The 57,671-nt window shown below is 42.5% G+C and carries 39 protein-coding genes, 1 tRNA gene and 2 pseudogenes (1 of these 42 running past the window's edge); 29 read left to right on the forward strand and 13 right to left on the reverse strand.

What is annotated here, in order from left to right; translation table 11 throughout:
• The first annotated feature begins 274 nt into the window (after window positions 1-274).
• Window positions 275-466: a hypothetical protein gene (locus IM456_RS17545; RefSeq protein ID WP_253880989.1), complete on the forward strand. Its 192-nt coding sequence runs from the start codon at window positions 275-277 to the stop codon at window positions 464-466.
• A gap of 62 nt (window positions 467-528) precedes the next feature.
• Here the strand turns inward: IM456_RS17545 and IM456_RS17550 are convergent.
• Window positions 529-675 (reverse strand): annotated as a pseudogene (locus tag IM456_RS17550) (DUF29 family protein); the annotation flags it as partial.
• A 335-nt stretch (window positions 676-1,010) separates the two neighbouring features.
• Here IM456_RS17550 and IM456_RS17555 point away from each other — a divergent pair.
• The 3 genes from IM456_RS17555 (at window position 1,011) to recN (ending at window position 4,810) form a co-directional block, all read left to right on the forward strand.
• Window positions 1,011-2,069: a DUF2157 domain-containing protein gene (locus IM456_RS17555; RefSeq protein WP_149985439.1), complete on the forward strand. Its 1,059-nt coding sequence runs from the start codon at window positions 1,011-1,013 to the stop codon at window positions 2,067-2,069.
• A gap of 159 nt (window positions 2,070-2,228) precedes the next feature.
• Complete coding sequence (gene rppA / locus IM456_RS17560) at window positions 2,229-2,909, forward strand: two-component system response regulator RppA (RefSeq protein ID WP_287692523.1); 681 nt, start codon at window positions 2,229-2,231, stop codon at window positions 2,907-2,909.
• Window positions 2,910-3,055: 146 nt separating this feature from the next.
• On the forward strand, window positions 3,056-4,810 hold the full coding sequence (recN, locus tag IM456_RS17565; protein ID WP_149985441.1) for a DNA repair protein RecN: 1,755 nt from the start codon (window positions 3,056-3,058) through the stop codon (window positions 4,808-4,810).
• Here the strand turns inward: recN and IM456_RS17570 are convergent.
• Window positions 4,787-5,428: a Uma2 family endonuclease gene (locus IM456_RS17570; protein ID WP_287692522.1), complete on the reverse strand. Its 642-nt coding sequence runs from the start codon at window positions 5,426-5,428 to the stop codon at window positions 4,787-4,789. The two genes, recN and IM456_RS17570, sit on opposite strands and share 24 nt — an antisense overlap.
• A gap of 24 nt (window positions 5,429-5,452) precedes the next feature.
• Window positions 5,453-6,094 carry a Uma2 family endonuclease gene (locus IM456_RS17575; protein WP_287692519.1) on the reverse strand — a complete coding sequence of 214 codons (642 nt, stop codon included), beginning with the start codon at window positions 6,092-6,094 and terminating at the stop codon, window positions 5,453-5,455.
• Between the two features lie 121 nt (window positions 6,095-6,215).
• On the opposite strand from IM456_RS17575, the gene IM456_RS17580 reads away from it, so the two are divergent.
• On the forward strand, window positions 6,216-7,373 hold the full coding sequence (locus IM456_RS17580; RefSeq protein WP_287692517.1) for an NAD(P)/FAD-dependent oxidoreductase: 1,158 nt from the start codon (window positions 6,216-6,218) through the stop codon (window positions 7,371-7,373).
• Between the two features lie 264 nt (window positions 7,374-7,637).
• On the opposite strand, the gene IM456_RS17585 is transcribed toward IM456_RS17580, so the two are convergent.
• Window positions 7,638-7,913: a hypothetical protein gene (locus tag IM456_RS17585; protein WP_287692515.1), complete on the reverse strand. Its 276-nt coding sequence runs from the start codon at window positions 7,911-7,913 to the stop codon at window positions 7,638-7,640.
• A gap of 545 nt (window positions 7,914-8,458) precedes the next feature.
• Here IM456_RS17585 and cysS point away from each other — a divergent pair.
• A complete protein-coding gene (gene cysS, locus IM456_RS17590) occupies window positions 8,459-9,901 on the forward strand; it encodes a cysteine--tRNA ligase (RefSeq protein WP_287692513.1) in 1,443 nt (480 codons plus the stop codon).
• On the opposite strand, the gene IM456_RS17595 is transcribed toward cysS, so the two are convergent.
• Window positions 9,884-11,413: a glycine betaine ABC transporter substrate-binding protein gene (locus tag IM456_RS17595; protein WP_287692511.1), complete on the reverse strand. Its 1,530-nt coding sequence runs from the start codon at window positions 11,411-11,413 to the stop codon at window positions 9,884-9,886. The two genes, cysS and IM456_RS17595, sit on opposite strands and share 18 nt — an antisense overlap.
• A gap of 118 nt (window positions 11,414-11,531) precedes the next feature.
• Between IM456_RS17595 and IM456_RS17600 the strand changes: the two genes are divergently transcribed.
• Both IM456_RS17600 and IM456_RS17605 read left to right on the forward strand, forming a co-directional pair.
• Window positions 11,532-12,536 carry a CHAD domain-containing protein gene (locus tag IM456_RS17600; RefSeq protein WP_287692509.1) on the forward strand — a complete coding sequence of 335 codons (1,005 nt, stop codon included), beginning with the start codon at window positions 11,532-11,534 and terminating at the stop codon, window positions 12,534-12,536.
• A gap of 12 nt (window positions 12,537-12,548) precedes the next feature.
• Window positions 12,549-13,982, forward strand: coding sequence for a bifunctional orotidine-5'-phosphate decarboxylase/orotate phosphoribosyltransferase (locus IM456_RS17605; RefSeq protein WP_149985447.1), 1,434 nt, complete (start codon window positions 12,549-12,551; stop codon window positions 13,980-13,982).
• A gap of 332 nt (window positions 13,983-14,314) precedes the next feature.
• On the opposite strand, the gene IM456_RS17610 is transcribed toward IM456_RS17605, so the two are convergent.
• The 5 genes from IM456_RS17610 to carA all read right to left on the reverse strand — a co-directional run bounded on the left by IM456_RS17610 (window position 14,315) and on the right by carA (window position 17,629).
• Window positions 14,315-14,599, reverse strand: a complete 285-nt coding sequence (locus IM456_RS17610) for a DUF1816 domain-containing protein (protein WP_002798951.1) — start codon at window positions 14,597-14,599, stop codon at window positions 14,315-14,317.
• A 124-nt stretch (window positions 14,600-14,723) separates the two neighbouring features.
• Complete coding sequence (gene rlmB / locus IM456_RS17615; RefSeq protein WP_149985448.1) at window positions 14,724-15,590, reverse strand: 23S rRNA (guanosine(2251)-2'-O)-methyltransferase RlmB; 867 nt, start codon at window positions 15,588-15,590, stop codon at window positions 14,724-14,726.
• A gap of 45 nt (window positions 15,591-15,635) precedes the next feature.
• Window positions 15,636-16,052: a Mini-ribonuclease 3 gene (locus IM456_RS17620; RefSeq protein WP_287692506.1), complete on the reverse strand. Its 417-nt coding sequence runs from the start codon at window positions 16,050-16,052 to the stop codon at window positions 15,636-15,638.
• Window positions 16,053-16,055: 3 nt separating this feature from the next.
• Window positions 16,056-16,406, reverse strand: coding sequence for an STAS domain-containing protein (locus IM456_RS17625; RefSeq protein WP_045360375.1), 351 nt, complete (start codon window positions 16,404-16,406; stop codon window positions 16,056-16,058).
• A gap of 74 nt (window positions 16,407-16,480) precedes the next feature.
• Entirely contained in the window at window positions 16,481-17,629 is a 1,149-nt protein-coding gene (carA, locus tag IM456_RS17630) for a glutamine-hydrolyzing carbamoyl-phosphate synthase small subunit (protein ID WP_149985450.1), read from the reverse strand.
• 197 nt (window positions 17,630-17,826) lie between these two features.
• On the opposite strand from carA, the gene IM456_RS17635 reads away from it, so the two are divergent.
• Window positions 17,827-18,738: a helix-turn-helix domain-containing protein gene (locus IM456_RS17635; RefSeq protein ID WP_287692503.1), complete on the forward strand. Its 912-nt coding sequence runs from the start codon at window positions 17,827-17,829 to the stop codon at window positions 18,736-18,738.
• A gap of 384 nt (window positions 18,739-19,122) precedes the next feature.
• Window positions 19,123-21,840, forward strand: coding sequence for an AAA-like domain-containing protein (locus tag IM456_RS17640; RefSeq protein WP_287692502.1), 2,718 nt, complete (start codon window positions 19,123-19,125; stop codon window positions 21,838-21,840).
• On the opposite strand, the gene IM456_RS17645 is transcribed toward IM456_RS17640, so the two are convergent.
• Window positions 21,837-23,279 (reverse strand): AAA-like domain-containing protein, encoded by a 1,443-nt coding sequence (locus IM456_RS17645; RefSeq protein WP_287692500.1) that lies wholly within the window; start codon window positions 23,277-23,279, stop codon window positions 21,837-21,839. The two genes, IM456_RS17640 and IM456_RS17645, sit on opposite strands and share 4 nt — an antisense overlap.
• 623 nt (window positions 23,280-23,902) lie before the next feature.
• Here IM456_RS17645 and IM456_RS17650 point away from each other — a divergent pair.
• The 13 genes from IM456_RS17650 (at window position 23,903) to IM456_RS17710 (ending at window position 51,443) form a co-directional block, all read left to right on the forward strand.
• Complete coding sequence (locus IM456_RS17650) at window positions 23,903-24,832, forward strand: VOC family protein (RefSeq protein WP_002776853.1); 930 nt, start codon at window positions 23,903-23,905, stop codon at window positions 24,830-24,832.
• A 31-nt stretch (window positions 24,833-24,863) separates the two neighbouring features.
• Window positions 24,864-25,526, forward strand: coding sequence for a nitroreductase family protein (locus IM456_RS17655; RefSeq protein WP_287692498.1), 663 nt, complete (start codon window positions 24,864-24,866; stop codon window positions 25,524-25,526).
• Between the two features lie 93 nt (window positions 25,527-25,619).
• Window positions 25,620-29,414, forward strand: a complete 3,795-nt coding sequence (locus tag IM456_RS17660; RefSeq protein ID WP_287692496.1) for an AMP-binding protein — start codon at window positions 25,620-25,622, stop codon at window positions 29,412-29,414.
• A gap of 195 nt (window positions 29,415-29,609) precedes the next feature.
• Window positions 29,610-35,054 (forward strand): type I polyketide synthase, encoded by a 5,445-nt coding sequence (locus tag IM456_RS17665; RefSeq protein WP_287692494.1) that lies wholly within the window; start codon window positions 29,610-29,612, stop codon window positions 35,052-35,054.
• 40 nt (window positions 35,055-35,094) lie between these two features.
• On the forward strand, window positions 35,095-39,057 hold the full coding sequence (locus IM456_RS17670) for a beta-ketoacyl synthase N-terminal-like domain-containing protein (RefSeq protein ID WP_287692491.1): 3,963 nt from the start codon (window positions 35,095-35,097) through the stop codon (window positions 39,055-39,057).
• Between the two features lie 28 nt (window positions 39,058-39,085).
• Window positions 39,086-40,405, forward strand: a complete 1,320-nt coding sequence (locus IM456_RS17675; RefSeq protein ID WP_287692489.1) for a flavin-containing monooxygenase — start codon at window positions 39,086-39,088, stop codon at window positions 40,403-40,405.
• A 47-nt stretch (window positions 40,406-40,452) separates the two neighbouring features.
• Window positions 40,453-41,628, forward strand: a complete 1,176-nt coding sequence (locus IM456_RS17680; protein WP_287692487.1) for a type III polyketide synthase — start codon at window positions 40,453-40,455, stop codon at window positions 41,626-41,628.
• Between the two features lie 12 nt (window positions 41,629-41,640).
• Complete coding sequence (locus IM456_RS17685; protein ID WP_002731647.1) at window positions 41,641-42,246, forward strand: isoprenylcysteine carboxyl methyltransferase family protein; 606 nt, start codon at window positions 41,641-41,643, stop codon at window positions 42,244-42,246.
• An 80-nt stretch (window positions 42,247-42,326) separates the two neighbouring features.
• Window positions 42,327-43,958, forward strand: a complete 1,632-nt coding sequence (locus tag IM456_RS17690) for an FAD-binding oxidoreductase (protein WP_287692485.1) — start codon at window positions 42,327-42,329, stop codon at window positions 43,956-43,958.
• 48 nt (window positions 43,959-44,006) lie between these two features.
• Window positions 44,007-45,308: an MFS transporter gene (locus IM456_RS17695; protein ID WP_287692484.1), complete on the forward strand. Its 1,302-nt coding sequence runs from the start codon at window positions 44,007-44,009 to the stop codon at window positions 45,306-45,308.
• Window positions 45,309-45,368: 60 nt separating this feature from the next.
• Window positions 45,369-46,724, forward strand: a complete 1,356-nt coding sequence (locus tag IM456_RS17700; RefSeq protein WP_287692482.1) for an efflux RND transporter periplasmic adaptor subunit — start codon at window positions 45,369-45,371, stop codon at window positions 46,722-46,724.
• Window positions 46,725-46,766: 42 nt separating this feature from the next.
• Entirely contained in the window at window positions 46,767-49,865 is a 3,099-nt protein-coding gene (locus IM456_RS17705; RefSeq protein ID WP_287692481.1) for an efflux RND transporter permease subunit, read from the forward strand.
• Window positions 49,866-50,663: 798 nt separating this feature from the next.
• The gene (locus IM456_RS17710) at window positions 50,664-51,443 is read left to right on the forward strand and encodes a pentapeptide repeat-containing protein (protein WP_149985461.1); all 780 of its coding nucleotides are present in this window, start codon (window positions 50,664-50,666) and stop codon (window positions 51,441-51,443) included.
• Between the two features lie 41 nt (window positions 51,444-51,484).
• Here IM456_RS17710 and IM456_RS17715 read toward each other — a convergent pair.
• Window positions 51,485-52,005: pseudogene (locus IM456_RS17715) on the reverse strand (hypothetical protein).
• A 406-nt stretch (window positions 52,006-52,411) separates the two neighbouring features.
• On the opposite strand from IM456_RS17715, the gene IM456_RS17720 reads away from it, so the two are divergent.
• The 3 genes from IM456_RS17720 to IM456_RS17730 are packed head-to-tail and all read left to right on the forward strand — an operon-like array spanning window position 52,412 to window position 55,005.
• Window positions 52,412-52,933, forward strand: a complete 522-nt coding sequence (locus IM456_RS17720) for a DNA recombination RmuC family protein (RefSeq protein WP_041804724.1) — start codon at window positions 52,412-52,414, stop codon at window positions 52,931-52,933.
• A 44-nt stretch (window positions 52,934-52,977) separates the two neighbouring features.
• The gene (locus IM456_RS17725; RefSeq protein WP_045361681.1) at window positions 52,978-53,400 is read left to right on the forward strand and encodes a shikimate 5-dehydrogenase; all 423 of its coding nucleotides are present in this window, start codon (window positions 52,978-52,980) and stop codon (window positions 53,398-53,400) included.
• Between the two features lie 57 nt (window positions 53,401-53,457).
• Complete coding sequence (locus IM456_RS17730) at window positions 53,458-55,005, forward strand: protein kinase domain-containing protein (protein WP_287692480.1); 1,548 nt, start codon at window positions 53,458-53,460, stop codon at window positions 55,003-55,005.
• 48 nt (window positions 55,006-55,053) lie between these two features.
• Here the strand turns inward: IM456_RS17730 and trhO are convergent, their stop codons facing one another.
• Window positions 55,054-55,866: an oxygen-dependent tRNA uridine(34) hydroxylase TrhO gene (gene trhO, locus IM456_RS17735; protein WP_012265880.1), complete on the reverse strand. Its 813-nt coding sequence runs from the start codon at window positions 55,864-55,866 to the stop codon at window positions 55,054-55,056.
• Window positions 55,867-55,943: 77 nt separating this feature from the next.
• Between trhO and IM456_RS17740 the strand changes: the two genes are divergently transcribed.
• The 3 genes from IM456_RS17740 to IM456_RS17750 form a co-directional block, all read left to right on the forward strand.
• Window positions 55,944-56,016, forward strand: a tRNA-Ala gene (locus tag IM456_RS17740).
• A 198-nt stretch (window positions 56,017-56,214) separates the two neighbouring features.
• Window positions 56,215-56,997 (forward strand): DNA repair protein RecO, encoded by a 783-nt coding sequence (recO, locus tag IM456_RS17745; protein WP_287692478.1) that lies wholly within the window; start codon window positions 56,215-56,217, stop codon window positions 56,995-56,997.
• Window positions 56,998-57,019: 22 nt separating this feature from the next.
• Window positions 57,020-57,671: the beginning of an MFS transporter gene (locus IM456_RS17750; protein ID WP_149985465.1), read on the forward strand. The gene runs 839 nt beyond the window's last position; the window shows 652 of its 1,491 coding nt (coding positions 1-652); it begins with the start codon at window positions 57,020-57,022; its stop codon lies off the right edge, out of view.

A 57,671-nucleotide genomic window follows, 5' to 3' on the forward strand; every position in this document is an offset into this window, starting at 1 on the left:
GTCAACCCAACCTACTTTAGTTTCCTTGGGTTTATGGTTGGGTTTCGTGCCTCAACCCAACCTACAGTTTCGTAGGTTGGGTTGAGCGAATAAATATGTTAAGGAAAACCTCTCAATTCTCAGGAAAAGCGAAACCCAACAGCCAACACCTAAATCTGTCTGAATCTTTTTGTTGGGTTGCCTTGGGTCTATAGTTGGGTTTCCTTACGTCAACCCAACGGACGATAATTGCTATGATTACTATAGGATTTAAAAAAGTAAGTTGAGGTAAACTATGAAAACTCTATCATTTAAAGACATCCAATTTATTATCGAAGCTCTCGAAGCCCTTCTCAAAAATTATAGTGACCGTATTCAACAACTAGAAGCTCTCGAAAACTATGAAGATGAAATTTCAGACTTAAGTAATGATTCTCTATTTTTACAAGAATTAATTACTGACTTACAAAATCAACAAACAAAATAATTGGCTCTACTTGTGCCTGAATTTGATTTGAAAAAGATGCCTTGACAAACATTAATTGGCCTATTGTTATCTGATTTACCCAATTCTTTCAACTCCTCAACTAAATGAGATACATCTAATGCCTGAAAATCTCCTTGTTCCAACTGACCTATTGTTGTTATCAGCCATAATTGAAAATATTCTTCATAGAGTTCTGATTTAGTTATCATAATTGCTTCGATAATAGTTAATCTAGACTTAATTATACTCTATTTTGCAGATTTCGGATGTTTCTAGCGGTAAATGTTAAGTTTTATTACAGGATTTAACATTTGCGCCTATGCCCTATTCCCTTATCATTAGGATAAGCTGTTAATTATAGCGCTTTTCACGTTACTGAGGTATCGACAAGTTTTGCTAACAAAGGGTTTCAGCCCCTTGCTCATGCCTCATTCTGATGAAAACTGCTATAAGCATTTAAATTGCTTGTTGAGATCAGGCACTCTTGCAACAGTAAAGGGATGGGCGGTTAAAATACGTCTTAGCTTAAGGACTATAGAATATTATGAGACTAGAAAGAGAAGATTTTGATTGGGCGGTACAACAAAACCTAATTACTGCCAGCCAAGCTGAAAATTTATGGACGGCTTTTTTATCCCGTTATCCCCAAGAAGATGAAGTTAATCGCCCTCGCTTTAATTTCGCTAATGTGGCCTATTATTTTGGGGCATTAATTGTTATCTCCGCCCTGGGATGGTTTATGAACAAAGCTTGGGAGAGTTTCGGCGGTGCAGGCCTATTTTTTATCGCCCTGTTTTATGCAATTTGTTTTATTTTTGCGGGGAAAAATCTCTATTTTCAGCAAAATCTCAAAATCCCCGGCGGCCTTTTATTTACCATGGCAGTGGCAATGACTCCCTTAGCAATCTACGGTTTACAACGCTGGACAGGATACTGGCAAGGGGTCGATCCGGGCATTTATCGAGATTTCCATACATGGACTAAAGGCAGTTGGTTTTTAATGGAATTAGGCACGATTATCGCAGGATTAATAACTTTGAGATTTGTTAAATTTCCTTTCTTAACTGCACCCATTGCCTTTAGTCTGTGGTATATGTCAATGGACTTAACCCCTTTACTATTTGGAGAGAACGAATATACATGGAGAATGCGACTCTGGGTATCCTTTTGGTTTGGAATTGCCTGTTTAATAACTGCCTATTTAATTGATGTACGTCAGCGTCGCAGTCGGGGAGATTTTTCTTTTTGGCTATACCTATTCGGATTAATTATGTTTTGGTTTAGTCTATCTCTCCTAATCGATGATAATGAAGCACAACGATTTTTATACTGTTTAATTAACTTGGGATTGATGTTATTATCCGTCCTGCTAAAAAGAAGATTATTTGTGATTTTCGGAGGTATCGGAGTATTTGCCTATCTTTCCTATCTCTCCTATCGTCTCTTTGCCGATTCAATTTTCTTTCCCTTTGCCCTAACCGTCCTAGGACTTGGTATTATCTATATGGGAGTTTTATATCAGCGTCATTACCCAACCCTCGCTAGATTTATTGAAAGTTATATTCCTCTCGAATGGCGCAATTTATTCCCCAAAGATAGATAATTAGGAGAAATGGGGATATGGGGACATGGGGATATGGGGATATGGCGGAAATGGGGAGATAGGGGATGGGGGATAGGGGCAATGGGGAGATTCAACTAAAAAACCCCAAAACCCTAAAACCCCAAAACCCCAAAACCCAACACCATCTTTTTTACTTTTATGAAAATACTTATCGTTGATGATGAAAAAGAATTAACCGAACCCTTAGAACAAATTCTTGCTCAAGAAGGCTATGAAGTTGATATTGCTGATAATGGTCGGACGGGGTTAGAATTGGCACAAGAGAATAATTATGACCTCTTAATTCTCGATTGGATGTTACCCCAGCAATCCGGATTACAAATCTGTCAACATTTACGCAATCAAGGGGACACCACTCCCGTTTTATTTCTAACCGCTAAGGATACCATAGACGATCGAGTGGCGGGATTAGATGCCGGCGCTGATGATTATTTAGTCAAACCCTTTCAACTGCGAGAATTATTAGCGAGAGTCCGCGCTTTATTGCGTCGTTCTCCCAATTTTGAAGCTAGTAATAGCAGTAAACTAAAATGTGCTGATTTAGAACTCGATAGCGAAAATCAAGTGGCTTATCGTCACGGTCGCACGATCAGTTTATCAGCAAAAGAAGTGCAATTATTGACTTTATTTATGACTCATCCAGGGCAACTTCTCACCCATGAACAAATTTATCAGCATCTCTGGTCAGAAGGAGAGCAACCTAATAGTAACGTAGTTCCTGCCCTGATGCGCTTACTGCGTCGTAAAATCGAAGCGCCTGGAGAAACGCCTCTAATTAATACTGTCTATGGGAAGGGCTACCGTTTCGGGGAAAATTAGGGAATGCTGAAGGATAATGAGAATAAGCTAAACGGCGCTTAACCTGCATGATCCAATAGCTATAACCCTTTTGGAGTCTATATCGGTGATCCGAAGTAAAAGCCGTTTAGCTTACCAACTGATTACTGATTACTGATTACTGATATATGTTATCCTGCCTACAAATTCAAAATTTTACCCTCATCGATCGCTTAGAATTAACTTTCGGGAACGGATTAAATGTACTGACCGGTGAGACGGGGGCAGGAAAATCGATTATATTAGATGCGATCGATATTGTTCTCGGTGGTAAAGTCAATCATCGCGTCATCCGTCAGGGAAGCCAACAATCAACCCTAGAAGCGACTTTTTCTCTCACCCCAGAATTAATTGCTTGGCTAGAAAGTCAGGAAATTGACCTATTAGAAGATAATAGTCTAACAATCAGCCGGGAATTAGTGATTACTAATAATTCCTTGCGTTCTCGTTCTCGGATTAACGGAGTCGTCGCTAATCGCCAACAAATGGCGCAAATAAGAGATTTTTTGGTAGAAATCACCGCTCAAGGTCAAACAGTTCAGTTAATGGACGCTAATCGACAGAGGGAATTATTAGATCTCTACGGGGGTGAATCGCTGCTGCGGCAGCGGGAAAAGGTAGCCACAGCCTACCTTAACTGGCAAGAAAGCAAGAATATTTTAAATAATAGGTTGCAATCGGAACAAAATCGCCTACAAAGATTAGATTTACTAGAATATCAACTAAAAGAACTAGAATCAGCTAATTTAACCGCCGCTGACGAGTTGGAACAGCTGGAACAGGAAAGAAACCGACTCTCCCACGGTGTCGATTTGCAAAATTCCAGCTATCAAGTCTATCAACTACTCTACCAAAACGATCGCGATCAACCGGCCGTCGCCGATTTGTTAGGAAAAGCTGAAAATATCTTGACAAATATGATGGTTTATGATAGCAGTTTAGAGCCAATTTTAGAGATGGTGCGATCGGCATTAAATCAGGTGGTGGAAGCGGGACAGGAAATCAACGTTTATGGGGATAGTCTAGAGGCAGATCCCGAGAGATTGAACGAGATAGAAGAAAGAATTGTCCAACTTAAGCGCATTGGTCGCAAGTATGGCCCAAGTTTAGCCGAAGCGATCGATTATTATCAGAAATTACAGCAGGAATTAGCGGAGTTGACGGGAGAAGGACAATCTATTGAGGAATTAGAAAAAATTTGTCAGCAACAGGAAAACATCTATCGAGAAACTAGCACCCAGTTGACCTTTTTGCGACAAGAAACCGCTAGTCAACTAGAAAAACAATTGGTACAGGAATTAAAACCTTTAGCCATGGAAAAGGTGATTTTTGTCTGTCGGATTGCCCCGGGTAATCCTAGCAGTCTGGGAGTCGATCAAGTGGTCTTTTATTTTAGTCCGAATCCGGGGGAAAAAATCCAACCTTTATCCAGTACCGCTTCCGGAGGAGAAATGAGTCGTTTTCTCCTAGCGTTAAAGTCCTGTTTTTCCCAATCCCAATCGGCAGCGGCAACCCTAATTTTTGATGAAATTGATGCGGGAGTATCGGGAAAAGTTGCCCAGGCAATTGCCGATAAATTAGATCAATTAGGTCAACAATATCAAGTTTTGTGCGTTACTCATCAACCGTTAGTGGCTGCTTTAGCTGATCACCATTTTCGAGTTTATAAACAAATGATTGCCGAAGATAATCCCACTAATCTCTCGGAAATTCGCACGGTTGTCCGGGTTACTTCTCTCGATAATCGTCAGACGAGAAGGGAAGAATTGGCACAATTAACGGGAGGAAATTCGGCAGCAGATGCCATCGCTTTTGCCGAGTCTTTATTGGAGAAAGCTGCTGCTAAAAAACCGCAGGATTTAACCTTGAAATTGACTGATTAACCAACGTCCCACCTGACTTTGATCCTTGCTGCGTGCCTGTTGTAAAGCTGACTCTAAAACTGCGAGTTTTAAATTAGGTAAAACCTTTGATATATCAATTCTTTTGCTACCTTGATCGATTATTTCAAAAGCGAATATTTGAGGATCATCTACCTTAACACTCCAGTATTCACTAACCCCTAATTCTTCATAGAGTAAGCGTTTATTACCTAAGTCATCATTAAGGGTAGATTTTGAGATTTCAATGACTAAATCTGGTGGAGGATACTGATTTAAATCAATAATCGAAGTACCGTAGGAAATTAGATTAGCTTTCTCCGCAAAATAATAAGATATATCCGGTTGAACTTCTCGATAACCCGACTTGCGAAAACTGCAATTATCTTTGGCATTAAAGGCCAAATTTTTTAGGGTAGCATAGAGACTAACAGCGAAGATCAAAATAGCATGATCGCTGGCATGATCGTTACCAATAGGAGTCATTTCTAATCGATAATAGCCATTGTAATAATAACTTTTTCCTTTATTTTCTGGTAAGTTTTTAATTGCTTCTAAGTATTCTTCCCAACTAGCTTTAATCCATAAATCTGTCGAGATAGTAGTTTCTAGCTGTTGCATAATCTTAGCCTCGATTTTATTGGGTTAACCTTGAAATTGAGTGATTAACCAACGTCCCACCTGACTTTGATCCTTGCTGCGTGCCTGTTGTAAAGCTGACTCTAAAACCGCAAGTTTTAAATTAGGTAAAACCTTTGATATATCAATTCTTTTGCTACCTCGATCGATTATTTCAAAAGCGAATATTTGAGGATCATCTACCTTAACACTCCAGTATTCACTAACCCCTAATTCTTCGTAGAGTAAGCGTTTATTACCTAAGTCATCATTGAGGGTAGATTTTGAGATTTCAATGACTAAATCTGGTGGGGGATACTGATTTAAATCAATAATCGAAGTCCCATTTGGTATCAGATTCGCTTTCTCTCCTAGATAGTAAGATATATCTGGCTGCACTTCTCTAATTCCTCTTTTGCGATAAGAACAAGTAGGGAGTCCTTGAAAAGGAATTTCTTTGAGGATAGCGTAGAGACTCACCCCCAAAAAGACAACGTGATGATCTCTAGCGTGTTCAAATCCAATAGGAGTCATTTCTAATCGATAATAGCCATTGTAATAATAACTTTTTCCTTGATTTTCTGGGAAGTTTTTAATTGCTGCTAAGTATTCTTCCCAACTAGCTTTAATCCATCGGTCAGTTATCCCCCTAGTTTCTAACTGTTGCATAGTTATCCAGTCCCGCTTTCAACTTTTCCTCTAATTATAGCAACTATTGCTTAAATCAGAACCAGGGAACTGAGCAAGTATAATGATAGAATAGATTAATCGAGGAAAAATTAGCCCAATTATGACCACAACTTATGATTACATAATTATCGGTGGTGGTATCACCGGTTCCGCCTTAAGTTATGAACTAGCTAACCTAGGCAGTCGAGTCCTCTTATTAGAAAAAGAAACCCATCCCCTCAACGCCACTTTCTACAGTTACGGGGGTTTAGCCTATTGGTCGTCCACCACAGAAATCCAGAGAAAATTATATCAAGAAGGTCGAGAAATTCAGCGCAATTTATCGCAGGAATTGGGCATAGATAACGAATACCGGGACCTAGAGCTAATTCTCACCGTGAACCCCGAAGATGACCCAGCCACTGTGGCCGAAAAATTTGCTATCTTTGCTATTACCCCCGAAATTCTCGATCCGCAAGCAGCGATCGCTTTAGAACCTCTATTAAATCCCGCTGCTATCTCCGGAGTTTTACGACTGCCCCACGGTCACATCAACGCCGAAAAAACTAATCTTGCCTATCAACAAGCTTTTCTACGTCTGGGAGGCAAGATTATTCGGGAAGCTGTCATCGAATTAATTGAAACTGCATCGAGAATTACCGGCGTAAAAACTCCTAAAAATAATTATCATGCTGGGGAAACTATCGTCTGTGCGGGGGGATTAACTCGGTCTTTACTGCAAAAATCCGGTATTACTGCTCCCGTCTATTTTACCCATGCCCAGGTGATCAAAATTCCCCCCAGCGAGATCAAATTAAACACCCTAGTTATGCCCGCAATTCCTGCCAGATTGGTATTAGAGCAAAAAATTACCCAACTAGAAAATCAGGGCATTTGGCAGAGAGAAACCCCAGAAATAATTGCCAGTGTTTTAGAAACGGGGGCGGTACAATTCCGGGATCAAAGCCTTTATCTAGGGCAAATTAGCGCCATTATCACCGATCCAGATGCGATTTTAAACCCTCTGGCGGGGGAAAAAGCAATACGCGCCGCCGTGGGGACATTGCTGCCCTCTTTAGCCTCTCTCCCCGGCAGCTGTCATCATTGCCTAGTGGCCTTTGCTCCCTCGGGACGGCCCCTAGTGGGAGCGATCGCCGATAAAGTGGGATTGCAGGTATTTTCTGGCTTTACCAGTACACTCGTATCGGCTCCGCCCCTAGCTCGACGTTTTGCGCGTCATCTGCTGGGGGAAAATGACGAGATAATTAGGGTTTGCTGAAAAAGTTTTTCGTGGGGACAGGGTGTGGGGTGTGGGGTGTGGGGTGTGGGGTGTAGGTTTTTACCCATTTTCATCTGGTAAATTACCTAATTTTCAGGGAAAAAGTCCCGGAATTTTCCCCCCGATCCCTCCCAGATCTGGGACTTTTTGATTGACCAAAAGTCTAAAAGTCTTACCCAACAAGGTTTTTAGATTTATTTAGCAAACCCTAATTGCTAATTGACAAAAGTTAAGAGAGAAATTAACTGATGGTTGCAATTAATCCTAATCGACTTTTTCCAACTGCCAAAGAATTTGGTTTCCCTCCCGTCTGACCCGGGAGATTACCCAATTTCGCCACGGCCAATGGTCGCCGCGACTGGTAACGGCCCCTGGATTAATATCCATTAAATCGGCCACTTCGGCGCTGGTAATCAAATAACCTCGATTGGCCACTTCATCGGCAATGCGTAGGGTTTCGATGAGACTTCTTAGCTGGTCAACTCTTTCTCCCCGGGGTAATTGGATTTCATCGCCAGCGCTATTAGGTGGTTCATTCATAGTTAGGGTCTGGTCAAAGTTTATTAACAATTAAAAATTGTCGGTTGAGGCAAACAATCAAGCTTTCCTCTCGTTATTCTATCGATTCTATCAATAATAGTTGTCATCAAAACAGTCCTATCTTCTCGAATCTTACCGTCATATCTTTACTAAAACCCTAAAAACCTCTTGACAAAAAACACAAAGTATAGTAAAGAAATCAGGGTAAGCTCATCTTAGACAATCCTTGACAAAATGAACTTTATCTGAGTTGCCTACCCACGATTCAGGCATATTTGAGGAGAATTCGCCATCTCAATTGTTGAGCAACAATCGACCAAATAGGTCGAGTTCCTAACTATTCTGATTGACTGGTATCACTTGAAATGCCCATGCGGATCACAAAATTGGCCAATTGTCAATAGGGTTTGAGATGCGCTCACCCTGGGGAAAGTGATCAGTGATCACTGATAACTGATTACTGATAACTGATTACTGATAACTGATCACTGATAACTGCTATAAAATTGGACTAGCCTTTTTCCCCAGAAAAAAATTCCCCCTCCATGACCTTAATCCTCTACAACACCCTCAGTCGTCGCGAAGAACCCTTTACCCCCCTCATCCCCGGCATTGTCTCCATGTATTGCTGCGGCATTACCGTCTATGATTATTGCCATTTGGGTCATGCGCGCACCTGTGTAGTTTGGGATGTGGTGCGGCGTTATTTGGAGTATCTCGGTTATAAAGTGCGCTATATTCAGAATTTCACTGATATTGACGATAAAATTCTCAATCGGGCTAAAAATGAACATACCACCATGGCAGCCGTGGCCGAGAGATTTATCGAGGCCTACTTTGAGGATATGGCAAAATTAGGGGTCAGACCGGCGGACGCTTATCCCCGGGCCACTCATACCCTCGACGGTATCAAGCGCCTAGTCTACGAATTAGAACAAAAAGGCTATGCTTACCCCAGCGATGGCGATGTTTACTACTCCGTCCGTCGTTTTTCCGATTATGGCAAACTATCAGGGCGAAAACTGGATGATCTGCAAGCTGGGGCCAGCGGCCGGGTAGAAACCGACGACCCGGAAGCAATTAAAAAACAAGACCCCTTTGATTTTGCCCTCTGGAAGGGGGCAAAACCGGGGGAACCTAGTTGGGATTCTCCCTGGGGCCAAGGTCGTCCGGGGTGGCATATTGAATGTTCGGCCATGGTCAAAGAACAATTGGGAGAAACTATCGATATTCATGTGGGGGGAAGTGATCTGATTTTTCCCCACCACGAAAACGAAATTGCCCAAAGTGAAGCGGCTACGGGTAAACCTCTGGCCCACTATTGGTTACATAATGGCATGGTCAAGGTGGCAGGGGAAAAAATGTCGAAATCCCTCGGTAATTTCATCACTATTCGGGAGTTATTGGCAAAATATGACCCCTTAGCCGTGAGATTATTAATTTTAGGCGCCCAATACCGCAAACCGATCGATTTTTCCGATGAGGGATTGCAGGCGGCCACTAATGGCTGGCATACTTTGCAAGAGGGTTTATCCTTTGGTTATAAGCATCTTCCGCCCGATAATCCCGCAATTACTGACCAAGAGCTAGAAAATCGCTTTCAAGAGGCGGTAAATCACGATTTTAACTTTGCCGGTGGTTTAGCGGTGTTATTTGAAATCGCTAAGGAATTACGCAAGGAGGGTAATAATTTAACCCATGCGGGTAAGACAGACAGCAATCTGGCCCAATTAGCGGTAAAATGGCATACTTTGGTGAAATTGTCTAGGGTTTTGGGCCTAGAAATTGCCGCCGACCAGGGAGAAACCCCTGTTTCTGAGGGAATTAGTGCAGCGGATATCGAAAATCTGATCCAACAACGGACAGAGGCGAAAAAAGCGAAAAATTACGCCGAAAGCGATCGCATTCGAGCAGAATTAAAAGCCCAAGGCATTACTTTAATCGATCAACCCGGGGGAGTGACTAAATGGTTAAGAGAGGGAGACTAGAAATTCTTTAACCACTTCCTCCACCCTGCGATCGCGTCCATCCACCTGATAGTTTAATTTCTGCATAGTGCTGGAGGTAATTTTGCCGGTGAGTTTGGCTAAAACCTGTCGCAATTGCGGATATTTTTGCAAACTATCCCGGTTAAAAATCGGTACCGCTTCGTAGGGAGGAAAATAGCGTCGATCATCTTCTAGGATGACTAAATCTAGCACGGGAATTAAGCCATCGGTGGAATTTCCCGCCACTAAATCCACTTGTTTTTCGGCTAAAGCGCGGTACATTAACCCTAAATCCATCACTTTCGGGGGTTGGGCAAAAGTTAGGCCATAGGTCTTCGCTAATCCCTTATAACCGTCTTCCCTTTCCAAAAATTCATAACCAAAACCCGCTTGCCAATTGGGGGTATATTTAGCAACTTGCGAGAGAGTTTTAAGATTGTATTGACTGGCGGTTTCTCCCCGGATAACAATGGCGAAAGTATTCTCGAATCCTAAACTGGGAAACACTTCTAGATTAAATTTTTCTGGATAAATCTCTTGCAGCTTTTCAGAGACTAATCGGGCATCGTTAAGGGGTTTTTCTTGCAAAATTCCCGTGAAAGCCGTGCCGGAATACTCCACATAACCGTCGATTTTACCCGCTTTCACCGCTTCATGACAGATCAGAGTACCACCGAGATTAAATTGACGCTCAACCCGTAAATTCGTCTCTTTTTCGATTTCCTGTGCCAAAATTTCCCCTAAAATCACCTGTTCAGTAAAATTTTTGGAACCGATCACCACTGTGCCGGGGGATGAATGGAAAATTTGAGTCAAGAGGAAAGATAGCAGGGCCAACCCAATTAAACCTAAGCCCCATTGCCATTTAGAAGGCTTTTTCGGGCGTTGCGAAGGGGAAAAGGTCTTTTCTAGCCAACCGAGACTCCAATCGGCAACAAGGGCTAAAAAAGCGGCAGGAATTGCCCCCGCCAAAATTAACTGATTGTTGACCGTGGCAATACCGCGAAAAATAAACACTCCCAAACCACCGCCACCGATGGCAGCTGCGATCGTAGCCACACCGATAGCAATCACCGTCGCAATTCTCACTCCTGCCAAAATTGTCGCCTTGGCCAGGGGTAATTCGATATAACGCAGGATTTGACCGTCGGTCATGCCTAGGGATAACCCGGCTAATTTTAATTCGGGATCAACTTTTTTGATGCCCAGATAGGTATTTAAAACAATTGGCAGTAAAGTATAGAGAGTTAGGGCAACAATAGCGGGAATTTTGCCGATTCCTCCCAAAAAAGGCACGGAAATTAAAAAACCAAATAGGGCTAAACTGGGGATAGTCTGTAGGGTGTTAACGATCGCTATAATTGGTGGGGCGAGAATAGCTTGACGACTAATTAAAATACCTAGAGGAATCCCGATTAAGCTACCCATAGCCATGGCTATTCCCGTCAAGAAAAGATGCTCTCCAGTGCGAAAAGCGATTTCCCCCCCATAATCTAGCCAAAAACTATCCATAAACTTCTCTTAAAGCGGCTGCTTCATCCTATTGTGTAGAATAAATGGGATCTATTAGTTCCAGTCTTTATTTAAAGATTCTATCACCATCTTGACATTATTCCCTCGCTAAAGACAAATGACTAACAAATTTAATCCTCGGGCTAAAACTGTTGCCGATTGGGCCTATATCGGCATTGATAAACATTTTCATAAAGTTCTTAAACACGAAGCTGGGGTTTTACTCGATCAGGATACGGAAGAATTACATCAAATTCGTGTGGGAATGCGCCGTCTTCGCAGTACTTTAACTGGTTTTGCCCCCGCTTTAACCATGCCGAAATATGCCGATCAAAAACGGGTGGGTAATCTGGGCAGAATTTTAGGAGAATTGCGGGATTTAGATGTGTTAAAATCGGCTTTTGTCGGTCATTATCAGCCAATTTTACCACCGAAAGAACAGGATTTACTGAAAAAAGTTTTACAAGTTCTCGAACACCGAAGGGAGAAGGCTTTTGCTAAGGTAGAAAAACTCTTAAAGTCCGATAAATTTCTCAATTTTAAGGCAGATTTTGCCAGTTGGTTGGATAATCCCACCTATCAACCGATTGGAAAATTAGATATTGCCACAGTTTTACCAGACTTATTATTACCGCAAGCGAGTCGCTTTTTACTCCATGAAGGCTGGTTAATTGGGGTAAATTTAGAGGAAAATCAAAAAGTAAGAGAGTTTTCTAGTCAAGAAATTGATGATTTATTGGAAAAAGAAGGATTATTACTCCACGATCTCCGTAAAGAAGCCAAGCGTTCCCGCTATAATATGGAGTTATTCACTCAGTTTTATGGCGACAAATATCAAGAGTACCTAGAATATCTTAAAAACCTTCAAAGTATTCTCGGAGAAATGCAGGATTGTTGTGTTCTCTCGGATTTTCTTAGCCAAATTTTCCCTAATTGTCTTGCCAAGGAAATGCCCACCTTACTAGAAATTTTCCGAAATATCCGTCACCAAAAATGGCAAGAATGGCAACCACTACAAAAGAAATTCCTTGACGCTGACACAAGAAAAAGTCTGCACGAGACAATTTTACAGCCTATTTTTTGGCAAAACAGTGTAGAATTAGAAACTAATCCAGAATTCTGAGATTAGAAACCGATGAATTTTTTTCAAAAGTTAAACCACGCCATTAGTCAAAACCAGACTCTACTTGTCCTCGGTTTAGATGCTAACCCCGAAATGATGCCCTCCACCCCGGGAGAATTAATCGTTAATTTAGAACAGTGGCTCAAGTTTATTATCGATGAAACTGCCCCTTTTGTCTGTGCCTACAAACCAACTTTAGGCTTTTATCAAGCTTTGGGAGCAGCCGGGTTAGAATTATTACAGCGAATTTTAACGGCAATTCCCGATCATATCCCGGTAATTTTGGATGCTAAACACGGCGATATTAATACTAGCAGTATTTTAGCCGAGACTATCTTTAAAACTTGGCAGGTGGACGCGGTTACTCTCAATCCCTACTCCGGACAGGATCACGTTGCTCCTTTTTTAGTTTACCCCGAGCATGGCGCTTTTATCCTTTGTCATACTTCCAATCAAGGCGCGATTAATCTGCAAGAATTCCCCAGTCGCGACAATCCTTTTTATCTGCAAGTCGTCAAAGAAGCTTGTACTTGGGGAACTCCCGAACAGGTGTTTTTAGAAGTGGGAACCACTCAACCGGAGATTTTGAAAAAGATTCGCAATTTTGCCCCCGAAAGATTGATTTTATTACGCAGTATTTGGGAAGACAAAAGTAAATTCTCCGAGTTAATTACTGTGGGTTTAAATAGTCATGGCGAGGGTTTATTAATTCCTGTACCCCAAGACTTTTTATCTCAACCCGATTTGGGGGCAAAAGTCAAGGATTTACGCGAGGAAGTCAACAAAATTAAACAAAATCACCAGCAAGAATCAAGCCAAGATGAGACTTGGACTGCTAACGTTTGTCTTTTAAAACAACATCCTCATCAGGATTTAATTCTACAATTATTTGATATTGGCTGCTTGATGTTTGGCGATTATGTGCAAGCATCGGGAGAAACTTTTTCCTATTATATTGATCTGAGAAAAATTATCTCTAATCCTAATATTTTTCAGCAGGTAATTGAAGCCTATGGAGAAATATTAAAAACCTTGACATTTGACCGCATTGCCGGTATCCCCTACGGTTCTTTACCCACAGCCACGGGTTTATCTTTATTATTAAATCATCCGATGATTTTCCCCCGCAAAGAAGTAAAAGCCCACGGCACAAGAAGAGTAATTGAAGGTAATTTTCAAGTGGGGGAAACCGTGGTAGTAGTGGACGATATTTTAATTTCTGGCAAAAGTGCGATCGAGGGGGCAGCAAAGATTAAATCGGCGGGATTATTAGTTAATGATATCGTGGTTTTTATCGACCATGGTGGCCCTGTTAAAGAGAAACTTCGTAGTCATGGTTATCAAGCTTATTCGGTTTTAACCCTAGCAGAAATTACCGATACTCTCTACGAAGCGGGAAGGCTGACAGAAGCAGAATATAGCTGTTTTTTAAATCGCTCCCATTGATATTTAGGGTTTGCGGCAAAAAGTAGGGGCGAAGCATTCGGATAGAATATCTAGGGTTTCACCGATAGGTTATTGCCCGAATGCTTCGCCCCTACAGGACGCGGGCCGATGAAGAGGCCAGGTTTTGAACCACGATTCTCTCAAAATCTTGCACCTGTGGGAGCGAAACAGAACCCTAAAACCCTTACCTCGTCTATATTTCACATTTATTCAGCAAGCTCTACTTAGTTTCTAGCCTTCTTTTTCGGTAGGAGAATCGCCGAATCCTTTCTTGGAGCCTTTTGCCTGTTGCCTTCAGAAGCTGATTACTGATTACTGATCACTGAAAATTGTTAAGAAGCTTGACTGCGTAATACCTTTAGGGTATTCAGGAGCTTGCTTTCTTCTTTTTCCTCAAAAATAGTTAAATCTTCGGGTTTACAACGTTTTATATGTAATTTAATTCCCTGCGCTCCTTCTGTTTTCAAATCTTCTTCGTAACCAGCTTGAGCGACTTCAGCCTCGTCTTTAGCGAGAAAAGGACCGAAATAATAAGTACATCTGGGATAGTCGGTTTTAATCTCGACCCAGTAGGCTAATCCGAACATTTCCAGTAAGCTAATCAAAAATTCTTTCATTTCGTTCCCCGTCTCAATCTACTTTGGTGGTTTTGTTACGTTCGTTTACATTTCGCAAACTTCCTTCCTATTTTATTTATACTTTCTCCTTTTGGCTATTGGGAGTGTCGAAAAATACAGATTTTCAGTCGGGGGAATTTTGCCAGCGTTGACGGTAAACTTCATAAAGAGCCATAGCCGCCGCCACCGAAGCATTGAGACTGGGGGTTTTGCCTGCCAAGGGGATAGATACCAACTCATCGCAGGACTTTTGGGTTAGCAGACTCAAACCCTCTCCCTCCGAACCTAGCACCAATCCTATCGCACCCGTTAAATTAATTGTGTGTAAGGATTTACCAGTTTTTGCCGCCGTGCCGTAGAGCCAAAAACCCGCCGCTTTTAATTCCTCTAAAGCACGATTGAGATTAACCACCCTGGCCACAGGTAAATATTCCAAGGCCCCCGCCGCCACTTTCATCACCGTCGATGTCACCCCGGCGGCGCGACGTTGGGGAATAACTACCCCCTGACAACCCATGGCTTCGGCGGTGCGAATAATTGCCCCAAGGTTATGGGGATCCGTAATACCTTCAGCGATGACGATGACGGGGTGGCGACTTCTGCCCTTAGCTTTCTCGATCAGATCGGCTAATTCTATATACTCATAGGGAGACATCTGGGCGGCAATCCCCTGATGATTGGCCTTATTGGTAATCTGATCGAGACGCAGATCGTCCACCTCATCAATTACCGTGCCGTTGGCCTTGGCTTTTTCTAAGAGGGTATGATAACGGGGATCGTAACGGAGTCGATTGACTACCCAAATCCGATTAAGTTGGCGCTCCTCCTCCATGGCCGTTAAAACCACCCGGCGACCGTACAGCAGATCATCAGCTTCTTGGTTTTCTGGAGTTACTGCCGGGGATTTAGCCAGAATTGGCCCGGTTTTCGGCCGCGAGGGCCGGCGAAAATTACTATTATCGGACTTGCCACGAAATGGTCGATCGCTCATGATTGCATGGATTAATAAAAGGGGGTCGGAAATAATACCTGAGGGCTATAATTCTAGTTTTTCTAATAGTTGATGTAATCTTGAGGGGTCTTGCAGATAAAGATAGCCGAACAGGGTTTCTAAACTGCTGGCCTGCTGATAGACTTGGGCTGTCAGACGACGGCGTTTTCCCGTGACCGCATTGCGTCCCCGGCGCAGAATTTCTTTTTCTTGGTCCGTCAGATAGGGCTGCAGTTGTGCTAAATCTAAAGCCTGTTGTTCGGCCCTGACTTTGCCCACCACCTGAGCGTGATAGTCTCCCAGACGCTGGGGCGGCAGTAAATAATAGGTGCGGATGTATAATTCATAAACAGCATCCCCTAGATAGGCCAGAGAAGCGGGCGATAATCGGTCAAGACCCTCTAGGAGTGGTGAACCCTCGCCACTTAGCTGTAAGCGAATTTTTTCGAGAGGAGATTCCACGATTTACGCTTTTTCCAGATATTCGATCGCCGCTTCTAGGGTGGGTTGCAGGGAAAAAAACTTCTCCAATCGCACCAGTTTTACAGTTTGAGTTACCCGGGGATTGGTAACAATTTGTAAACTGCCCCCTTCGGTTTTGGCCTTTTTTACCAATTTTACTAAAGCCCCTAAACCGGAGCTATCGATAAAATCAATCTGAGCGAGGCTAATAATCACATCCTTGGGACCTTCCTCCACATAGCCTTCGATCACCTTACAAAAAGTCGGTTCGGAAAAGGCATCTAAAAGACCCGTCAAACGGAAAATTTGGTACTTATCTCTGACCTCACGCGTGCCTCGCAAGCTGACGGTCAAGTTAATTGCTTCCGGAATAATCCCCTCCTAGCTCTAGAGCCGTAAAAATCAAAACCCTAGTATATCCTAAAAATTTACGACCGATCCTTTTTTGCTTGCCGCATTAAATCGACAAATTTGGCAAACAGATAATCGGCATCGTGGGGGCCGGGACTGGCTTCGGGGTGGTATTGTACCGAGAAAAAGGGCAAAGACCTGTGTTTTAAACCCGCTACGGTGCGATCATTGAGGTTGAGATGGGTAATCTCCACTTGCGGATTTAAAGATGCCTCCTGCACGGCAAAACCGTGATTCTGACTGGTAATTTCCACCTGTTGCCGCAGTCCACAGGGTTGATTTAACCCGCGATGACCAAATTTCAGTTTAAAGGTTTCTGCTCCTAGGGATAGCCCCAAAATTTGATGACCCATACAGATGCCAAAAGTGGGTTTTTCCCCTTGTAAAAGTTGCTTGGCTAGGGCAATACCTTCGGTGACAGCCGCCGGATCTCCCGGTCCGTTAGAAAAGAAAATACCATCGGGATTATAGGCGGCGATTTTTTCTGGGGGAGTGTCGGCGGGAACCACGATCACCCGACAACCGTAGCTGGCTAAACGCCGGAGAATATTGCGTTTGATGCCAAAATCGATCGCCACCACCGTTAACGGTTCTTGATCACTATCAATTGGTGCAAATTCCCAGGCGGACGGGGTGGGAGTCGTCCATTCGTACACTTCCTTGGTGGTAACTTCTTTAACGAGATTTAACCCCGCCATACTGGGGGCCGCCTGCACCAGCCGCAGTAAATCGTGATAATCGAGTATTTCCGTAGAAATTGCCCCATTCATCGCCCCAACCGAGCGAATTTTGCGGGTCAGAGACCGGGTATCGATGCCATAGATGCCAATAACATCATGATCGGCCAGATAATCCGGTAGGGATTGGCTAGAACGCCAATTACTGGGCCGATGGCAGATATTTTTGGCGATCGCTCCTTTCACCTGGGGACGAATTGACTCCTCATCCTCGGGGTTAACCCCCGTATTTCCCAATTCCGGATAGGTAAAAGTGACGATTTGACCGGCATAACTGGGATCGGTGAGGACTTCCTGATAACCAGTCATCCCCGTGTTAAAGACAACTTCGCCGACGGTGGTTCCCTTGGCCCCGAAGGAATAACCCTCGTAGACTGTACCATCGGCCAGAACTAATAAGGCTTTTTGACTAGCAGCACTTGATATCATCGTCAATTTTTTAATCTTGAGTAGTGGTGAGAAACAGAAGTCAAGGATAGACTAGAACAGGGACTAGAAAACGAATTGCTTAGTTTTAATTGGCTAGAGCGTTTTATGATTAAGAGTACATCCGCTCAAGGACAACAGCTTCCCCTGACTAGCCATCGGCAAGATCCTATCGCTTAAAAAATAACTATATAAGTAATATGAGTCCAAGAAAACTGACTGATGCCACGAAAAAAGAAATTCTTAAGCTTTATCGGGAAACGGAGGCCACCACTTCCACCTTAGCCGAGCGTTATGGCGTGAGTAGTTCTACGGTCAGTCGTTTTCTCAAAAATTCTTTTTCTAGCGAGGAATACGAGCAATTAATCCAGAAAAAACGCTTGGCCCGCAATCCTCGTGGCCTTGAGGAGGAGGGAGCAGCAGCGGATTTACCGGAAAAAGCGATCGAGGTGATTGGTTTTCCGGCAGCCCACATCGCAGCTAAGGATGAGCGGGATTTTGAGCAACCGATCGCTTCTGTGGAACAATTAACTCTGTTAATGGATACCTCTTACTCGCCAGAAGCAGATCATTCGGAAGATATAGAAATTAATGGCGATAAACCACTAGAAGACGCTAATTTAACCGAGTTTTTCGTCGAAGCTATCGAGGAAGAGGAGGAGGAAGATGAGCTTGACGAGGATTGGGATGAGGATGAAGATGAGGAGGATGAAGATGAGGAGGATGAAGATGAAGATGAAGACGAGGAGGAGGAGGAACTAGCGGGGAGCTATTTAGGCCCGACTATCGTTAAAACAGCCCAATTACAGATATTACCCCTATCGGCGGCGGCTTTTCCCAAAACCTGTTACTTGGTCATTGATCGCGCTGCCGAATTAATCACCCGTCCCCTCAAGGATTTTGCCGAATTGGGTAAGGTTCCCCCTCAGGAAATCCAGCAGCGCACCCTCCCCATCTTTGAAAGTCATCGCATCGCTCGTCGTTTCTCCAAGCGCAAGGAAAAAGTGATTAAAGTTCCCGACGGTCGCCTGATCGAAAAAGCTCACGCTCAACTGGAAGCTAAAGGGATCACCCGTCTGCTCATGGATGGTCGTATCTACGCTTTAGAGTAGGGAATTAGGGGATAGGAGACTTTTCAGTCTCCTCCGAACCCGTTGCTGAGGGTGGGGACTCGCACAGGTTCACAGCTGGCTGTTGACTCCAGCAGGTTCACTGCAAGGGGAAGCCAAAAAAGGAAACAAGCAGCCATGAACAATAACGAGATTGTGACTGTTCTCAAGGCTTTCTGTCAAGCCTGATTGAGATGCTCTTACCCTGTCATTTTAGATGAGTTTACCCTAAGAAAATATGCCAATCTCATTCAGAGTAGAACTAGCTTACCAATAATCGGCTATTAGTGAGCGAGGTTTTTTCTGGATTTATCACCAGGGTTAGTGTAGTTCAAACTGGTATTACTTACCCAAGTTTTGGTTATCTGGTCAATAAAATATCGAAATATGCAAGAAAACGGAACCGCCGAGAATGTTTATAAGTTTTCTAGTACCCTATCTCCTTCCGATCCAAGCTATGTGGATAGAAGGGCTGATCTGGAATTGTACCAAGCTCTGATGAACAGTCAGTATTGTTATATTTTCAATTCTCGCAAAATGGGCAAGTCGAGTTTGACAGTACGCATCCAAACTCAAATTGAAGCCCAAGGAGTTGCCTGTTCCCGTATAGACTTAAATGAATTAGGGACATCAGTAGATCAATCTAGCTGGTATCATTCCTTAATTATTGAAATTGCCGAACAATTAAACCTAAACATGACGGATTTAGAATCTTGGATCGCCAGTCAATCTGTTTCTAATGTTGGGTTACTTAGACAATTTATTAAAGAAATTTTATTGAGAAAAATTTCAACCGGCATTGTTATTTTTATTGATGAAATTGATGTGGTTAGAAAACTACCTTTTGCTACTGATGACTTTTTTGCTTACCTTAGGTCTTGTCATGAAAAGCGAGTTATTAATGCAGATTTTAATCGTATTTCATTTGTTTTAATTGGCACGGCTACCCCCAATCAATTAATTCAGGATAGTCAAAGAACTCCTTTCAATATTGGTAAAGCAATTGAATTAAATGGACTGTCGTTAGAAGATAACTGTCAACCCTTGATGCAAGGACTAGAAGGGTTGGGTGTGTCCCCTCAAGAAATTCTACAAGAAATTTTTAGCTGGACTAATGGTCAACCTTTTCTAACTCAAAAATTGTGTTATTTAATGGCCAAGTTTAAAGTTCAAATACCTCGGTCTCTCTTATCAGCTTGGATGCGAGATTTTGTTTATAAACACATTATTGATAACTGGGAAAAAAAAGATGAACCTGCTTTTTTATCAAGTATAAGAGAGCGACTTATTTATCATCCTGACCAAGGGTATTTACTAAGGGTTTATGCTAATGTTTTAAAAGGTAAATTGGTGAAAGCGAGTAACACACCAGAACATGATGAATTATTACTATCTGGATTAGTTATCGTCGATAATCAGGGCTATCTTAGAGTGGCTAATGCTATTTATCAGGCAATTTTTAATCAAAAATGGTTATATAATGTATTAGCAGCTAGTCGTCCTTATCAATCGGAAATTGCTAAGTGGGAAGACTCAAATTTTACCGATACAAATTGTTTACTGACAGGTAAAAAGTTAGAGGAATCTAAAAAATGGCAAGAAGATAAAGAATTAGATAGTATCGATTATCGTTTTTTAGCAGCCTCTGAAAGCATTACTCGTCAAAAACAATCTCGTTTATTTATGTTAGCAGCGGGAATATTTACTAGCATTGTTACAGGGTTACTTGGGTTGGGATTCTACCAGTCATGGCTGTTACCTTACTTTTATAAAATTCCCTATACTAAGGAGCCTGAACTATTTAGCCAAGGCGAAAAAAAGCTACTTATTAAACAGGAAAATTTTTATAAAGATCGGGGTATTTTGGCTTTTAAAAATGCTAATTATTTGGAAGCTAAACAGTTATTCAAAAAAGCCTATCTCGCTCATCCTGAAGATGCAGAAACCTTGATTTATTATAATAATGCTATCGCTTATTTAAGTAATAATTATGTTACTTTGGCGGTGGTTATTCCCAGTGGCAAAAAAAATGAAATTTCCCAAGAAATCCTGAAAGGGATTGCTCAAGCACAATATTTATTTAATAGCCAATTACCGACAAGTGCGAATAATTTATTTTTAAATATCGTTATTGCCAATGATAATAATGACGAAAAAGTTGCTAAGATAGTCGCCAAGGAAATCGTTAAAGACCCCAAAGTTATTGGAGTAATTGGACATTATTCTAGTGAAGCCACCTTAGCAGCTTTACCTATCTATGAAAGAGCCAAAATTACTTTAATTTCTTCGACAAGTTCCTCGGATGTAATTGAGAGTGAATACTTTTTTAGAACCGTTATCACCAATGAAAAAATTGGTGAAACTTTAGCTAATTATGCCAGCCAACATGATCTAGATAAGGTAATTGTTTTTAATAATTCTAACCAGATTGATAGCCAAGAACTTACTCAAGAGTTTCATCAAGCTTTCCAAAAAAAAGGCGGTAAAATCACTAAAGTAATTGATTTATCATCTTCCCTAGATATTGACGCAGAAGTTTTCAAAGCATTTTCCCAAGATCAAGTTAGAGGAATTGTCTTATTTCCCAGTTTGGAATCAGCTTCTGTGGTAGTAGAATTATCCCATACTCTTGAACAGTTGAATACCAGCACCACTCCAGAACTGAAAAATAAGCTAGTTCTTTTAGGGAGCCATTCCATGTATGAACATGAAATGTTGGTTGATAGCGGTAAATTTATTGATAATTTAGTTTTGGCTGTGCCTTGGTTTTCCCATCTAATTAAGTCCCAAAATTTTGTCAGAGATGCTCAAGCTTTATGGAAAGAAGATATTAGTTGGCGAACCGCTACCAGTTATGATGCGGCCCAATCATTTATAGCTGCTATTAGAGCCTTGCAATCCCAGAATAAAATTTCTTCAGAGTTGATACAAGAATATTTAGAAAACCTCAATCTTTCGGCCAGTTTGACCTCAGGCAATTCTCTCAGGTTTGTAGATAATGAATCCGAATCTAATCGAGAACCAATTACTGTCAGGGTTAAGAGTAAGTTAGAAGCAAAACTTGAAAACTCAATTCAGTTTCAATTGGAATCTCAACGAGACTAATCAAGCAAGTCGTCAAAATATACTTGATACAAATTGCAACGCACCTCTAGGGTATCATAACTTTTGTGGATCAGTCCCAATCGTTCCAAAAATTGGACAGATTCTCCTTTCATTTGAGCCGGAGTCAGAGCTTTTTTCTGAAGAATTTGCCTAAAAATATTCCGTAGGTTAGCATTACTTTTCAGATATCTCATCAGTAGGAAAAAATGACTTTGAAATGGCTCTCGTCCCTGCAAGGCATCATCTAGAACCTTTTCTAGAGAATTCCCTTCTTGCAATTTTACCAAGATTAACTTAATTAAATAAGGATTACCTCCCACTAAGTTCATGACCTTGTGAACATCTGATAACGTCCAATTCATGCCATTAACTTGAGCGAAAGAGAGAACTTGTTCCGCATTAAAATCCGATAAACTAGCCACATAACCTACACCAATTAAGGGAGAGGCATAAAAATCGTAGTTGCTATAAAATTCCGTTGAATGAATAATAATTAAGCGTAGTTTCCGCCAAGGTTGAGAACGTCTTTCATGCCAACTTCTGAGAATACCACAAATTTCATTACCGATTGTTTCAGTTTCCAAAATTGTATCAAATTTTTCAAAGACAAAAACCAGAGGATTAGCACTGGGTTGGAGAACATATTCCTCTAAATATCGTCGAGTTTTGTGGGCAGGAGTTCCGGGACGAGACCAAAATTTATCGAGAAGAGATTCGTTAATCTTTAATTCTTGGGTAATGGTACGACAAATCGACAGCAGCAAGTCTTCACAACTAAGGGCAATAGTGGCTTTTTCCTCCTCACAATCAATGATAACTGGTTGATAATTATCTTGTTTGAGATGATGGACTAACCAATTAACTAAACGGGTTTTGCCACTATTATGAGGTGCGCGAATTCTTAGCAACGATTGTTCTTGCTGAAGAACTTTGAGACAATTTTCCTCCAGAGGTGGACGTTTCACATAATCCTTAATATAGGTCTGATAATCCTGTTGTTTTTCCTCATCTAAAGAGGAGAGAATAGCAGCAATTGCGGGAGATTGATGTTTACTTTTGTTTGCCCACTCTTGATCAAAGCTCCTTAGGTTAGTTAAAATATCATGACCCCGTTGCCAAAAAGTAATTTGAAAAGTACGAATTTTTCCTTGATTATTGAGACGATGATCTTCCAAAATACCTAAAAACTTTTCGTTAAGATATTCTGTCAAAGCATCCCGAATTTGCCATAACTCCAGCTTTTGACCACATTTTTCGGTCAGCATTTCTAAAGCATTAAGTTCGGCTTGAATTTTCAATTTTTTCTCATTAATCCAGCTAAATTTAATAGCCAGATTTTCACAATTATCCACCTCGTAGTTAGCAAACTTTAACAGAGCATTAAGCAGATATTTGGTTCTTTGCCTGGGAATATCCCCATAGGTAACTTTTCTAGACATTATCTCAAGTTTAGTAATTAAGGACTTTGCTGGTAATTGAAAAATTTAAGTAATGATTTGGTTACGGAATAAACTTAAAACAGTGACTTTGCTATCCTCCTTTTTGAGTGCAAGCTTCGCTCCCCTGTTTAACGGCGTGCGCTAAATCCAAGCGAATCGATTTTTAGGGGTACTGGCAAGGTTTGATTCATCCTCCACAAAGGTTTCTCTGCTATTTTATGAGTTTTTTCACCTACCCACTTAGCCCTATTTGGCGGGCCTGGTGGTTGTGGCTGTTGACCATCCAAGTATTTCCAAGTAGTAACATGAATTTCCCGTTATGGCAACGATAGCGGATTTTTCTAGACGACCTTGACCACATCTCTCAAAAAAATTTTCCGCAAAACCCCGAAGTTCCCCAAGGTTTTTCTCCACCCCCAAGTTACTCAAACTCCAGTCTGGGATAGCAATTGAGGGCAAGAAAAATTAGCCTTTGACTGTGGGTGTACTCACAATGCCATAATCAACCACAACAAGGTTCAGATTTTCTTAATAGTCTTTTTACCCTTGCTATGGCAGCACTTTGACCGATATCTGTCTGGCTATTTTGTGCCGAATTAGACAACTCTACTGGATGACCGACTATGACTAAAATTGCTGATATTGCCTACGTTACCTATCAACATCCGGATTTAGACCTGTGCGAACGTTTTTTGAGGGATTTTGGCCTGATTACCGCAGTTAAAACCGATACAGCCTTGTATATGCGAGCTAGAGGCAAAAAACAGTTTGTCTATGTCGTAGAATGGGGAAAAGAAGCTAAATTTGTCAGTTTTGCCCTAGAAGCGACATCAGAATCCGTCTTACATGAACTAGCCACTTTAGCCTCCGCTTCGACCGTGGAAACCCTGTTCACCCCCGGCGGTGGTCAGCGCATCAAAATTATTGACCCCAACGGTTTTAACCTAGAATTGGTCTACGGTATCGAGGAAGTGGAACCTTTGCCGATTCCTGAACCCCTAGAATGGAATCACGCTAGTCGGAAAACCCGTTTAGGTCGCACCCAAAGGCCGAAAAAAGAACCCGCACCTATTTTACGTCTAGGTCATCTAGCTATTGATGTCAAAGACTTTGAGGAAAGCTATCACTGGTATCAGCAGACTTTTGGCTTAAAAGCAACAGATTTAATTTATTACGGCCATCCCAGTTTACGAGTCGGGGGTTTTCTTCGTTGTCAACGGGGAGACGAATGGGTTGATCATCACACCATCGCCATGTTGCAAGGTTCTCACCCCAAAGTCCATCATACTGCCTTCGAGGTGCAAGATTTTGACTCTATTAAAATCGGCCACGATTGGTTACGAGAAAAAGGATGGACTCCTGTGTGGGGTATTGGTCGCCATTTGTTGGGAAGTCAAGTGTTTGACTATTGGCAAGATCCTTTCGGTAGCCTCATTGAACATTTTACCGATGGGGACCTTTTTGAGCAAACCACCGAGCCAGAACTTCACGCGGGTGGGTTAGATATTCTCTATCAATGGGGACCGGCGATTCCCGAAAGTTTTTTAGGTTAAACCGTTGAAAACGTCTCATAAAAGGGTTTAGATGATGAATATTGCTGAAATATTTCAAAAAAGACGCTCTACTCGTAAATTTCGCACCGATGCCATTCCCGAAGAAATTTTAGCCGAAATTTTTCGTTTAGGATTCCAAGCTCCCTCTAGTTATAATTTGCAACCATGGCGATTTATAGTGGTTAGAGAACCAGAAAATAAGGCAAAATTGCGAGAATTCGGCTTTCAACAAGATAAATTGGTCGATGCACCCGTGGTTTTAATCTGTTGTGGCGATCGCCAAGTTAACCATCGTGGTTACATTAATCAAGTGATTGAGTTAGGAAAGCAAGAGGGGACGATTTCCGAAAAACGGGCCAAGTTCATGCACATGGCCATTCCGCCTTTTTTCCAATTTAAACCCTGTTATCAGTCTCCAGAAGCTTGGAGCAACCGACAAGTTATGATTGCGGTTACTTATCTCATGATAGCGGCGCAAAGCTTGGGGGTGGATAGTTGTCCCCTAGAAGGATTTGTGGCTAAACCCTTGCGCGAGTATTTCCAAATTCCCGATACGGTCGATGTCTGTTGTCTCTTAGCCTTGGGATACGCCGATGAACCCTTGAGCGAGTATGGGGGACGTTTTGGGACTCAGAAGCTCTGCTATGGCGAAATTTACGGAGAAACCTTTAATTTAAGCCCAAATCACCCCTAGAATTCTAGTCGCCCCCCGTCACCAGGAACTTTTCCCGGTGCGAGAGGATTAAATCTTTGTCTTCGATTCCATTTAATAATAGGGAGTAAAAAAATGACTCTTTGTTTAGATACTAAGCTTAATTTGTCAGAAATAAGCAGTTTAGTCGATATTATTCGTTATCGCGCCCAATATCAACCCCAAAAAACGGCTTATACCTTTTTAGTCGATGGCGAAACCGAAGAAAAACGCCTTACCTACGGGGAATTATTTCTGGAAGCGCAAGCGATTGCCAATAGTCTCCAATCCATCCTATTACCGGGGGAACGAGTTTTATTAGCATACCCTTCGGGATTAGAGTTTATTAGTGGGTTTTTCGGCTGTTTATTAGCAGGAGTAGTGGCAATTCCAGTTAATTTGCCCAAGAAAAACCAAAAGATGGCTCGCTTAACTTCTATTATTAATAATTCGCAAGCAAGCTTACTTTTAAGCACACAATCGGAATTAGACCAATTAAAAAGGCAACTAGACAGGGACATTCCCTTTCTAGCTACGGATAGCTTAATCGGCAAAAGTTTAGCCGAAGACCACCCCACTCAGATAAAAGCAGATACCTTAGCCTTTTTACAATACACCTCTGGTTCCACGGGGACTCCCAAAGGAGTGATGGTCAATCACGAGAATCTTTTGACCAACCTCCGAGATTTAGATTTAGGCTGGGAACACGATGAAAAGAGCGTTATGGTGACATGGTTGCCAACTTTTCATGATATGGGGCTAATTTATGGCATTTTACTGCCTTTTTATCGAGGATTTCCCTGTTATCTAATGTCTCCGGTTTCCTTTTTACAACGTCCTTTCGGTTGGTTAAATGCCATCAGCAAATACAGGGCCACCCACACTGCCGCCCCTAATTTTGCCTATAAACGTTGTCTTGACAAGATTAAAGAGGAGCAGCTGACGGATTTAGACTTAAGCAGTTGGAAAGTGGCTTTAAATGGCGCAGAAACCGTCAGAATGGAAATTTTGAGCGCATTTGCTCGTAAATTTGCCCCCTGTGGTTTTGAGTTTGCCGCCTTTTGTCCGGGTTATGGTTTAGCCGAGGCCACCTTAAAAGTTGCTGCTGTCAGGAAAAATCAAGTTCCTCAAATCTGCTGGGTTGAAAAAGCCGCTTTAAACCGTCATCAAATCGTTTTTACGGAAAAAAGCCCAAATTCTCAATCCTTAGTCAGTTGTGGACAAACAGAAATCGACACAGAAATTGCCATTGTTAATCCTGAAACCTGTCAACGCTGTCCCTCCCAGCAGGTGGGAGAAATTTGGGTGAAAGGCAAAACCGTTGCCCAAGGCTATTGGCAACATCCCGAAGCTACAGAAAAAACTTTTCAAGCAGTTATCGCCGATACCGGACAGGGTTTTTATTTGCGTACAGGGGATTTAGGTTTTATTCATCAGGGTCAACTATACATCACCGGACGCTTGAAAGACCTGATGATTATTCGCGGCGGTAACTACTATCCCCAGGATATCGAACAGACCGTAGAACAATGCTATCCCGACTTTTGCCCCAGTGGAACTGCCGCCTTTACCGTAGAAATCGAGGCAGAAGAAAAGTTAGTCCTGGTTCAAGAGGTGGAAAGAACGGCAATTCGCCGTTTTAACCAGCAAAAAGCCCTAGAAGCAGTTCGTCGAGCGGTTTTTCAAGAACACGAATTGCAAGTTTATGATATCGCTTTTATCAAACCCGCATCTCTGTCCAAAACTTCTAGCGGCAAAATTCAACGCCACGCTTGCCGTCAACAGTATTTAAACCAGCAACTTCCACTAATTTCATCTCCTATGCCGACGCTAACCCCCCCCCTCAGCAGTCACCAAGCTGGCCCCACAACCGCTAGTCAAGAAAAAACCGAGCAAATCTTGACTTGGTTGCGAGATTACGCCAAAACTCGCATTAATTCCCATCTGATTGATGACCGTCGTTGTGTGCCGCCCTATATTGTCATGGATTTTGGCAATCAAGGACTGATGGGAATGCAGATTCCTGAAGAATACGGGGGAATAGCCCTTAATAATCGCAATTTTTTGCAGGTGATGGAACAATTAGCCGCCATTGATTTAACTCTGGCGACGATGGTCAGTCTCAATAACAGCTTAGGTATCCGTCCGCTGCTCAACTACGGGACTATTTCCCTCAAGCAAGAATTATTACCTCTTTTAGCGACAGGAAGACAATTATCCTCCTTTGGCATGACGGAACCGGAAGCAGGAGCGAATATCGGGGCAATTAGTACCGTTGCAGTGCCGGATGGCCGAGATAAATGGCGAATTCGCGGCCTTAAGCGTTGGAATGGTTCTGCTTGGGCCGGAATGATTAATGTTTTTGTCCGTTTGCTTGATTCCGAAGAACCGGGGAATAACGGTTTGACAGGTTTTCTTGTCCGTCAAGGTACCCCCGGGCTGCGTTTGGGACCTGAATCCCTAACTATGGGATTACGGGGAATTATGCAAAATGCCATCTATTTTGAGGATGTTTTAGTCACTAAAGAGCAATTGCTGGGAGAATTGGGCAATGGCACTGAACCCGCCGACGATGCTTTACTTTATGCCCGTTTAGGTATTGGCATGATGGGAGTTGGCGGCATGAAACGCTGTCTACAATTAATGTTACGTTATGCCAGTCGTCGTTCGATCGCTACCGGTAAATTGCTAGAAAGTCCGATTACTTTAGCCCGTTTTGACCATTTAACTGGGGCTACTGTGGCCTTGTCCAGTCTCTTAAAGTGTATCACCACCGCATTAGACCAAAAAGTGGCCGTTCCCAGGGAAATGGCCGTTATTGCCAAGATTACGGGGGCTGATTACCTCTGGGAAGCGGCCGATAGTCTCGTTCAGATGCTGGGGGGTAGAGGTTACATGGAAACTAATCTTGCCCCGCAAATTCTCCGGGATGCCAGAGTTTTACGAATTGGCGAAGGTCCTAACGAAAGTTTGAAAATCTTTTTGGGCAAAAGTATCACCCATACGGACAAATTAGGCGAATTTCTGACAAAAGTTCTGGAAGCGCCCGAGATTGCCCTGCAACTCCACAGCACCGCCCAATCTATTAATCAGCGTTGTCTCCAGTCTAATCTCTGGGGTGATCGTTCTGCCGCCTTAGCTTGGGCCTATTCTTTAATCGGAGAATTGGGTTGTTACGCCGCTTTAGTAGCAACAACGGCGAAAATGGCCCAAATTCACCCCGGGGAAAAGTACAGTCATGCCCTAGCTTGGAGTCAATTGCAGTTTGATTTATCTGTGCAGAAAGCTCTCCGGGGAACACCCGAAGAAAACTTTGCTTCTTCGGTGGCAACTATCCGCGATCGTATCCTCGATTATACTCAATCTATTGATGATATCGAACAACGTCTAGAGGGTTCCGATTATCAACTCGACGAGTTATTGACGTTGGAACCAGAAGCTAAACAGACTCATCCTCAAGCTGAAACTTCTCTGGTCGAAATTGCTAGTCAACCGCGGCAAGACCGAGTAAATAGCCCCTCTAGTCCGAAAAAGTCCCTTCTTAGCCAACAAACTCCCGAAAAGGTGGAAATGTGGTTAGGTAATTGGTTACACCAGAAATTAAAGGTCAATCCAGCCACTATCCAAACCAGCCAGTCTTTTGCTGATTTTGGCTTAGATTCAATTTTTGCCGTGGAATTAGCCCAAGATCTTGCCGATTGGTCGGGAATCCCCGTCGAAGCCACCATTGTTTGGAATTATCCCACTATTGATAGTTTGGCAGAATATTTAGCTAACCAGATTAATCAAAGCAATACGGCGGCTGAATCGACAAATAATCGAGAAAAAAGCGAAATTTTAGCAGTTTTACCCCAAATATCCGAAGAAGAAATCTCTGCTTTCTTTAGTTAATCGCTGGTGGGGATAGGATAGCTAATTTCCCTTGTCCTATCCCCCACCTCGGAGTCACGGGGACAATTGTGACTATGCAACTAAATTTTCCCATCCCGACAGTATCAAGGTTTTTCCCGCTTATCCGTGACTTTTTCCCGAGCATAACCTGAGATGAAAGTGACGTGACATAACAAGACAAGAGTTGTTAGGAATATGAATCAACAAAAACAAGCTTTTTTAGAACAATACAAACACCTCGATGCAATGGTCAAAGCGCAAACCGAACCCATCGCTATTGTGGGGATGGGCTGTCGTTTTCCCGCAGGAGTCAATGATTCCGCAAGTTATTGGCAGTTATTGGTTAATGGCATCGATGCAGTAACAGAAATTCCCCTAGAACGTTGGAATATTGACGACTATTATCACCAAGATGCCGATGTTCCGGGGAAAATGTATAGTCGGGAAGGGGCATTTTTAGACAAAGTTGACGAATTTGACCCAGCTTTCTTCGGCATCTCACCCCGGGAAGCCGCCGCCATGGATCCGCAACAACGGTTACTGTTAGAAGTCTGTTGGGAATCCCTAGAAAATGCGGCTATTGCGCCCGAAAGTTTGATTAATAGTCAAACTGGCGTATTTATGGGCATTTTTCGCGATGATTATGCCCAATTGTGTTTTCATCAAGGCGTAGTCAATCACATTGATGCTTACAACAGTTTAGGAACCAGTCGCGCTATTGCCGTCGGCAGAATCTCTTATCTATTTGGGTTTCACGGTCCGACTCTGCAAATTGATACGGCCTGTTCCTCCTCCCTCTTGGCAGTACATTTGGCCTGTCAAAGTCTGCGCGGCCAAGAATGTAATCTCGCTTTAGCGGGGGGTGTGAATCTGATGTTAACCCCGGCCACTGCGATTAGTAATTGTAAATTAAAAGCCGTTTCTCCCCAGGGTCGCAGTAAAACCTTTGATGCTTCGGCCGATGGTTATGGTCGGGGCGAAGGTTGCGGTGTCGTGGTCTTAAAACGTCTCAGTGATGCTCTCCGAGATGGCAATCTTATTTTCGCCCAAATTCGCGGTTCGGCTGTCAATCACGATGGAAAAAGTAATGGCTTAACCGCCCCCAATGGTCAGGCACAGGAAGCTTTACTCAGACAAGCCCTCGAAAGAGCGAAAATTCAACCTAAAGATCTGCAATACGTCGAAGTTCACGGTACAGGTACATCTTTAGGAGACCCCATCGAGGTTTTATCCTTAGGCAAAATTTATGGCCAGGGTCATAGCCAAGATAATCCCCTGATTTTGGGAACCGTGAAAACTAATATGGGGCATCTGGAAGGAGCTGCGGGGATTGCGGCGTTAATTAAGACAGTTTTACAGCTACAAAATCAGCAAATCGCCCCTAATCTTCATTTTAAGAACCCTAATCCCTATATTCCCTGGGAAAAACTGCCGGTCAAAATCCCCACCACTCTTACCCCTTGGTTGGTCAGAGAAGGAGTCCGACGGGCTGGAGTGAGCGCTTTTGGGATGAGTGGCACTAACGTCCATTTAATCGTTGAGGAAAGCAATTTTGAGCGGCTTGGTGACGAAAAACCTCATTTAGAACGTCCTTGTCATTTAATTACCCTTTCGGCGAAAAGTGAGCCAGCCTTACGGGAATTAGCTCAACGCTACTACGATTTTTTAAGTCAAAATTCCCAGACGGTCATGGCAAATCTGGCCTATACCGCTAATACTGGGCGATCGCATTTTGAGCATCGTTTAGCTATTCCCTTTGTGGCTCAAAAACAGCTTGAGCAAGCTTTAAAAGACTTTATTAGGGGTGAAAATCGCTTTTCAGGTCAAAAAAGTCTTTTAACCTCGAAAAAAGCCCCTAAACTGGCTTTTATGTGTACGGGACAGGGTTCACAATATCCCGGAATGGCTAGGGAACTCTACGAAACGCAACCGACTTTTCGCCAAACTTTAGAGAAATGTGACGAAATTTTACGGAGCTATGGGGTGAAATCCTTACTGCAAGTGTTATATGGGGACGAAAAAACCAGTCAGTTGATTAATCAGACTTTTTACAGTCAAATTACCCTATTTTCTCTGGAATATGCCCTCGCTCAACTCTGGTTATCTTGGGGAGTGAAACCCGATGCTCTCATCGGTCATAGTTTAGGGGAATATGTGGCCGCTTGTTTAGCGGGAGTCTTTAGCTTAGAAGACGGTTTGAAGTTAATTGCCCATCGGGGACGCTTAATGCAGACATTACCGAAAAACGGCATAATGGCGGCAATTTTTACTGATTCCGACAGCGTGACCAATCATCTGAGGAAGATTAGGGGCATCTGTACCATTGCTGCGGTCAATAGTCGAGAAAATACGGTCATTTCTGGCGAAACTGAGGCTATTAACCATTTAATCGCTAACTTTAATCAGAGAGGCATTGAAAGTCAGACTTTAGCGGTTTCCCATGCTTTCCATTCTCCCTTAATGACGGGTATGGTGGGAGAATTTGCCAAGATTGCCGAAACTATCACCTATAATTCCCCACGTCTTCCCCTTATTTCTAACCTGACTGGGGATGTTATCGATGCAGAGATAGCAACTTCCCAATATTGGGTTAATCATCTACTGTCTCCCGTAGAGTTTGCCCGGGGTATAGAAAGATTAGGAGAGTTGAATACGGAAATATTCCTAGAAATTGGTGCCAAAACCACCTTAATTAGCCTAGGTCAGCAAAATCTCCCCGACCAAGGTCTCTGGTTAGCTAGTTTGTCCCCAAAACAGTCGAATTGGGAAACCCTGCTCCAAAGTTTAGCGACCCTTTATGTAAAAGGGGTCAAAATTGACTGGAATGGATTCGACCTGGATTATTTACGCGAAAAAATCCCCTTACCGACCTATCCCTTCCAAAGAAAACGCTATTGGTTAGATTACATTGATTCTCAGCTAAAAACCCCGACAGTGGCGGCAGCTTTCCACCCTCTCCTACAGCAACCGCTGCATCTATTGGGGTCAAAGGATGTTCACTATCAATCCTCTCTTTCTCCCTGCTCTCCGAGCTATCTGCAAGAACATCAAGTTTTTGGCCAGGTAGTTTTCCCAGCCGCGGCCTATCTAGAGATGATTATAGTGGCAGCCGGTCAACAATATCCCAATCAGCAGTTTACTATTGGTCAATTGAGTCTGAATCGACCCTTAATTTTCTCAGACAACCAGAGTAAAAAGGTACAGTTAAGCTTACTAGCGGGGGGACAATTTCAGATTCTCAGTCTTGGGGAAGGGGAAGTTTCCCTACTGCATCTATCCGGTAATTTAACCAATGAAAACCAGGACTTACCCAGCTGCAATTGGACAGATATCCGGAACCGTTGTCACCAAAAAATCGAAATTGCACAGCATTATCAGGACTGTTTAAGTAAAGGAGTGAACTACGGGGAAAGTTTTCGAGTTATCCAGGAACTTTACCGCAATCAGTCCGAAATTGTCGCAAAAATTCAACTTTCTTCCCATCTACTCTCGCAAGCGGTGGATTACCAGCTACATCCTGTCTTACTTGATGGTTGCTTTCACGCTATGTCGGCACTATTTCCCGCAGGGAATAGCACCTATCTTCCCACTAATATTGACCGATTGACCTTTTCGGGAGTTAAGGACACCTCTATATACTGTCATGGTCGCTTCAGCCATAGCAATTTGCAAAACGGCATCTTAATCGCTGATTTGACTATTTTCAGCGAATCGGGTCAATTAATTAGCCAAATTGACGGATTAACTTTTCAACAGGCCCGGCCAGAAACCCTCTTTTCCCAGACCAACGACCTCAAGGATAGTTTATACGAAATTACTTGGCAAGCCACGGACTTGACGGGAATGGATTGGACAGAAACAGGAGATTGGTTAATTTTTGCTGACAAAAAGGGAGTAGGGCAACAATTAGCCGAAAAATTGGTGCAACAAGGGCATAGATGCCAACTTATCACCGAAAACAATCGCCAGACTTGGCAATATCTCCTCAAAAAACCCTATCAAGGTCTAATTTATCTCTGGGGAATCGATGACGACCAAGCTTTAGAAAATAATCAAAACCTAGCCGTCACTCAGGAGCGAATTTGTGGAACTTTGCTGGAAATAGTGCAAGAACTAGGCAAAATAGAGGTTAATTACTCTCCTCGCCTCTATATTGTCACCCAATCGGCTCAATACATTCCTTCTCAGCCCACAGTGATTGCCCTTGCCCAAAGTTCCCTCTGGGGATTAGGACGGACTATTGCCCTAGAATACCCAGAATTGCGCTGTCTGTGTCTAGATGGAGATAAATTTCAGGATAGCCACACCTTAGCCCTAGAGGTGTTCCAATCTTTACAAAGTGCGGAGGAGGAAAATCAAATCGTTTGGCGGCAAGGCCAGAGCTATGTGGCTCGTTTAGGGCGATTTATCCCGAAATCGTCGCTAAAAAACCGAGAAATTGCCGAAAATGCCACCTATCTTATTACTGGTGGTCTAGGGGCCTTAGGGCAGCAAGTGGCTAATTGGTTAAGGAAAAAAGGAGCAAAATCCCTCGTCTTACTGAGTCGCCGGGGAATAACTCCAGAAACCCAACCAATTATAGACCAATGGCGACAAGAGGGAACCAATGTAGAAGTTTTTGCCGCCGATGTTAGCGACTTTGGCCAAATGCGTCGGGCTTTTGAGATAATCGAGCAACAGTTACCCCCCTTAAAAGGAATTATTCACACGGCCGGGGTGTTAGAGGATGCCAGCTTATCCAAACAGACTTGGGAGAAATTTGAGCGCGTCTTTTCCCCCAAAATACTCGGCGCTTGGAATTTGCATCTCCTCAGTCAAGAAGTTGATTTAGACTGGTTTATTAATTTTTCCTCAATGGCCTCGGTGTTAGGGTCTTCTGGACAGAGTAATTATGCTAGTGCTAATGCCTTTTTAGATAGTCTAGCTCATTATCGTCAAGCGCAAGGACTGCCGGCCCTGACTATTAATTGGGGACCCTGGGCAGAGGGTGGTATGGCCGAAAATTTAGGCGAAAAAGCGAAAAAAAGGCTAATTAAACAGGGTTTTACCCCTCTTGATCCCCAAAAATGTTTGCATCTCCTCGAAACACTACTGACGACTTCTCGGACACAGGTAACTGTCGCTTCTCTCAATTGGAATAGCTTTTTTAACAGTTTCGAGAATCAAAAAATTCCGCCTTTATTACGAGATTTCCAGAGTTTTTCAGCCCCAAAATTAACCCCAGACAATAATTTTATTAATGTCTTAATTACAGTACCAATTGAGGAGCGTTTTGCGGCTTTGACTGCTCATGTTCAAGGGATTGTAGCGGAAATTCTCGCTATTCCGGCTAGAGAATTTACCCAAGTTGACCAAGGTTTTTTTGAGTTGGGAATGGATTCTTTAATGACGGTGGAATTACGCAATCGTTTAGCCAAGGATTTAGGTAAATCTCTGGCGGCAACTATCACTTTTAAATACCCAACAGTGACCAGTTTGGTCGATTATCTGGTAACTGAAGTTATTGACCTTGACTTTAGTTTAAAACCCTTAGCAATAGGAGCAAATCAAGATAGCAATATTGATCCCCTCAACGAAGAAGACTTATCCCTAGAAGAATTGTCCGATTTACTGCTACAGGAGTTAAATTCCTTAAGTTAGAAAAGCAGACCTCAAACCCTATCTAAATAACCTGTTTACCATGACACAAATACCTGCCAAAACCGATCAAATGAGCTTAATAAAAGATGCCTTAAATCAAATTAAGGTCTTAAAAACTAAGCTACATACCCTAGAAAAAGCCAAAAATGAACCAATTGCAATTATTGGTATGTCCTGTCGCTTTCCCCAGGGAGCTAATTCACCGGAAACTTTTTGGGAATTATTGCAATCAGGAACCGATGCCATCAGCGAAATTCCGCCGCAACGCTGGAATATTGACAATTATTACGATCCTAAGCCCGATGCAAGGGGAAAAGTCTATACCCGTCACGGTGGCTTCTTAAATCAACCGATAGATCAATTTGACGCTGATTTTTTTGGTCTTTCTCCCCGGGAGGTAGCACAAATGGATCCGCAACAGCGATTACTGCTGGAACTAGCCTGGGAAGCTCTGGAAAATGCGGGAATATCACCCTTAAATCGGCGAGGAAGTCAAACGGGGGTATTTATCGGCATGATGACTCAAGATTACTCCCATTTTAGCCATCATCCCGATCTGATTGATGCCTATACGGGAACGGGAAATGCTAAAAGTGTAGCTTCGGGACGTTTATCCTATCTTTTTGGATTTCATGGCCCAACTTTAACGGTTGATACTGCTTGTGCCTCCTCTTTAGTCGCTGTTCATTTAGCTTGCCAAAGTTTACGCAATAACGAGTGTGAAGTTGCCCTAGCCGGGGGAGTCAACCTAATGTTAACTCCCTTCGTTACTATCATGGAATCCCGCGCCCAGATGTTGTCTCCTGACGGTCGTTGTAAAACCTTTGATAGAACAGCGAATGGCTATGTGCGGGGAGAAGGCGGCGGTATTATAGTTTTAAAGTCTTTATCTGCGGCTATTCGGGATAATAACTTGATTTTAGGACTAATTAAAGGTTCGGCCGTTAACCATGGCGGTATGAGTAGCGGTTTAACAGTTCCCAATCAACTTAGTCAAGAACAATTGATTCGTCAAGCTTTAAAAAATGCTCAGGTAAAGCCAGAGGATATTAGCTATATTGAAGCCCATGGAACTGGCACTTCTTTGGGCGATCCCATTGAATTAGGTGCATTATCAACAGTTTTTGCTAAAAATCCCCAACCGGTTTGGGTTGGTTCCGTCAAAACTAATATCGGCCATCTAGAAGCGGCCGCTGGTATTGCCGGACTGATGAAAGTGATTTTATGCTTGCAACATCGACAAATTGCCCCCCATCTCCACTTCCAGCAACCGACACCCCATCTAGACTGGGAAAATCAGCCGCTGAAAGTTCCGACTAAAAACCGTGAATGGGTTAGTGAAAATTCTGCTCGTTTAGCTGGAGTTAGTTCTTTTGGCTTAAATGGCACTAATGCCCATATTATTCTCGAAGAATACCCTTACGAACCTCAAACGACTGCGGCACCTGATTCATCGCCCTATCTGTTCACCCTCTCAGCCAAGACCGAATCGGCTTTAATCAAACTAGCCCAAAAATACGCAAATTACCTAGAAAATGCGAAAAATATTGCTTTAAGCTCCATTTGTGCTACTAGCAATCGCAGTCGCTCCCAATTACCCCATCGTTTCACCTGTATTGTCTCTAGTCACTGCCAACTTCAAGAAAAACTAACCGCTTTCGTTCAGGGTGAACCGAGTTCTTTTCGCCAAAAAAGTGAATTTAATGGCAAAAATCGGGCAAAAATTGCCTTTCTCTTTCCAGGACAGGGTTCTCAATACCCCGGTATGGGAAGGGAACTATACCAATCCTATCCTCTATTTCGTCAAACACTCGATCGCTGTGATCAGATTCTCCGTCAATATGGGGACTATTGCCTAACGGAGATTATTGACCAAGAAAATCATCTCAATCAAACTTTTTACAGCCAACCTGCCCTATTTGCTCTCGAATACGCCCTTTTTAAACTCTGGGAATCCTGGGGAATTACCCCCCATGGGGTTATGGGTCATAGTTTAGGGGAATATGTGGCCGCCTGTGTTGCTGGAGTCTTTAGTTTAGAAGATGCCTTAAAATTAGTCTTCTATCGGGCTAAATTGATGGATTCTGTGGGAAAAAGTGGTTCAATGGTCGTTATCTCGGCTAGTGAAGCTGAAATTAGTCCTTTAATTGCCCCCTATCAATCTCAGGTAGCTATTGCCGCTATTAATGGTCAGGATAATATTGTCCTGTCTGGTGCTGCAGAGACCATAGAAATCCTGGTAAAACAGCTTCAGGTCAAAAATCTGAAGATTACCCGGTTAAATGTCTCTCAAGCTTTTCATTCCCCTCTGATGGAGGAGATTTTAGACGAGTTCCGACAAGTTGCTGAAACTATCACCTATCATCCCCCGCAACGAGCCTTAATTTCTAACCTTAATGGCAAGTTAGTCAATTTTGAGGTCACTACTCCCGATTATTGGTGTCGTCATCTCCGGTCTTCTGTTCGCTTTGCCGATGGGATAAAAACCTTACTGGACAACGGTTATGAGCTATTTGTCGAATGCGGCTCTCATCCCGTTTTATCGGCCATGGGCAGCCTACTGGATAAAAATTATCCTTGTCTTTGGTTGCCCAGTTTGCGTCGTCAAACCTCTGACCGACAACAAATCCTCGAGAGTGTCAGTCAGCTTTATCTGCGGGGATTCGCCCTGAATTGGCAAGAGATAACGACCAATCAAGACAGTAAACCCTGTATCTTACCGACCTACACCTTTGAAAGAAGTAGTTATTGGCTAAAAACAGGCGACTTGACCCCAGAAGAAGCGCAATTATTGCCTAAATTGTCGAAATATCTCCTAGAAACACCGCCGCAACCGCCAGAAGTTGTCAAAACCACCACTGCATCATCTTCTGGTCATCTAATTACCCTTGACTCTCTTTTGGCCACACCCGCAGAGAAACAGCTTAAACAACTAGAAACCTACATTATCGGTGTTTTAGAACAGATTACTGGTTTATCCGTGGTCAAGCTACATAGCAAGCAACCGCTCTCTAGTTTAGGCTTAGATTCTCTCATGTCCAGTCAATTACGACGTCAACTAGAGGAGGATTTAAAAATTATTGTTCCCGTGGAATACCTAGCGGGATTGAGTATTGAGCAGTTTTTACCGCAAATATTCAACTTAATCACCCAAAACTCCCAACCTGCAACTAGCCACAAAACTCCTCTCCCCTCAAAACAGAAAAAACCAATCAAGACGACTAAAGCCGAAAATATCTCTAATGATCCGAAACTTTGGCTAATTCGCAAACAAGCTAATCCTAACGCCAGCATTCGTCTATTTTGTTTTCCCTACGCCGGTGGGGGTGCCTCCCTATTCCAAAATTGGCTGAATTACTGCCCCAAGGAAGTGGAATTGTGGGCGATTCAACTACCCGGACGCGAAACGCGTCTTCAGGAAACTGCGATTACATCGCTAAAATCCCTGATTAATCGTCTCATTCCGATTCTGACTCCCTATTTAGACCAACCTTATGCTTTTTTTGGTCATAGCATGGGTTCTTTAATCAGTTTTGAATTAACCAGAGAATTAGCTAAAACTCGGCAAAATCTACCCCAACATTTATTTATGTCTGGATTTCGAGCGCCTCAAATTGTCAATCCCGATTTACCCATTCATCGTCTGGGAGATGAGCAATTTTTAGCAGCTTTAGGTCATTTTCAAGGAACCCCAGAAACTCTCCTCAAACATCCCGATTTAATGGCGGCTTTTTTGCCAATTTTACGAGCAGATTTCAAACTCCTAGAGACCTATTCTTATCAACAAGGTCAACCCTTAAATTGTCCTATTACCGTTTTTGGAGGCCACAACGATGCCAAGGTTTCTGCCGATCAATTACAACAATGGCAACTGCAAACCAATCAAGATTTTGTCCTGCATACCTTACCGGGAGGACATTTCTTTATCAACCAACATACGGAGAAAATTATGAAAATAATTTGCCAAAGTTTACGAGAGTTTCCTGAACAAATGACTGCCTAATCAACCAATTATTCAAGGGAGAAAAATCATGACTTTAGATTACAAAGAGCAATACTGTATTATTGGGGCTGGTGCCGCAGGATTAGCGGCGGCTAGAGCCTTAAGCAAAGCCAAAATTCCCTTTAATGTTATCGAATCTGCCCAGGATGTTGGGGGTATTTGGATTTATGATCGTCCCGATAGTCCAATGTATAAAAATACACATCTGATTGGTCATAAAACCACACAACCTTTTTCCGATTTTCCCATGCCAAAAGATTACCCAGATTATCCCAATCATCGGTTAGTCTATGAATATCTTCGCAATTATGCCGCTCATTTCAATCTCTATGATTTCATGGAATTTAATCTCAGCGTGGAGAAAGTAAAAAAAGCGGGTAACTTTTGGGATGTCACCCTTAGCAACCAAGAAACCAGACGATACCGAGGGGTTTTAATCGCTAGTGGTTATCATAGTAAACCGAATATTCCTCAATTTTCTGGGCATTTTGACGGGGAAATTATCCATTCAAAAGATTATGATAATCCCGCTCAACTAAATGCTAAAAAAGTCCTAGTAGTTGGAGCGGGACAATCAGCCATGGATTTAGTCGTCGAAGCCGCTATCAATGGCAGTAAAACTTTCCATAGTACCCGTCGTGGCTTTCTCTGTATGCCGAAATTTTTGTTCGGTTTGCCCCCAGAATGGGTGATGATTAACACGCCAATCATGAATCTAATTCCAGCCCAAGAACACATGAAAATGATGGCTTTATTATCACCAATAGCTCTATTCTTACAAGGAGTTAATCTCAAAAAGCTCAATATTCCTACAGATTGTAAAAGTAACGGTCTAATTATTCCCAACAGTGACCAACAAATCTATCGTTATTATGTGCATGGAGATGTCACCCATAAGCCTAATATCCAAGAATTAGACGGAAAGAAAGTTATTTTTGCCGATGGCAGTACAGAAGAAATTGATCTGATTATCTACGCCACTGGTTACAAAATTGAATTTTCTTTTATTGACAAATCTGATTTAAATTGGCAAGAAGGAACCACCCAGCCTAACCTCTATATGAATGTTTTTCACCCAGAGGAAAATAACCTGTTTGTCATCGGAATGGTTCATCCCACTGGCACCCACTGGCGAGTATTTGAAGAACAAAGTAATTTAGTGGCCGCTTATCTACAAGCTCAGGATAAAAAATCCCGGTTTGTCTATAAATTTGAAAAGCTAAAACGTCAAATTAGTGCCAATTTAAGTGCCGACAATAAACACCATAGCGGTACTCACTCCTTAGTGATTGACAAATTGGGTTATATACGCGAAGCCCAAGGATTAGCTCGCCGATTACTGGCTTAAATCTCCCACCATAATTAACCCCCTGAAATCCCTCTATCTTAACTCCAATGCCCTACATTATTGAGACAGCTACCGGTTTTCCAGAACATTACTATTCCCAAGAGGTTCTAGAAGTCAATATCAGAAATCATTGTGCTAATCTTCTTCAAGATTATTGCCGAGAAAATCATCTCGACTTCCAGGAACAAACCTTTTTTGATTTAGAACAAATTCATCGTTTTTTCAGTAATGTCAAAATTCAAGGGCGATACTTCACCATTCCCCTAGATGAATTCGATGCCGATAATCCTCCCGGAATCGCCCAACCCTTTCGTCAAATGGTCGATCTAACTATGGATTTAGTAACATCGACAGTAACTAATTTGCTCAAAAAAGCCGCTCTTTCTCCTAAAGAAATCTCCCTAGTTACCTCCGTTACTGTTCTTCCTTCCGTTCCTTCCCTAGAAAGTTTACTCCTCAATCGTCTAGATTTTTCCCTCGATATCAAGCGGCAAGCGTTATCGGGTGTCGGCTGTTTGGGGGGCGCCCAAGGATTAGCCAGAGTAAACGATTATCTGCAAGGACATCCCACCGAAGCAGCGATCTTGTTTACCACCGATCCCTCCTCTGGCCTTTGGCAAGGGTCAATTCATAGCGATTTAACGGAATTATTGGGACAATTACCCGAAGATCCCTCTCAATATAGCAATATCATTATGACCCTTGTGGTAGCGGCTTTATTTGGTGATGGAGTCGGTACTGTTCTCTTAGCGGGAGATGAACATCCCTTAGTCAAGCAAGGTAAAGCAAAACTGAAGATTATCGGCACTCAATCGCTGTTAATGCCCCACACAGAGCATTTAATGGCATTACCTTTAACAGACTACGGTTTTCGCCAAATTCTTCGCCCAGAAGTCTCTGATTACGTCAAGGGTGGGGTGAGAAAAGCGGTGACATCTTTACTGGAAAAAATAGGAGTTTCCCTCGAGGAAATTGTCTGTTGGATGGTGCATCCGGGAGGTCCAAAGATTCTCGATGCAATAGTTGAAGAATTCCAGTTAGAACCGGATATTCTACAGGTTAGTTGGGATATTTTGGCGGAAATTGGCAATATTGCCTCTGCTACTATCCTCTGCATTCTCGATGAAACCCTCTCCCGTCCCCATCCTCCCACGGGTTCCTACGGATTAATAATTTCCATGGGGCCTGGATTTGCTCAAGAAGCCATTTTAGTTCAATTCTAAGGATATTTAAGGATGTTAAGCCAAATAGTTTTCATTGCCCTGATTAGTTACATTATTGTCCAACGAGTGCGCGTTACTCGTCTGAGTAAACAGAATATGGCCAAAGTCTTAGCGGAAGGTGGCAAACTGCATAGTTCTAATTATGTGGGATTCGTCAAGATTTTCCAATCTAGCTGGATGCTTTGCATGATCGGGGAAGTTTATCTGCTCGATCGACCTTTTATTCCAGCATTGGCTTTATTTTCCCTAATTACTACCTTTTTAGCTCAAAAGCTCCGCTATGCCTCCATTGAAGCCTTAGGCGATCGCTGGATTCATCAGGTGGTCACGGTTCCTCAGACACCCGTGATCGACAATGGCATTTATCAATATATCCGTCATCCTAACTGGTGGGCCATGATCACGGAATTAGCGGTGGTTCCCCTGTTTCATACCGCTTATCTGACATCTATAGTCTTTAGTCTCCTGAATGCTTGGTTATTAATCCAACGCATTCCAGCTGAAGAAGAAGCTTTGAGTCAAGACACCAATTATCAAGCAGTTTTCGCCAATACTCCCCGTTTTATTCCTAGTTTTAGCGCAATTTTCTCTCGCAAACAGCAACCGCTTAAAAGTTAATTGCCACGGATAGCAGGGCCGGTTCCCTACGGCCCTTTAATTACCCCTCATACCTGAATTTCAAGGAGAAAAAAAATACTATGGACTCTCTAATTGTTTCCGAAAATATTATTAGCGACAATTTAACTAACGCTCTACAAGAATGGGAAAATTTATTAGGCTCCGAATATGTCAGCACCGATAACAAAAAACGCCTAGAAGCCGAGACCGCTACCTACGAAACCCATGCTAAAATCCCGGCAATTATTCGCCCGGGTAATCGTCAAGAAGTCCAAGAATCTCTAAAAATTGCTAATCGCTATCAAACCCCTGTCTATCCTATTAGTACGGGTAAAAATTGGGGTTATGGTTCGCGAGTTCCTAGCCGCACCGGTTCGGTTTTAATGGATTTGAGTCGATTAAATCAGATTTTGGATTATAATGAAACCCTAGCTTATGTAACTATTGAAGCGGGTGTTACTCAGCGACAACTCTACGATTTTTTGCAGAAAAATGGCAATAAATTATTAATGAGTGTCACCGGTTCGACTCCTGATTCTAGTATTATTGGCAATATTCTCGAACGAGGTGAAGCCAAAGGACCTTTGGGCGATCGCTTTAATCATGTCTGTGGAATGGAAGTAGTTTTGCCCACCGGTGAATGTGTTCATACGGGATTTAATCGCTTTGAAAATTCCCAAATAGGGGCGGTCAATCGTTGGGGAGTCGGTCCTTATTTTGATGGAATTTTTACCCAATCTAACCTAGGAATCGTCACCAAAATGACTTTTTGGTTAACGCCCTATCCTGAATATTTTCAGGCTTTTTTCTATAGCATCGATCAAGAAAATAAATTAGAGTTATTGATCGATAAACTACGTCAACTGAAAATGGCAGGGGTAATTAAAACGACCTTCCACATTAATAATAACTACCGAATGTTGTCCATTCAACAACAATATCCCTGGCAGGAATGCCAAGAAAAAACTCCTTTACCCCCCGATTTGTTAGAACAATTAAGTCATCAATGGGGCGGCGGTGTTTGGATAGGAGAAGGCGCTTTATATTCGGCTTCACCAGAACAGGGAAAAGTCGAAAGAAACCTAATTGAAAAAGCCTTGAAAGGAATTGTCAATAAACTTATGTTTTTTGATGAAAATAAGTTCAAAATGGCCAGCAAAATGAGTCCCATTTTTAAAGTATTTACTGGTGTGGAAATTAAGGACAAGGTGGATTTAATTTATCACAAAAATCCCCAACGAGGAATGATTACCGAAAAAGTGCTGAAGATGGCCTATTGGCGCAAAAAAACGCCCCCCACCGATAGGTTGAATTTAGACCTGGATGCCTGTGGCATGATTTGGTGTGTTCCCGCTGTTCCTTTTCTGGGAAATCATCTCAGAAATGCTCTCAATATTATCAGCAGCATCGCTCAAAAATATGGTTATGAACCCAATATCGGCATTAACTGTATTACCGAGCGCAATATCAACATCAATGCTGCCATTTTTTATGATCGATTGCTAGAAGGAGAAGACCAAAAAGCCTTAAATTGTCACGATGAAATGTTGGCAGAATTGATCAATCAAGGCTATTATCCCTACCGTCTTAGTACCCACTCTATGAATAGTTTACCCGTAGCCCAAGACGATTATAGTTGCTTAATCCAGAAAATTAAAGACAGCTTGGATCCCAATCACATTCTCTCACCCGGTCGCTACGAATTTCTTTAAATAAGCCTAACAATCTACTGCTAACTACCCATCTCTCCCCCAATTCTAATGACTTCTAGCACTTCTAGCAAATGGCAACATCTCCGAATAGATTATCTTCCGTATATCACTGGTTGGTTTGGTAACTTTATCGTTAATAATGCCCTTCTAACCATGCTAATTTATCGCTACGACCCGGGCATTCCCAATGACTATAACTTGTCCATTTTATTGCCCTCTGCTTTAGTGGGGATAGCGATAATGATTAGCCGTATTGCTGGGGCTTTTGTGCAGCCAGTGATCGGTTATTTTTCCGATCGCTTTTGGAGTCCTTGGGGCAAAAGAAGACCATTTATACTGGCCAGTTTAGTCCCTTTAATTGGTGGTTTTATCCTGTTGTTTAATCCCCCTAATAACTTAAATCAAACCACTTACTTCATTTATTTAGTCACCATGCTTTGGGTGTTTTATGTGGGTATGGCATCCTACCATGTTCCCTATTTAGCCTGGTTGCCTACTCTCGCTAAAAGCCCAGAAGGAAGGGTTAAATTATCAACTCAAATCGGAATTTTTGGTTTAGTTGGTGCCACCATTGGTGGGATTATTGCCCCTTGGTTAACTGATAGTTATGGCTTTCATGGGATGGGTATTGCTATTAGTCTTATTGGGCTAATTACTCTAGCTATGCCCTTGCTAGAAAAAGAAGAATATAGTCCTTCTAAGGGGAAATATCCTAACTTTAAAACCACCTTAACGGCGGCTTTTACTAATCGGACTTTTTGTATCTATATGATCACCATGATCTTGGCGTGGATGGTGATTAGTATTATCTCGGTGATTCCGACTTTTTTAGTAATTGCTCTCCTCAAACGAGAGGTAAGTTTTGCCGCCGTGATTAATACTATTATCGTCGGTAGTGCCTTGGCTGGATTTACCCTAGTTTTACCCTTAGCGCAAAAATATGGCAAAAAACTGGTTTTTCAAGGTTCTTTAATCTGGGTTGGTCTGGGTATGATTGCCATGGCCTGTGGTCGCTTTTGGTGGCAAGATTCTTTGATTCCTTGGTTAATCCTTTCGATCATCGCTAATTTAGCCCTAGCCAGCTTTTTTAGTCTGCCGAATGCCATGTTATCGGACATAATCGATCAAGATGCGGAGCAACAAGGAATCGGCCGAGAAGCAATATTTTTTGGTACCAGGGGTCTCCTAATTCAATTTAGCCAAGGTGCGGGGTCTTTTCTAACAGGATTAATCCTTTCTTTCGGGAAAACTCCTGATAACCCCTGGGGGGTACAAATTGCCTTTTTGTCCGCCGGTATATTATCCCTAGCAGCGGCTTTTGTCCTCCGGTCTTATGCCATCAAAAAATAGTTCTTTCCTCGCTAATCTGTTATTACTTTTGACTAAACCCTACTCATTTGGAACTGGATTATGACTTCCCCCAATCCCATCACCAAACAGCAAGAAACTGCTATCAAAAAACTGCGATTGCCCTGGCGATTAATTATTACTGGGATCCTAGCGGCCACCTCGGTTTTTGCCTATCCTACCCTGCGTAATGTCCTCTTAGAAAACACCTCTGAATCCACCACCTCAGAAGAAACCGCTTCGTTAGCAATCGATAAGAGCAAGACGGCAGCCTTACCTGTGCGAACCTTAACTTTAAGTCCTGTCACCCATCACCAAGAACCGCGCCGTTATACGGGTAATATTGTGGCTAAACGGACAAGTGAACTAGGATTTGAGCGTTCGGGACAATTAATTAGTTTATTGGTTCAAGAGGGTCAAGAGGTACGCCGAGGTACTTTAATTGCTACTCTGGATACACGCAATTTAGAAGCACAAAAACAAGAACTCATCGCCCAGCGATCGCAAGCCACGGCTAAACTGCAAGAATTACAAGCTGGTTCCAGGAAAGAAAGTATCGCTGCAGCCCAAGCAAAAGTCCGAGATCTCAGGGAACAATTAGCTTTAGCCCAATCTAAATACCAAAGACGGCTAGGATTGTATCAAGAAGGGGCAATTACTAGAGAACAACTCGAAGAAGTGCAAACAGATGTTAATGCACAACAAGCGAGAATTGATGAAGCCCAAAGTCAATTAGATGAACTCAAGGCCGGTACTCGTCCCGAATTGATTTCTCTGCAAAAAGCCGTTATTGACCAATTTGATGCCCAACTGAAGAATATTAACTTAGAGATTGAGAAAAGCCAACTTCAAGCCCCCTACGATGGCACTATTGCCCTCCTTCACGTCAATATTGGCACTGTTGTTTCTGCAAGTAATCCGATCGTTCGTTTAGTGGAAAGTAATAAACTGGAAGCGCGTATAGGGGTTCCCATTGACCAGTCCGAAAACTTACCAATTGGCAGTAAACATCGTTTAAAAATTGGTAACAAAATATTAACAGGACAAGTCACTTCAACCTTGCCCCAAATTGATCCAACTACCCGTACCGCCACGGTTATTTTAAGTTTAAATCAGACTCAGGGCCTGATTCCGGGGCAAGTGGTCAGCCTAGAATTATCTCAATCAGTTCCACAATCGGGCTATTGGTTGCCCACAGAAGCTTTAGTACAAGGCACGAGAGGATTATGGTCTTCCTATGTTCTAGGAGAAGCTAATCCCGATAATCCTCGACAATTTACCGTCAAACGCCAAGATTTAGAAGTTCTAGCGATTCAAGGCGATCGCTTGTTGGTGCGCGGGACTCTCACCTCCGGTGATCGAGTGATCGTCGAAGGGGTTCACCGCATCGTACCCGGGCAAATGGTGGAAATTTGGTAGTCAGTGGTCATTAATCAGCTTTATTATCCCTAATAATCTCCAATGAATAACTTATTTGAACGTAAACCTAGATTACTAATTCTGACCTTAATTCTGATTATTGTCTGGGGATTGTCTTCCTTTCAAATTTTGCCGCGCATGGAAGATCCCGAAACAATTAATCGAGGTGCCACCATTACCACCAATTTACCCGGTGCCAGTCCTTATCGGGTCGAATCCCTAGTGACCGAAAAAATTGAACAATCTCTCTCTAGCATCAAAGAAATTAGCCTGATTGAGTCCTCCTCAGAATTAGGGCGTTCCACGGTCAATATTGAACTTAAAGATGAAGTGACTGATGTGGATCCCGTCTGGTCACGCATTCGCGATCGGATTACCGATGTCATCCCGGAACTACCCCCAGAAGCCCAAAGACCCTTATACGAAGAAGGATATAGTAAAGCCTTTAGTTTATTGACTGCCATCCTTTGGGATCTAGATACCGCTCCTAATTACGCTATTTTACGCCGACTTGGCCAAGAACTGTTCGATGAATTAGAAGCCCTTTGGGGAACCGAAAGGGTCGAGTTAGTCGGGGTTCCGGCCGAGGAAATTTTAGTCGAAATCGATCCGGTGAAATTATCCTCCCTGGGCCTAACCGCCGTCGAAGTTGCCCAACAAATTCAAACCAGTGATGCCAAGGTCGCCGCCGGACAACTTCGCAGTAATCGCAATAATTTATTATTGGAAGTCGATACCAGTTTAGAATCACTCTCTCGGATTCGAGCCATTCCGATTCGTTACAGTAATGATGGACAATTTACCCGTTTAGGAGATATCGCTCTAGTTACCAAGGGAATTCAAGAACCACCGCCAGAACTAACCATTATTAACGGTAAACCCGCTATTGTGGTGGCGGCTATGATGGAATCGGGCCAACGCATAGACGAATGGACAGCGGCGGCCCAGGCCAAGTTAGACCTGTTTCGACCCTCTCTCCCCCAAGGTGTTAGCCTCAAGATAATTTTTGCCCAAAATCGTTATGTGGCTAACCGACTCGATGGATTATTCAGCAACATGATCCTAGGGTTACTCTGTGTCATGGGGACAGCTTTTGTGATGATGGGATGGCAGTCCGCCTTGGTGGTGAGTTTATCCTTGCCTTTATCGATCCTGATGGTCTTTGCCGGTATGAATCTCTGGCAAATCCCCCTACATCAAATGTCGGTGACAGGAATTGTTATTGCTTTGGGACTTTTGATCGATAACGCTATTGTGATTGTCGATGAACTGCAAAAAGGACTACGGACGGGAATAGCTCACCAACATATTGTTGCTGAAACCGTTAAACAGTTAGGGATTCCCCTCTTAGCTTCTACCCTAACCACGATTTTGTCTTTTATGCCGATCGCTCTTTTGCAAGGAGGCATTGGCGAATTCGTGCGTACTATCGCCCAAACAGTGATCTTAGCCTTGGTTAGTTCTCTAATTTTGTCCCTAACGATTATTCCTGTCCTCAGTTTACGTTTATATCAACTGACTCATCGATCGCACCAGACAAAAACCCATTGGTGGGATACGGGAATTAATTTACCGCTCCTAACGGGTTTGTATCGCCAAATTTTGAAGTTAATTCTCTATTTTCCCGTATTAGGTCTGGTTATTGGCTTGATTGTCCCAATTACTGGCTTTGTTGTCGCTGGCACTCTCCCGGAAGAATTCTTTCCGCCGGCAGAACGAGATCAGTTAACCCTAGAAATCGAACTGGCCCCCACCACAACCCTAGAAGTAACTCAGGTAAAAGTGGCTCAAGCTGCAAAAATACTACTAGATCATCGAGAAATTGCGGAAGTTCACTGGTTTTTAGGGCGTAATGCTCCCCCCTTCTACTATAATCTCTCCGATGGCATTAAAGACTCTCCTAATTTTGCCCAAGCATTGATTCAACTTCGGCAAGTTTCTGATGATCCCCAATTGATCGAAACCTTACAAAAACAATTAAGTCAAGCTCTACCGATGGCAAGGGTATTAGTTAGCCCCCTAGAACAGGGTCCACCGGTGGGCGCCCCGATCGAAATTAGGGTTTATGGCTCAGAATTGGAGATGTTAAGGAAAATTGGCGAGTCCTTACGGGAAGAACTGGCAAAAATACCCGAAATAACCTATTCTGTTGCTGATTTAAGTGAAATTCAAGCTAAATTAGCCTTAAAAATTAATGAAGAAAAAGCTCGACTGATTGGTTTGGATAATGCGGCGATCGCCAGCCAATTGGATAACCTTTTAGAAGGTTCTGTGGGTGGCTCGATTTTAGAAGCAACGGAAGAATTACCCGTGCGAGTCCGAGTCGGTAATCGCGATCGCGAGCAACTGCCAGAAATTGCCTCTTTAAATATTCTCGGTAACTCCGCCACTGCTGAACGGGCGAATATTTCCCTTTCCTCCGTGGCAGAATTTGATTTTCTCCCCGAATTAGCCACGATTCCTCGACGAAATGGCAAGCGAATTAATACGGTGAAGGCCTATGTTCAAGCTGATGCGATCGCTGCAACGGTTTTAGACGAATTTCGCCAAAACTTAGAATCGGGCAAATTTTCCCTTCCGGCAGGGTATCGGCTCGAATTTGGCGGAGAGGAAGAAGAAAGAGATACGGCTGTGGCTAATCTAATTGCTAGTGTGGGAGTCTTGGCGATTCTAATGCTATCAACCCTTGTTCTTTCTTTTAACTCCTTCCGTCTTGCTGCTCTAGTTACTGTCGTCGGTATTAGTTCAATTGGACTAGCCTTATTTTCCCTCTGGTTATTTGAATATCCCCTAGGATTCATGTCGATTTTAGGCACTATCGGCTTAGTTGGGGTTTCCGTTAATGATTCTATTGTCGTGGTAGCGGCTTTACAAGCTTTACCCCCCCATCTTCAACGCCAACGAAAGGCAATCCGGGAAGTGGTCATTGCTTCCACCCGTCACATTCTCACCACTACCTTAACCACCGTGACGGGATTTGTGCCATTATTTCTCTACGGCGGCGCTTTTTGGGAACCCCTCGCTCTCTGTATTTCCATCGGGGTGATCGGAACCACCCTAAGCGCACTGGTATTTGTCCCGTCGGGATGGTACTATCTCGCTCAAGCCCAAAAGGTTTCCCCTCTGTCTGTTTCTGAGTAGCTTGATTAAATACCACTTTTGTAGAGACGTTGCTGGGCAACGTCTCTATTGATACTAAATCCGTTGAGTATAGGCTATATATCAGGACAGGCAAAAAGCAATAGGCAATAGGCAAAAGGGGCAATGAATAATCAGTCTTTAATAACCAGATTTAGGATGATTTGGGTAAAAATACCCTGAAAGTCCTCTCGGCTCTACCGCCCTGATCCGAGAAAATAGGGAGAATTGGCTGGGTTAAATAGGGCTGGCTGAATAATGGTAAAACCCTTTTAAAATAAGGCTTTTGACCTGTTAAAATCCGATGTTAGTGCTGCGAAAATAGGATTAAGACCTTCAAAAACCTGGCATTATCCTTCTTGTAGTACATAAACTGGTACAAAAAAGAGGGCAACAAAGCCTGAAACGACCGGCTACTGACGACCGGCTACTGACGACCGGCTACTGACTCCTGACTCCTAACCCCACCAACAAACTTTTTCAGCAAGCCCTAAATATAATCGAGTTTAAACAATAGATAAGTTTTTTAACAAGAGTAGTTTCAGATACTAATTACCCGATGGACTGGGGTAGAATTGGAAAAACCAGTCAAACTTTTTTAGCCAAGCTACTTAACTATGATTAAAATTAACTTGCTGTTCGGGTTATCTTCTCTTAAAAAATCGATAAAAAACTTTACATAAACTCAAAAGAGAGCCTCGTAAATTTCTCATCTAAAAGCTGAGTTAGTTATCGGACAAAGTTTTTAGGTGCTTTTGTTGATTACTTCTTAACCACCATCTTAGAAGTAGAAGAAGGGAGATGAAAGTTAATCAGTTACTAAGACTCTACGAACAAGGAGAGCGGGATTTTTTAGGCATTGACTTGATGAGTCTAGATCTACAACAAGTGACTCTAATCGCTGTCAATTTTGCTGCGGCCAATTTGCGCGGAACTAATTTGAGCCGCTCTTTTCTGACTAAATCAAATCTGCGGGGAGCGAGTTTGAATTGGGCGAATTTAACCTATGCCAAATTAAGTCAAGCGCAATTAGTGGAAGCGGACTTAACCAAAGCTAATCTCACCGGGGCCTTTATGGTACAGGCAAACCTGCGTAACTCGCGATTAAGTGGGGCGGATCTTTCCCATGCTAATCTCCGGGGGGCGAATTTATGCGGGGCGAATTTATGCGGGGCGAATTTATACTTAGTTAATCTCTTGGAGGCAACCCTAGATAAAGTCAATCTCAATTGGGCTAATTTGCAGGAAGCGCGGTTAAGTGGCACTAAATGTCGTCAGATTTCCGCAAGGGAAGCCAATTTTAGCGGCTCTTTTCTTAAAGAGGTGGACTTTCAGGGGGCTAATTTAGAAAGGGCTAATTTTAGCGAGGCACGTCTGACGGGTAGTGATTTACGCGGGGCTAATTTAGCGGCTGCTAATCTAGCGGGAGCGCGTTTACAAGAGGTAAATCTACAGGGAGCGGACTTGAGGGGTGCTAACTTGACGGGGACTTGTTTTGAGAGCGTCACCGGTTGGACAGAAACCGCCCAAGAAGATGATATTTTCCCCCTAGACTGGTTTCAGCCCCGTTTTGCCACTTAAAAGTCAATATATCTGCCGAAAGCCTCTCCTTTTCCTATCGATTAACGATTAGCTGGATGGTTAATCTTTGGTTAGGAATGGGGATTGGGGGAGCATTATTCGGCTCATCCTCGAAGGGTAAAGCAGGGGGAGGAGTGGTAGCACTGGGAGATGGTGCTGGAGATGGCGTGGGATTAACGGCAGCGGGGGGACTTTTCGGGGTGACGACGGGTGCGGGAGAGCTAAAACCGAGGAGATCTTTGCCAAAGGGAAAAACATTCCCCCAGCGTTGAATATTAGGGTTGCCAAACCAATCTTGACGGGATACCTTCACCGAGAGGAGAGGTGCGATCGCACCTGATTTTTCGGCGGTTATCAATAAATCAATTTTATTAAGACCCTGTTGTTGATTAAAACGACTGATGATAGTTTTCTCTGCTAATTGCGATGCTCTAGTCAATAATCCTTCGTAGGATTCTCCCCGTTTAACTGTGATGGGAAGATTAACAGTGGATTGAGCAAAAACCACATCAACGGCAATAATTCCCGTCAGCAGCGTTAAAACAGTAATAGACTTGTACATAGGACAGACAGTTAAACAGACACTCCCAGGCTAGGGTCGGGATCTTCCCTGTTAGAGTTCCCCGATCGCTTTCTTAAATTACCACGATCGATCTCTGGCCACAATTGAAAATTTTCCGGTAGCAAAATCGTCCTTGGCTCCTAGCAATAGGCAATAGGGGAATAATTAGGGCTGGCTGAATAAATCTAAAAACTTTGTTGGATAATATCTTTAGGCTTTTTTGAAATCAAAAAGTGCCAGCCATTGGAGTGATCAGGGGGGAAAATTCAGGTACTTTTTCCCTGAACATTGGGTAATTGACCACCTGAAAATGGCTAAAACCCCACACCCGACACCCCACCCCCACGAAAAACTGTTTCAGCATAACCTAATTATATTTGGCTATATCGACCAGAGGGTTTTAATGATGACACAAACTAGCGAAACCGTTACCTATTCTCTCGAATCTGTCCTGACAAGGATCGAGAGTAAAATCGACAATCTCCAAAGAGATGTTAATCAGAAAATTGACTCGCTCCAAAGAGATATGGATCAAAAATTTGACAATCTCCAAAGAGATATGGATCAAAAATTTGACAGTCTCCAAAGAGATGTGGATCAGAAAATCGACAGTCTCCAAAAAGATGTTAATCAAAAATTTGACAGTCTCCAAAAAGATGTTAATCAAAAATTTGACAGTCTCCAAAAAGATGTTAATGATTTAAAGGTGGAAGTCACAGAAATCAAAGGAGATATTAAAACTCTTGATCAGAAAGTCGAAACAATGGATAAACGACTGGAAAAAGTCGAAGATAGTTATGCAATCCTAGTTAAAGATATTGCGGACTTGAAAGGGTTTAAATCTCTGATTATCCCCATGGTTGTAGCTTTTTTAAGTGCCGTGGTCACTTTGGGATTGCGCGGCTTTTTTCTTGGCAATAAACCTTGATTTTTTATTTCAAGAAAGTAGTTATTTTCAAGAGGTTTTTAATGATGACACAAACTAGCGAAACCGTTACCTATTCTCTCGAATCTGTCCTGACAAGGATCGAGAGTAAAATCGACACCCTCCAAAGAGATGTTAATCAGAAAATCGACAATCTCCAAAGAGATATGGATCACAAATTTGACAGTCTCCAAAAAGATGTTAATCAAAAATTTGACACTCTCCAAAAAGATGTTAATGATTTAAAGGTGGAAGTCACAGAAATCAAGGGAGATATTAAAACTCTTGATCAGAAAGTCGAAGCGATGGATAAACGACTGGAAAAAGTCGAAGATAGTTATGCAATCCTAGTTAAAGATATTGCGGACTTGAAAGGGTTTAAATCCCTGATTATCCCCATGGTTGTAGCTTTTTTAAGTGCCGTGGTTACTTTGGGATTGCGCGGCTTTTTTCTTGGCAATAAACCTTAAATATATCAGTGGATATTTTAATCATCAAGTTTATTTTGTACTCTACCAATAAAATCCATGAGTTTTTGCATTAATCCTCATTGTCCTAAACCGAAAAGTATCAAGGAGAGTCGTTACTGTCAATCCTGTGGTTCCGACTTGCTTTTAAATGGTAAATATCGAGTCACAAATTTATTGAGTGCCAAGGGTGGATTTGGTAATACCTATGAAGTGATAGATGAACATAAAATACCCAAGGTATTAAAAGTTCTTACCTACGATTCCAGCAAAGCTATTGATTTATTTCAACAGGAAGCCAATCTTTTAAAACAATTAAATCACCCCGGTATTCCCAAAGGAGAAAACTATTTTATTTATCATCCCCGGGAGAGTCAAACTGCTTTACACTGTTTAGTTATGGAGAAAATTGCTGGTATTGACTTAGAAGAATATCAAAAACAAAGAGGATTTAAACCGATTGATTATAATCTCGCTTTGGATTGGTTAACTCAGTTAGCTAATATTCTCCACGAGGTTCACAAACATAAATTCTATCATCGCGACATCAAACCCTCTAATATTATCTTAAAACCCGATGGTCAATTAGTTTTAATTGATTTTGGAGCGGCGCGACAAGTCACTAAAACCGTCCTAGCAGGAGGCAAAAATACAGGAATTTATACTCCCGGATATGCTCCTACTGAACAATCTCTTGGTCACTCTGTCCCCCAATCAGACTTTTATGCTTTGGGCAAAACTTTCGTCTTTTTGTTAACTGGTAAAGAACCCAGTGACCCGAAAATTTATAATATTAATACTAATGAATTTAACTGGCGTAAATATGCCCCAAAAATCCCTTCTCGATTAGCAGATTTTATCGATAATTTAATGGCAGAAAAACCTATTGATCGACCTAAAGACACCAAAACTTTGCTAAAAATTATTACCGATATTAAAGCCAATCCCCATCAACCTAAAAAAACTAAAAATTCTTCTCCTGAAAAACCTAAAATTATTGCTATTCCCAATCCTGCAATTATTTCTTTAATCGCTGCAATTTCTCCCAGTTATGCTGGGTTTTGGCTCCGGTTAAAAGCCTCTTTAATTGATTCTTTTATCGTTCTTATTATCGCCGCTTTATTAGGTGGTTATATCTGTTTTCGCTTACAACAATGGTCAATTTTTCAAGATTTAAACCTTGATTTTGATATAGCCAAAGAAATCTGGGTTTACTATGCAGCAGGATTAAGTGCAGCTGGAACAACAATTATCGGGGTTGCTTTATTTGTAGCAGCAATTATCTATAATATTCAAGCCAAAATTAACTTTACTCACGAACATATTGCCATCCTGACTGCTCTCGGTTTAGGAATAGTGATTAAATGGTTATATTATGTTTTCTTAGAATATCTTTTTAAAGCCACTATTGGTAAAATGTTTTTTGATTTATCCGTCACCGATAGCCAAGGCCGACGCATATCTTTTGCAAGAGCCAATCGCCGCTACTTACTAAAATTTATCTCCACTGCTCCCTTATATTTGGGCTTTTTACTGGCAGCCTGGACAAAGAAAAAACGCGCCCTTCATGACATGATTTCTGGTACACAAATCCGCAAAAAAAAGTAACCAGAACCTAGAAAAGTAGGGAGATGGGAGCAGGACGATAGGATAAAATCAACTACAATAGGGACAAGATATTCCCGCTTGGTAATTGGGGGATTGTTTATCTTTTTCATCGATGGGATGACCGCAAGCGGGACACATTTCATAATGTCCTACCTCTAAATTAGCTGTTAGTGCCACTCTTTGATCGAAAACAAAACATTCTCCTTGCCAAAGACTCTGATCGGGACTAACTTCTTCCAAGTATTTCAAAATACCTCCCTCTAGCTGATAAACTTGAGAAAAGCCTTGATTTAATAAAAAAGCTGCCGCCTTTTCACAGCGAATTCCCCCCGTACAAAAAAGAGCTATTTTCTTATTGTTAATACGATCAAAATTGTCGTAAATATACTCAGGAAATTGGCGAAAATGCTGGATTTCTGGGTTAAGCGATCCCGCAAAAGTACCGAGCGCCACTTCATAATTATTACGAGTATCGATAACTACCACGTCCGGCTCTTTCAGCAATTGGTTCCACTCTTCAGTTTTGAGATGAATTCCTGTTTTTTCGAGAGGATTAGCCTTGGGTTGACCAAAAGTCACAATTTCCTTTTTTAAGCGAATTTTTAAGCGTTGAAAGGGCAAATAATCACAAACAGACTCTTTCACCTCTAGATTAGCTAAACGAGTATCGGTTTTTAACCAACTAATCACCTCGGCGATCGCTAGACTGTTCCCAGCGATCGTTGCGTTAATCCCCTCGGCTGCCAGAAGAATAGTTCCTTTAATTCCTCTTTCTTGGCAGTATTTTTGTATTTCTGGCTGTTTTTGACGATAATCTGACAAAGCCACAAACTGGTAAAAAGTGGCGACTAGATAAGACATGGCAGGCAAGGGGAAAATTTACTTGTAATATTTTTCACTATAGGTTATAATAACGAGAGTGTCTCAAAAACCAGATCGGGGGTTTAGCTCAGTTGGTAGAGCGCCTGCTTTGCAAGCAGGATGTCAGCGGTTCGAGTCCGCTAACCTCCATAGCATCTCCCCCATAGTCCTGACTGATTCACTTTTGCTTGGTGATTAGATCAAGTCTCTTTGGGAAGACAATTAGCTAGGGTTGCCGAAAAAGTTTTTCCTGGGGGCAGGGTGTAGGGTGTAGGGTTTAGAGGGAGTCGTCTCGGAGTCTCCCCAAACCGAAAACTTCGTACCTCACCATTAAGATAACTGCTATCAATGATGTCTCGTACCTATCAAGCTACTGGAATCAATCTGCAAGGAATGGCCTTCGGAGAGGCCGATCGCCTCTTAACTATTTTGACCGCCGAATATGGTTTAATTAGAGCCATCGCTCCCGGTGCGCGCAAGTATAAATCTTCCCTGCGGGGTAGAAGTGAACTATTTGTGGTCAATAATCTGTTAATAGTCGCAGGAAAATCCCTAGATAAGGTCGTGCAAGCCGAAACTATCGAATCTTATCCCAAATTAAGTCAAAATCTCGCCAAACTCACCGTTAGCCAATACCTCTGCGAACTGGTTTTGGCGATCGCTCTGAGCGAACAACCCCAGAGGGAATTATACGAATTAATCTGCGGCCATCTGGCCAGAATTGAAGTCCTCGACGAGAATCAATACATACTTCCCTATCTTTGTCAAGCAATTTTTCATTTCTTAATAATTGCCGGCTTAGTGCCGCAAGTCCATAACTGCCTGTTGACGGGAAAAGCTTTAATTGGGGACAATTGCCTAGGATTTAGTTTCGAGGCAGGGGGAATAATAGATCTAGCTGCCCTCACAGAAACAATCAACCCGCCCAAAATCGATAGTAAACTGACGTTGCAAGAACTGCAATTACTGCAATGCCTAGGAAAAACAGATTTTCCCCCAGAAGAAAACCTTACCTCAGAACTAGCTTGGATTAACCTCGATCGCCTGCTGCGCCGCTATACTCAATATCATCTGGGAAAAACTTTTCGCTCCTCGGCATTAGTTGAGGGTTTATCTCCCTTAGAATTTTAAACAGATAGTAAAAGTTATCATAATGCAACTGTTTGACTCAGAAACTAGCGACGCTAATTCTAGCGACTCCTCCACTCCTATTTTTAATTCTTCCGATTCCTCACCGAGGCAATCCGACGCAGAAACCATGAACCGCTTGCCTAAACGTGCGCCCAAATCCAATCCTAGTCAGGGTTTTGCCCCAGTGCTAAAAAACCCGCGCTTTCTCACTCTCTGGGCGGGGGGAATTTTTTCCCAATTAGCGGATAAATTCTATTTAGTCCTGATGATCTCCCTAATTGCCACCCATTACCAAAAAGCCGATCAGTCGATTAGTGGCTGGGTATCGGCGATAATGATTGCTAATACAATTCCGGCGGTGTTAGTGGGTTCGGTGGCGGGTGTATATGTTGATAGATGGTTAAAAAAACAAGTTTTAGTTATTTCTAACCTTTTACGCGGGGCTTTTGTCCTCCTCATTCCCCTATTATTATGGTTAGTGCGCGAGCAAACTTTAGCCGTTCCCCTCGGTTGGCTGCCGGAAGGTTTAAGAAATTGGCATTACCGGCTACAAGGAGAATTTAATTTACCCTTCGGTTTTTTCCTGTTGTTAGTCATTACTTTTCTTGTCTCCACCTTAACCCAATTTTTTGCCCCCGCCGAACAATCTACCCTGCCATTAGTGGTAAAACGTC

Origin of the sequence: Microcystis sp. M079S1 (assembly GCF_020246425.1) — a bacterium.
Taxonomy (GTDB): domain Bacteria; phylum Cyanobacteriota; class Cyanobacteriia; order Cyanobacteriales; family Microcystaceae; genus Microcystis; species Microcystis aeruginosa.

Excerpts from the sequence above, each read along its gene's own strand:
- IM456_RS17585 (WP_287692515.1), bottom strand. The coding sequence starts at position 7,913 with ATGAATGAACCACCTAATAGCGCTGGCGATGAAATCCAATTACCCCGG.
- IM456_RS17570 (WP_287692522.1), bottom strand. The coding sequence starts at position 5,428 with ATGCAACAGCTAGAAACTACTATCTCGACAGATTTATGGATTAAAGCT.
- IM456_RS17575 (WP_287692519.1), bottom strand. The coding sequence starts at position 6,094 with ATGCAACAGTTAGAAACTAGGGGGATAACTGACCGATGGATTAAAGCT.
- IM456_RS17700 (WP_287692482.1), top strand. The coding sequence starts at position 45,369 with ATGACTTCCCCCAATCCCATCACCAAACAGCAAGAAACTGCTATCAAA.
- IM456_RS17580 (WP_287692517.1), top strand. The coding sequence starts at position 6,216 with ATGACCACAACTTATGATTACATAATTATCGGTGGTGGTATCACCGGT.
- IM456_RS17705 (WP_287692481.1), top strand. The coding sequence starts at position 46,767 with ATGAATAACTTATTTGAACGTAAACCTAGATTACTAATTCTGACCTTA.
- rlmB (WP_149985448.1), bottom strand. The coding sequence starts at position 15,590 with ATGAGCGATCGACCATTTCGTGGCAAGTCCGATAATAGTAATTTTCGC.
- IM456_RS17670 (WP_287692491.1), top strand. The coding sequence starts at position 35,095 with ATGACACAAATACCTGCCAAAACCGATCAAATGAGCTTAATAAAAGAT.
- IM456_RS17680 (WP_287692487.1), top strand. The coding sequence starts at position 40,453 with ATGCCCTACATTATTGAGACAGCTACCGGTTTTCCAGAACATTACTAT.
- IM456_RS17690 (WP_287692485.1), top strand. The coding sequence starts at position 42,327 with ATGGACTCTCTAATTGTTTCCGAAAATATTATTAGCGACAATTTAACT.
- IM456_RS17555 (WP_149985439.1), top strand. The coding sequence starts at position 1,011 with ATGAGACTAGAAAGAGAAGATTTTGATTGGGCGGTACAACAAAACCTA.
- carA (WP_149985450.1), bottom strand. The coding sequence starts at position 17,629 with ATGATATCAAGTGCTGCTAGTCAAAAAGCCTTATTAGTTCTGGCCGAT.
- IM456_RS17595 (WP_287692511.1), bottom strand. The coding sequence starts at position 11,413 with ATGGATAGTTTTTGGCTAGATTATGGGGGGGAAATCGCTTTTCGCACT.
- IM456_RS17720 (WP_041804724.1), top strand. The coding sequence starts at position 52,412 with ATGACACAAACTAGCGAAACCGTTACCTATTCTCTCGAATCTGTCCTG.
- IM456_RS17610 (WP_002798951.1), bottom strand. The coding sequence starts at position 14,599 with ATGAAAGAATTTTTGATTAGCTTACTGGAAATGTTCGGATTAGCCTAC.
- IM456_RS17605 (WP_149985447.1), top strand. The coding sequence starts at position 12,549 with ATGAATTTTTTTCAAAAGTTAAACCACGCCATTAGTCAAAACCAGACT.
- IM456_RS17650 (WP_002776853.1), top strand. The coding sequence starts at position 23,903 with ATGACTAAAATTGCTGATATTGCCTACGTTACCTATCAACATCCGGAT.
- IM456_RS17645 (WP_287692500.1), bottom strand. The coding sequence starts at position 23,279 with ATGTCTAGAAAAGTTACCTATGGGGATATTCCCAGGCAAAGAACCAAA.
- IM456_RS17635 (WP_287692503.1), top strand. The coding sequence starts at position 17,827 with ATGAGTCCAAGAAAACTGACTGATGCCACGAAAAAAGAAATTCTTAAG.
- recN (WP_149985441.1), top strand. The coding sequence starts at position 3,056 with ATGTTATCCTGCCTACAAATTCAAAATTTTACCCTCATCGATCGCTTA.
- IM456_RS17655 (WP_287692498.1), top strand. The coding sequence starts at position 24,864 with ATGATGAATATTGCTGAAATATTTCAAAAAAGACGCTCTACTCGTAAA.
- IM456_RS17640 (WP_287692502.1), top strand. The coding sequence starts at position 19,123 with ATGCAAGAAAACGGAACCGCCGAGAATGTTTATAAGTTTTCTAGTACC.
- IM456_RS17600 (WP_287692509.1), top strand. The coding sequence starts at position 11,532 with ATGACTAACAAATTTAATCCTCGGGCTAAAACTGTTGCCGATTGGGCC.
- IM456_RS17685 (WP_002731647.1), top strand. The coding sequence starts at position 41,641 with ATGTTAAGCCAAATAGTTTTCATTGCCCTGATTAGTTACATTATTGTC.
- IM456_RS17695 (WP_287692484.1), top strand. The coding sequence starts at position 44,007 with ATGACTTCTAGCACTTCTAGCAAATGGCAACATCTCCGAATAGATTAT.
- IM456_RS17665 (WP_287692494.1), top strand. The coding sequence starts at position 29,610 with ATGAATCAACAAAAACAAGCTTTTTTAGAACAATACAAACACCTCGAT.
- IM456_RS17725 (WP_045361681.1), top strand. The coding sequence starts at position 52,978 with ATGACACAAACTAGCGAAACCGTTACCTATTCTCTCGAATCTGTCCTG.
- cysS (WP_287692513.1), top strand. The coding sequence starts at position 8,459 with ATGACCTTAATCCTCTACAACACCCTCAGTCGTCGCGAAGAACCCTTT.
- IM456_RS17545 (WP_253880989.1), top strand. The coding sequence starts at position 275 with ATGAAAACTCTATCATTTAAAGACATCCAATTTATTATCGAAGCTCTC.
- IM456_RS17675 (WP_287692489.1), top strand. The coding sequence starts at position 39,086 with ATGACTTTAGATTACAAAGAGCAATACTGTATTATTGGGGCTGGTGCC.
- IM456_RS17710 (WP_149985461.1), top strand. The coding sequence starts at position 50,664 with ATGAAAGTTAATCAGTTACTAAGACTCTACGAACAAGGAGAGCGGGAT.
- recO (WP_287692478.1), top strand. The coding sequence starts at position 56,215 with ATGATGTCTCGTACCTATCAAGCTACTGGAATCAATCTGCAAGGAATG.
- trhO (WP_012265880.1), bottom strand. The coding sequence starts at position 55,866 with ATGTCTTATCTAGTCGCCACTTTTTACCAGTTTGTGGCTTTGTCAGAT.
- IM456_RS17730 (WP_287692480.1), top strand. The coding sequence starts at position 53,458 with ATGAGTTTTTGCATTAATCCTCATTGTCCTAAACCGAAAAGTATCAAG.
- rppA (WP_287692523.1), top strand. The coding sequence starts at position 2,229 with ATGAAAATACTTATCGTTGATGATGAAAAAGAATTAACCGAACCCTTA.
- IM456_RS17660 (WP_287692496.1), top strand. The coding sequence starts at position 25,620 with ATGACTCTTTGTTTAGATACTAAGCTTAATTTGTCAGAAATAAGCAGT.